This window comes from Pseudarthrobacter sp. MDT1-56 (assembly GCF_059383555.1).
Genome location: NZ_JBWZCK010000006.1, coordinates 112743 through 168901, shown reverse-complemented (window position 1 = coordinate 168901; position 56159 = coordinate 112743). Strand labels below are relative to the sequence as shown.

The window sequence follows — 56159 nt, the reverse complement described above, 5'->3', positions numbered from 1 at the left end:
TTTGATGATTCCGGTGGTTATTCTGAGCCTGGTCAGCGGCTCGCTGGCGTTGGCCACACAATGGGCACCCCCGGAGTCCGTCGAAACCGCCCGGTTCTGGTTCTACTTTTTCGACGTCGGGCGCGAGATTAATCTGCCGACCTGGTTCAGCGCCGGGCTATGGATAACCGCGGGCGTCCTTGCCGGCTACTTCGCCCGCCGCGCCTCCCGGTACCGCCGCTCCTGGGCGCTGTTCTGCGTTGTCTGCATGGTCTTCTCCATCGACGAGACCCTGGAACTGCACGAGCGCCTCGATGCGATTGGAAACGAGCTGGGCAGGTACCTTCCCCTGCATCTGGGCTTCACCTGGGTGATACCCGGCGTTCTCATTGCCGGCCTGATCGTCCTGTCCCTGCTGAGGATGGTCCTCGCACTGCCGCGGACCCCCCGGGCGGGACTTCTGGCTGCCGGAATCATTTTTGTCGGGGGCGGTGTCGGGGTCGAGACCCTGTCCGGACTTTTCGTCCAGGGCGACACCCTGCCCTGGCAGTTCTTTCTGCTCACGCTGGTTGAAGAAACCCTGGAGATGACCGGGATCGCACTGGGTGTCGCCGCCCTGGTACACCTCATCGCCTACCGTCATTCGGCTGACCAGTCCACGGCCTTCATCGTTGCTGACCGCCCCCTTCCGGAGATCGAACCGGCAGCCGGCCCCTGAACGACGGCGGCGGGCCGCCCGCCGCCGGACCGAAGTCACGGAGCCGGCAACCCGCCGTCGTCGTTCTCACCACCCTTTGGCGGCTCACAGAGCTAGCGGCGCGAGGCGTCGACGAGGTCCTTGTCGTCGTCCTTGCGGCCGTCGGCCGGCACAGCCGGGGCGGCAGCGGGCTCCCACGCGTGGCCCTGTTCGTGGTCCAAGTGCGTGGACTTCTTGTTCTTCAGCGCGAAGATGTAGACCACCAGCGAGATGGCGATCGCCACTGTGACGTAGGTGAAGAAAAGGTCCACGCGCTCGGCCTTCTGGAACGCCGCACCCAGCAGCGGAACCGTGCCGCCGAACAGCGAGTTCGCGATCGCGTAGCCGAGGCCGACGCCGAGGGCCCTGATGGAAGCCGGGAACAGCTCGGCCTTCACGAGGGCGTTGATGGAGGTATAGCCGCCGACGATCAGCAGGCCGCCCATCATGAGCAGGAACGCGGTAAACGGATCCTTGGTGCCGGCCAGGGTGGAGAGCAGCGGCCAGGTGAACAGGACACCGGTGATGCCGAACCAGAGCAGCAGCGGCCGGCGCCCGACCTTGTCCGAGATGATCCCGTAGATCGGCTGGAGCAGCATGAAGATGAACAGCGCCCAGAAATTGATCACCGAGGTGTCGGTCTTGGCGATGCCGGAGGTATCGTTCATGAACTTCAGGATGAAGTTGGTGTACGTGTAGAACGCCACGGTGCCGCCAAGGGTGACGCCGATGCAGATCAGCAGCGGCTTCCAGTGCTCGGTGAACAGCAGCTTCATGGTGCCGGGCTGCGCAACGCCGGCCACGGACGGGACCTTGGCGGCCTCGACCTGCTCGGCGGACACGGTTTCTTCCATCGAGCGCCGCAGCCACAGGACTACGAGCGCGGCCACGCCGCCGATGGCGAACGGGATGCGCCAGCCCCACTCGGTCAGGGCAACCTTGTCCATGGTGTTCTGCAGGATGACCAGTACCAGCAGGGCCAGCATTTGGCCGCCGATCAGGGTGACGTACTGGAAGCTGGAGAAGAAGCCGCGGCGTTTGGAGGTGGCGGCCTCGGACATGTAGGTGGCGCTGGTGCCGTATTCGCCGCCCACGGAGAAGCCCTGGACCAGCCTCACCACGATCAGCAGAATCAGTGCCCAGACGCCGATCTGCTGGGTCGTCGGCAGGATGGCGATGGCGAAGGAACCTGCGGACATGATCGTCACGCTGAGCGTCAGGGCCGCCTTGCGTCCCTTGCGGTCGGCGTAGCGGCCGAAGAACCAGGCGCCGACCGGGCGCATCAGGAACGACGTTGAGAAGACGGCCATGGCCTCAAGGCCCGCCTGGAGCTCGTCCTTGGAATTGAAAAAATGCGACTGGAAATACGCCGCGAAGACTGTGTAGACGTAGAGGTCGTACCACTCGACGAGGTTGCCCGCAGAGCCTTTGAGAATATTGCTGACGGCTCTTCTCGTCTGCGCCGATTCGGACAGTTGGGTGCTCATCTATGAACCTTCCTGGATCCGGCGCCGCAAGAGGCAACACCGCCCGCCACCGTATTCGCGATGATCCGGAACACGCGGGTTCTGTTCATATTGGTCATCCGCACAATGCGGCGGGTTTTCCTGGAATGGCAGGATAGATCCATGACTCCCACCGCCTTTGACGCCGCCTCACCGGCTGATTCCGATACCGCCCCCGACGCAGGCGCGGCCACGCCCGCCGTCGCCCTGACCATCGCAGGCTCCGAAGCTACCGGCGGCGCCGGCGCGCAGGCTGACCTGAAGACCTTCCAGGAACTCGGAGTCTTCGGCATCGCCAACCTGACGTGCATCGTCTCCTTCAATCCGCAGGACAACTGGAACCACCGTTTCGTCCCGATCGACCAGCAGGTCATCGCCGACCAGCTCGAGGCGACGACGGCGGCCTACGGTGCCGCGTCCGGCGCACCGTCAGTGCTGGATACTGTGAAGATCGGCATGCTGGGCAGCCCGGCCACGATTTCGACGGTCGCCACGGCGCTGGCCGGCGCTGCGTTCACGAACGTGGTGCTGGATCCGGTGCTGATCTGCAAGGGCCAGGAGCCGGGCCACGCGCTGGATACGGATCAGGCCCTCAAAGCTCAGATCCTGCCGCTGGCCACGTTTGTCACACCGAACCACTTCGAGGCCGAGTCCCTCTCCGGACTGGCAATCACCGACCTCGAATCGCTCAAGGCCGCCGCCGTCCGGATCCACGAGCTCAGCGGCGCCGCGGTACTCGCCAAGGGCGGTGTGCGCCTGGCCGGACCGGACGCCGTCGACGTCTACTACGACGGCGAGACGTTGGAAGTCCTCTCTGCCCCGAAGGTGGGCGAAGTGGCAGTCTCCGGTGCCGGATGCTCGCTGGCCGCCGCTGTGACGGCGGAACTGGCCAAGGGCGCGACGGCGCTGGAGGCAGCCCGGACAGCCAAGGCTTTTGTGACCGCGGGGATCCGGAACCGGGTGGCCTCGGGCGCGCCCTTCGATGCGCTCTGGCAGGGCGGCCCGCCCTAACCCCAACGTCGGCAGCCCGACGATCACTCTGGCTGGCAAGCACGCCGTAGACCGCGAGGTTCGCCGATAACTCTCGGGTTACCGGCGACTTGGGCCCTGGCCCGCCGGGAGCACCGGCCGCATCAGCTCCCGGAGTGCGCCTGCAGGAACGAGTAGACCTCGGTCTCGTCCACGCCGGGGAAGGCGCCCGGCGGCATCGCCGCGAGCAGGTGCGAGTGGGCCCGCGCCGAGGGCCAGGCGTTGCCGGCCCATTCCGAGGTCAGGGCCGCCGGCGGGCGCCGGCAGCAGCTTTCGTCCGGGCAGGTCGACTTGGACCGCTCGGTCGTCTCGCGGCCGCGGAACCACTTCACCTGCGCATAGGGAACCCCCACGGACAAGGAAAATTCGCCGTTGGCGGAGCGCTCGGTCCGCGCCGTGCACCAAAACGTGCCGGCCGGGGTATCGGTGTACTGGTTGTACGCGCTGAACTTGTCCGGCACGTCGAAGACCACCCGGGACGTCCAGTTCTTGCAGGACGGCTGGCCCTCGATGGCGCCGGTGTGGTCCTGCGGGAACGTCACGCCGTCGTTCTCGTAAGCCTTGTAGATGATGCCACTCTTGTGGGTCTTCTGGAAGTGCGTCCGCAGGTCCAGGTGCTGGGTGGCGAGGTTGGTGAAGCGGTGCGCGGCGGTCTCGTACGACACCGCGAAGGCATCCCGGATGTCCTCGACCGCGATCTCCTTGGCCTGCTTGGCCTTCTGCAGGAACTCGACGGTCGCCTGCTCCGGGAGCAGGAGCGCGGCGGCGAAGTAGTTCGTGGCCACCCGCTGCATCAGGAAGTCACCGTAATTGGTGGGGGTCTGGTGCCCCAGCACGTAGTGGCCCAGCGCCTGCAGCAGCACCGAACGCGGGTCGTGGTCGCTGCGCGCATTGTGCGTGAGATAAATACGGCGGTTCTTAAGGTCGGTCACCGAACGGGTGGAGTGCGGCAGATCGCCCACGTGGTGGAGGCTGAACCCGAGGTGCCCGGCGATGTCCGCGATGACGTGATGGGACAGCGGGCCACTCGTGTGCCCAACGGAGGCCAGGACCTTCTGCGCTTCGGCCTCGTACTCCGGGAAGTAGTTGTTCCGCTCGCGCATCATGGCGCGCAGTTCCCCGTTCGCGCGGCGGGCCTCTTCCGGCGTCGCGACCTGCTCGTTAAGCCGGCGTTCCAGCTCGTGCTGCAGCCCCACCATGGACTCCAGCACATCCATCGGGAGCCGCGAGCTGATGCGGATCTTGGGCAGCTTGAGGGACTCGTAGATGGGGCTGCGCTGGTAGCGTTCCAGCTCGATCTCGAGGGCGGCGCGGCGGTTGGGCGGCTCCGCGCCCAGCAGCTCGTCGATACTGACGCCGAGTGCCGCGGCGAGCTGCTGGAGCAGGCCGAGTTTGGGCTCGCGCTTGCCATTCTCGATCAGGCTCAGCTGGCTGGGGGCCGTTCCCACCGTGGCGCTGAGGTCATCGAGCGTGAGTCCGGCGGCCTTGCGGAGGTGGCGGACGCGGCGGCCCATGCTGATGACGTCCACCTCCGGGACGGCAGGCGAGGCGGCGGAGGCGGGTCGATTCCAACTGGCGGGGTGCATTTATTGAGAATACGCGAAGAAGTGCATTTCTTTCCACTGTTTTCATCTAGAAAGCCACTTGAAAGTACAGAAAAGTAGGTCTTACGGAAAAGTTACACCGCCCCGGATCATCCAGTCGCACTGCGAGGAAGCAGCCAGACCGGCCCAGGGCCCCACTAAGGAGACAAAGATGACTGCAGCATTTGAGCCCACCCAGACGCCCGAACAGCAGGCCACCGCACTGGAGCTCGAGTGGGCTGCCAACCCGCGCTGGGAAGGTGTCACTCGGGACTACAAGGCCTCCGACGTCGTCCGCCTCCGCGGCCGCGTCTCCGAAGAGCACACCCTGGCCCGCCGCGGCTCGGAGAAGCTGTGGAAGCAGCTCACCGAGGAGAAAAAGGAGGGCAAGTACACCAACGCCCTGGGCGCACTGACCGGCAACCAGGCCGTGCAGCAGGTCAAGGCCGGCCTCCGCGCCATCTACCTCTCCGGCTGGCAGGTTGCCGCTGATGCCAACAACTCCGGCCACACCTACCCGGACCAGTCCCTTTACCCGGCCAACTCGGTTCCGACCGTGGTCCGCCGCATCAACAACGCCCTGCTCCGCGCCGACCAGATTGAGTTCTCCGAGGGCATCCAGACCGTCGAGGACTGGATGGTCCCGATCGTAGCGGACGCCGAGGCCGGTTTCGGCGGCCCGCTTAACGCCTACGAGCTGATGAAGTCCATGATCCAGGCCGGCGCCTCGGGCGTGCACTGGGAAGACCAGCTCGCCTCGGAAAAGAAGTGCGGCCACCTCGGCGGCAAGGTCCTGATCCCCAGCCAGCAGCACGTCCGCACCCTGAACGCCGCCCGCCTGGCCGCCGACGTCGCCGGCACCCCGTCCGTCATCATCGCCCGCACCGACGCCGAGGCAGCCACCCTGATCACTTCCGACGTCGACGAGCGCGACAAGGAATTCGTCACGGGAGAGCGGACCGCGGAGGGCTTCTACAAGGTCCGCAACGGAATCGAACCCTGCATCGCCCGCGCCAAGGCCTACGCCCCGTACTCCGACCTCATCTGGATGGAGACGGGCACCCCGGACCTGGAGCTGGCCCGCAAGTTCGCCGAAGCCGTCAAGGCAGACTTCCCGGACCAGATGCTTTCCTACAACTGCTCCCCGTCGTTCAACTGGAAGAAGCACCTCGACGACGCCACGATCGCCAAGTTCCAGCGCGAACTCGGCGCCATGGGCTTCACCTTCCAGTTCATCACCCTGGCCGGCTTCCACGCCCTGAACTACTCGATGTTCGATCTCGCCCACGGTTACGCCCGTGAAGGCATGAGCGCCTACGTCGAGCTGCAGGAGAAGGAATTCGCCTCCGAATCCCGCGGCTACACCGCGACCAAGCACCAGCGCGAAGTCGGTACCGGCTACTTCGACGACATCGCAACCGCGCTCAACCCGAACGCATCCACCCTGGCTCTGGTGGGATCCACCGAAGAAGGCCAGTTCCACTAATCCCCAGCTTTTCCCGCCAGTTGCCCTATCACTTTTGGTCCTCATCGACCTCCTTTGGAGACCAAAAGTGATAGGGCAACGGCGGACATTCAAGGAGCAACTCCCATGAACAGCTTCACTGACAACTTCACCATCAACGGGGTTACGTTGACCGCACAGCCGATCTGCCGGCAGAGCGAGGTCCTGACTCCTGATGCCTTGGCATTTGTTGCCAAGCTGCACAAGGCAACCAAGGGACGGCGGCTGGAGCTGTTGCAGGCCCGCCGGGACCGCCGCCAGCAGATCGGCAAGGGCCAGGACCCGCGGTTCCTCCGCGAGACCGAGTCCGTCCGGAACGATCCGAACTGGCGCGTCGCTCCCCCGGCTCCGGGCCTGGAGGACCGCCGCGTCGAGATTACCGGCCCGGTGGACAAGAAGATGACCATCAACGCGCTGAACTCCGGCGCCAAGGTGTGGCTCGCGGACATGGAGGACTCCTCCACCCCGTCGTGGCGCAACGTCATCCAGGGCCAGCTCAACCTCACCGATGCCCTGGAGCGCCGGATCGACTTCACCTCCCCGGAGGGCAAGGAGTACAAGCTCCGCTCCGCCGAGGAGCTGCCCACCATCGTGGTCCGGCCCCGCGGCTGGCACCTGCCGGAAAAGCACATGCTCATTGACGGCACCCCGATCGCCGGCGGCATCGTCGACTTCGGCCTGTACTTCTTCCACAACGCCCGCCGGCTGATCGCCCAGGGCAAGGGCCCCTACTTCTACCTGCCGAAGATCGAGAACCACCTCGAGGCCCGGCTGTGGAACGACATCTTCGTCCTCGCCCAGGACCTGCTCGGCATCCCGCAGGGGACCATCCGCGCCACCGTGCTGATCGAGACCATCACGGCCGCGTTCGAAATGGAGGAAATCCTCTACGAACTGCGCGACCACGCCGCAGGCCTGAACGCCGGCCGCTGGGACTACATCTTCTCGCTGATCAAGAATTTCCGCACCCGCGGCCCGCGCTTCGTCCTGCCGGACCGCGGCCAGGTGACCATGACCCAGCCGTTCATGCGTGCCTACACCGAACAGCTGGTCCGGGCGTGCCACAAGCGCGGCGCCATGGCCATCGGCGGCATGGCCGCAGCCGTCCCCAACCGCAAGGACGCGGAAGCCAACGCGATTGCTATCGAGAAGGTCCGCGCCGACAAAACCCGCGAGGCCGCCGACGGCTTCGACGGTTCCTGGGTGGCCCACCCTGACCTCGTTCCGGTCTGCCGCGAGGTGTTCGACGGCGTCCTCGGCGACCGCCCGAACCAGCTGGACCGGCTCCGCGAGGACGTCACCCCGGACGACCGCGCCCTGCTCGACATCGCCTCCACCACCGGCAACATCACCGAACAGGGCATCCGGAACAACATCGAGGTTGGCATCCGCTACATCGAGTCCTGGCTCCGCGGCAACGGCGCCGTAGCCATCCACAACCTGATGGAGGACGCCGCCACCGCGGAGATCTCCCGCTCGCAGCTGTGGCAGTGGATCTTCTCCCGGGCCATCACGGACCAGGGCGACGTCATCACCCGCGAATGGGTCGAGGACATGCTGGACGAGGAGTTCGCCAAACTCGAACGTTTCGAAGGCGACCGCTTCGCCGACTCACGGGACATCTTCGAGGAAGTCACGCTCACCCCGGCGTTCCCGGCCTTCCTGACGCTTCCGGCCTACGACCGGTTCCTGCATGAAGCGCGCGACGGCGGCGACGTCCCCAGCGACGATCCCACCCTCGTTCCCGCCTAAGGCCGGCACAGGAGGACACCGAAAGGTACAGATTTCCGTCTGCTGGGCTGCCATGCCCTTCGCAACAGGCACCCCCGAGATCCGGGGCGGTGGCCCAGCGACGGAAGACCCCCTCGGGGACCCGACAACGGCGTCGGGATAGCAGTGAAGGCCCATGTTCCTCGTGAACATGGGCCTCAACTGTTCCCCGGCTGTTGCCGAGGAGCCGCAGTCCGGCTCAGTGCGCCTTGGGGACGTGGCGGAGGGACAGCGCGGTACCGAGGATGAACATCGCCACCGAGCCGAGCACCATCAGCAGCGGCCCTGTCCACGATCCCGAGACCCCGTTGACATAGCCCAGCAGGGTTGGCGCCAGGGCACCGAAGGAATAGCCCACACCCTGCACGACGGCGGACATCCGGCCGGCCGAGGCCTGGTCCCTGGCCAGCCGGATGATGGCGATGAAGATGAGCGTGATGCCGCCGCCCTGGGCGATGCCGCCCAGCGAGGACCACAGCCACCACAGCTCCGGCGCCAGCAGCAGGCCCGCCGGAACGGTCACCCACAACAGCCCCAGGGTGAGTCCCACGGTCGTCGTGCTGGCGAAACGGGCCACGAGCGGAACGCCCAGGCCGCCCACGATGGCGAGGATCTGGAACAGCGAGGAGCCGGCGCCTGCCTCCGCGGCCGTCATGCCCAGTTCGTCCGCGAGGATGCTGGGCAGCCAGGCGGTCACGCCGTAGTAGGAGAACGCCTGCCCGGCGAAGCCCGCGGTCAGCCCGACCGTGATCCACCGCGACGCCCGCTTGATCCCGGCGCGGGCCGGCTCCGGAGCGGGAACCGGTTCGGGCCGGAACGCCCGGCTGCCGAAGGCGAGCACCCAGACAAGGAGCGCCGCGACGGCGAAGAGCCCGCACGCGGCGAGGGCCAGCCGCCAGCCGAACAGGTCGGCCAGCGGCGCCATTACCATGGCGGTGATGAAGGAGCCGATGTTCAGGGCGGCGGTGTAGATGCCCATCGCCGTGCCCTGCCGGGCGGGAGCGAAATCGCGCCGGATGATCAGCGGTACGACGATGTTGCCGATCGTGATGGCAACGCCGAGAATCACCGTGCCGAGCATAACGACGGCGCCGTTGCCCGCCGATCGCACAATTACGCCCAGCAGGACGCCCAAGAGGGTCAGGGTGATGGCGACTTCCGCACCGAGCTTGCGTCCGGCCAGCGCGGCGAGCGGCGCGGCGAGGGCGAAGCACAGCACGGGGATGCCCGTCAGGAGGCCAAGTTCCACCGGGGAGAAACCGAGTTCCGCCTGCATCGGGCCGACCACCGGTGCCACGGCCACGAACGGGCCGCGCATGTTCAGGGCGATGAGCCCGATGGCGGCCAGCAGGATCCAGCTGCGCGGCACCTTGGCCAGGACGGTGGCGTTCATGGGTGCCGCGGCTCGGCCTGCAGGCAGAAATATGCTTTCATCAATCCCATTGCTATCACGTGCCCCCGCCGGACCCGGCGATTATGACACCCGCGCAATTTCCCGGAGGTCAGCCCGCCGCCTGCAGGGTCGCCTCGATCACGGCCGGCGAGAGTACATACTGGGTGACCATCTGGCTGGCACCCAGGATTGCGGCCTGGTCCCCCGCCATGGACAGGCCGATCCGCAGGTGGGTGGTGGCCAGCGGCAACGAGCGCCGGTAGACGACCTCGCGGACCCCCGCCATGAGGTGTTCGCCGGCCTGGCCGAGGCTGCCGCCGATCACGATGACGGACGGATTGAGCAGGTTCACCACGGTGGCCAGCACGTCCCCCAGGTCCCGGCCGGCCTGGCGCAGGGCCTGGATCGCCTGCAGGTTTCCCGCGGACACGAGCCGCAGCACGTCGCCGCCGTTGTCGGCCCGCAGCCCTTGCAGCGTCAGGGCATGCGCGACGGCGGGGCCGGAGGCGAGCGCCTCAAGGCAGCCGTAGTTGCCGCAGCGGCAGAGCACGTCGTCGCCGCGGGGTACGCGGACGTGGCCGAGGTCGCCGGCCGTGCCGTTGGCTCCGCGCTGGAGCTGGCCGCTGCTGATGATGCCGGCGCCGATTCCCGTGGCGACCTTGATGAAGAGGAAGTTGTCGTGTTCCGGCCAGTAGCCGGTCCGCTCCCCCAAAGCCATGATGTTGACGTCGTTGTCCACCAGCACCGGGACCGGCAGCGAGCGCTGGACGTGCCGGACGACGTCGAACCCGTCCCAGCCGGGCATGATCGGCGGCTTCACCGGCATCCCGGTGGCATGTTCCACCGGGCCGGGCAGGCCGATGCCGATGCCGGCGAGGTCGTCCTTGCCGCGGCCGGCCTGGCCCAGCACTTTGATGCCTTCCGCCACCACCCGGTCCAGCACGGCGTCCGGGCCGTCGGCGACGTCCTGCGCCAGCCGGCGCTCCGCCAGCACCGTTCCGCCCAGGTCCGTGACGGCGATGATGACGTGGGTTGCCCCCACGTCGACCGCCAGCACGACGCGGGCGGCGGGATTGAAGGCAAAGCGCGACGGCGGCCGGCCGCCGCTGGAGCTGGCCTCGCCTGCCGGTCCAACCAGTCCGGAGTGCATCAGCGCATCGATGCGGGACGCGACGGTGGAACGGGCCAGGCCGGTGGTGAGAGCCAGTTCGGCGCGGGTGCGGGCCTTGCCGTCGCGCAGGAGCTGGAACAGGTCCCCGGCACGGGACAGACTGCCGGCGGCCTCGAGGGCGGCGGGTTCAATGCCGGTGGGCGTGCTCATGAGTAAGTGATAGCACGAAGTTCTTATGCCTGTCACACTTCAGAAAGTTTGACACTGATTCTGCAACTTTTGCTTGACGATCGACAAAAGTCGCCCTAGCTTGGGTGTGAGACAGATCACCGAATGCTGTGTGGCCTGGCCAGTGAGTACCGTTTCAGCGAATACAAGGGGGTATTGAAGTTGTCGAGCCATCCACGAGCAGCGGCGCCGCCGCTTGGCGTCGGGATCCTGGGGGCGGGCCCGGTGACGCAGGCGATCCACTTGCCCTCCCTGGCGCGGCTCCGGAACATCCTCGAGGTACGCCACGTCATGGACGTGGACCCGGGCGTTGCCGAATCCGTGGCGGCCCGGGTGGGGGCGCGGTACAGCACCACTGTGGAGGAACTGCTGGCGGACCCCGACGTCGACGTCGTCGCCATCTGCAGCCCGCACCAGTTCCACGCCGCACAGGTGATTGCAGCCTGCCGGGCGGGCAAAAAAGCGGTCCTATGTGAGAAGCCCTTCGCGACGACCGGAGAAGAAGCCGCGGCCATTTCCGCGGTGTCCGCCGAAACCGGCGTGCCCATCATTGTGGGCGCCATGCACACCTTCGACCCGGGCTGGTTGGCCGCAGAAGCCGCCTGGGGGAACCTGCCCGGCCAGGTCCACACCGTCCGGTCCTCGATCGTCCTGCCGCCGAACCCGCGCTTCGAGGACTTCGCCACCGAAATCGTCGGCCGCGTTCCTGCCCCGTCCCGCGGTCCCCTGGACGACGCGGCAATCCGGGCCATGATCACCGGCGGCGTGATGGGACTGGCGATCCACGATCTGCCCCTGGTCCGCAGGTTTGCACCGGACTTCGCGTCAGTTGAGGTCCTGCACGCGGAGACCGTGAGGCCCTTCGGCTACCTGATTTCACTCCGCGCCGGAGCAGTGACCATGGAACTCCGGGCCGCGATGAACAGCACCTGGGAACCAGCCTGGACCTTCGAGGCGATCGGGGACGACGCCAGCCTCAGCATCGACTTCACCCCGTCCTATGTGCATGCCGGATCCGCCACCGCGCGGATCCGGCGGGCCGGCACGACGACGGTGCTTGGCCCGTTCGGCCACAACGGCTATGAGGGCGAATGGCGCAAACTCGCCGACATCGCCCGCGGCACCGGGTCGGCGCCCAGCGCGGAAACACTGCTCCACGACCTTGAGTTTGCCCTCACCATTGCCGGCGGCGCCGCCGGCAGCGCCGCCAGCGACGTTCCCGCACCCGAGGAGTCACTGGCATGAGCACCGTACTCCCCGTCCGCACCACTCCCGGCGCCGAAACCGCCGGCGCCGTCGCCGCTGTCCTCGCGTCGCTTCCCGTTTCCTTTGCCCTGGCATCAGCGGCCCCGGATGTCACCGCCGTCGCCGGCCACGCCGGCTGGACCAGTCGGGCCGCCGAGGCGATCCTCTCCGGTTCCCGCGGGGTCGTGGTCTCAGGTCCGGTCGCCGAGGACCCCGCAGCCCTGGCGGGCACAGCGGCCGCGAGCGGCGCGCTGGTGGTTCTGGACCAGCGCTGGGCGGGAAACCCGGCCCTCGCCTCCTCCCACGACGCCGCCCGGGCAGTGATCTCCGCCGCCCTGGCGGACTGCGTGCTGCTGGACTCTGTTGCTTACGGCGCGCCGGACGATGACCCCCATCTGTTGCTAACTGAGCACCTCGCCGCCGTCCTGCAGTCCGGCGTCGCCGTTGACGGACTCAAGGTGGTCCAGCGCAGCGCCAACGGCTACACCGTGGTTGGGAAGCTGGCCAATGGTGCCCCCGCGGCCCTGCAGGGGATCACCACCGCTTCTGTCCCGGCAACGGCGACCATCTCCCTTCTCACCTCCACCGGCCGGGCGGACATTACCTTGCCGGACCCCTCCGCGGCCTGGCCGGCGGAAATCCGCTCGGTCACGGCAGCCGGGGCCACCACCCTTCCCACGATCTACGAATCCGCGCACCGCCACAGCTGGCGGCGGATCCGCCGTCAGCTCGAGGCGGGCGGACCGTCCACCGACCTGCAGCAATTCGCCGCCCTCACTTCGCTCATCGACAGACTCAACGACTAGCCAGTTCCATCCGCAGCACCAGCACAAGATTCCGCATCAACTCAATGTCGAGATGGACCGGCAAGCAACGGCCGGATCCTGAAAGGAAATAATCGTGACCATTAAGTCCTCCGCAACATCCACCGCTTTCTCCCGCCGGGGGTTCCTGGGCTTCGCCGCAGCGGCGGCTTCCGCGCCGCTGCTCGCCGCCTGCGGCGGCGGCTCCGCCACCCAGGGCGGGGGAACCGGCGTCGTGAAGTTCTGGGACATGCCGTGGGCAACTCCCGCCTACAACGAGGCCGCCAAGAAGATCACGGAGGGCTACGCACCGGCCTCGGGGAACCTCAAGGCCAGCTACCAGACCATCCAGTGGAGCAACTTCTACCAGACGTTCTCTTCGGCCATCGCATCCAAGACCGGGCCCGCAGTGTCCACCGGCGGCGGGTTCCAGGCCTTCCAGTTTGAGCAGCAGGGGCAGATCGCGTACGCCGACAAGGTCATTGACCTCCTGAAGGAGAACGGCCAGTTCGACGATTTCCTGCCGGGCGTCCTGGAGCCCTTCAAGTCCGACAAGGGCTATGTGGCGGTTCCGTGGCAGCTGGACATGCGGGTGTTCTGGTACCGCAAGTCGCTCTTCGAACAGGCTGGCGTCGGCCTCCCCACCGACTGGCCATCCCTCCTGGAAGCCGGCAAAGCACTTAAGAAGATCGGCGCCTTCGGCTTCACCACCGGCGCGGGCGCAGGCAACAACTATGGCAACCACTCCATGATCATGATGATGGTCAACAACGGCGGCGGCGTCTTCACCAAGGACGGCGAGCTGGACCTGATGAACGACCGCAACGTGGAAGCCATTGAGTTTATTCTGGAATTGGTCTCCAACGGAATCGTCGACCCCGCGGCGGTCAGCTACACCACCGACAACATGTCGGCGCAATGGAAGGACAAAAAAGCCGGGTACGGCCTGTTCCAGGTCAACGTTCCGCAGCGCGTCGGTGACACGTCCGGAGACTTGCTCGTCGCTGACCCGATCACCGGCCCGCACGGCGACAAGGCCACCATCGTCTTCCCGAACAACATCATGATGTACACGAACACTCCGTCCCAGGAGGCATCCGAAGCTTTCCTGGTGTACTACCTGGGCCAGCTCAAGGAACTGTGGCGCCAGAAGCTGATGTCTGCCTTGCCTGTCTTCAAGTCGATCACGGAAATCCCCGAGTTTGCCGATGATCCCAATAACGTCAAGATCGTCAAGGACTGGCAGCCCATAGCCAAGACCTTCGCGGCCCAGGGCAACACCCTCAACGCCGACCTCGCAGCCCTTGACGGCGGCCAGGCCCTGAACCAGTTCACCCAGACCATCCTGACCGGCCAGTCTGACGCCAAGTCCGCCCTGCAGGCCTTCGAATCCGGGCTTAAGTCCACCATTAAGAAGTAAGCGGCCCTTCCATGGCACTGACTACAGTTCAATCCGGCCTCAGCCGGGCCCGCCAGGGAGTTGCCCCGGGCGGGTCCGGCGGCACCGCAAACCGCAAGAGCAAGCTCAGCGCGCAGACCAGCCGGACCTTCTTCTGGCTCCTGTTGCCCTCAGTCATCCTGCTCGTCCTTATCCACGGCTACCCCCTCATCCACGCCGGTGTGCAGGCCACGCATGACGGTTCCCTGATCGAGACCGGCAACTTCGTCGGCGGGGAGAACTTCGCCACCGTCCTGTCCTCACCGGCATTCTGGAAAGCGGCACAGTTCACCCTGCTCTTCACCATCGTCGGCGTGTTCGGTTCGTGGCTTGTCGGCCTGGGCCTGGCCCTGATGCTCCGGACGAAGATCCCTGCGGGCAGCACCTTCAAAGTCCTGCTGCTCCTGCCGTGGGTCGTACCCATCGTGGTCTCCTCCACAGCGTGGAACTGGCTGGTCGCCACCCCGGACAGCCTGATCCCGGCTCTCTTCCGGAACCTCGGATTGGGAACGCCACTGTTCCTCGCCGATCCCACCCTCGCTGCCGTCACCGTGATGGTGTTCAAAGTCTGGGTCAGCTTCCCTTTTATGATGATGATGATTTCCGCCGCCCTGGCCTCGGTGGACACCACGGTCTACGAGGCGGCGAGCATGGACGGCGCCACCCGCTGGCAGCAGTTCAGCCAGATCACCCTCCCGCTGATCGCCCGCTCCACTTACATCAGCTGGATCCTCATGACCATCTTCTGTGTCAACGACTTCCCCACCATCTACCTGCTCACCGGCGGCGGGCCGGTCAGCGCCACCACCTCCCTGGTCGTCCTGGCCTACCGCACCGTCTTCCAGGACTTCGCCACCGGCCCCGGCGTGGCCATCGCCTTCCTCATGACCATGACGCTGGTGGTCATCTCCGTCCTCCTGTACCGCCAGATCCGAAAGTCGAGCGTCGAATAATGAGCGCAGCAGTCCACGCCCATCCCGAGTCCGGCCCCGTCCTCGGCGTTGCCGGCCCAGCCAAGAACCGCCGCGTCCTGTCCGAAGCCGGCCACCGCGGCCAATGGTGGAGATTCGTTGCGATTCTGGCGATCACCGCGGTCGTCCTCGTCCCGATCCTGGTCACCGTGGTGCTGGCCTTCACCCCCGGACCCACGAGCACCGCCACGGGCCCGACCTTCGAGAACCTCGCCAACGTGTTCTCCGGAACCCTCGCTGCCACGTGGCTGCAGAACAGCCTCATCACCACCCTCGCCACTGTTGTGGTCTCCGTGGCGGTCGCCGCCCCCGCCGGGTACGTCCTCTCCCGAGGCCGCAGCAAGGCGGTCTCCGGCTACTCCCTGCTGCTGTTCGTCATGCAGTCCCTGCCCATCATCACCTCGGTGGTCCCGCTGTTCATCCTCTTCGCCGGCATGGGCCTGGTGGACAACCTGCTGGGCATCACCATCATCTATGTGGGCTCCACAATGACCGTGGCCACCTGGATGATGGCTGCCTACTTCGACTCAATCCCCATCAGCCTCGAAGAAGCCTCCTGGATCGACGGCTGCTCCGTTTTCGGATCCTTCACCAAAGTGGTCCTGCGCAACAGCCTGCCTGGCATCCTGTCCACCGCGATCTTCGCCTTCCTGCTGGCCTGGAACGACTACCTCGTGGCCATCGTGTTCCTCCGCTCCAATGAGATCTTCACTCTCCCCATGGGCGTCCAGTCCTTTTTCCAGCAGAACGCAACCGACTGGACCTCTGTCATGGCCCTCGCCGTGATCATGATGCTCCCGCCCATCATCGTCTTCGCCACCCTGAACAAGTACTTCAGCGTCGGCGGCATCGGCGGATCCCTTGCCGGCCGCTAGCCAACCCGGAACCATTTTCGAAACAAAACTCCCGCAAAGGAACGAAATGTCTTACTCTCTTCAGCTTTACACCCTGCGCAATGCCATCCAGCAGGACCTGCCCGGCACCATCAAGAAGGTCGCCGAGATCGGCTTCACCCAGGTTGAGCCCTACAACTTCGTGGCCACGGCCAAGGAACTCGGCGCCGCGCTGAGGGAGAACGGCCTCACCGCACCGTCCGGCCACGCCCCGCTGCTGGGCCAGGACCAGGACGAAATCTTCGCCGCCGCCAAAGAGCTGGGCATCAGCACCGTCATCGATCCATACCTGCCGGCCGAGCACTGGCAAAAGGCCGAGGATATCCAGGCCACCGCCGCGAAGCTCAACGAAGCCGCCCGGAAGGGCGCCGAGTACGGCATCCGCGTCGGTTACCACAACCACGCCTGGGAACTGGAGTCCACCATCGAGGGCCGCACGGCTCTGGAGTACTTCGCCGATCTCCTGGACCCCGAACTGGTCCTCGAAGTGGACACCTACTGGGTTGCCGTCGGCGGCCAGGACCCCGTCGATATCCTGACCAAACTTGGCGACCGGGTGAAGTTCATCCACATCAAGGACGGCCCGCTCAACACCGACACCAAGGCGCAGCAGCCCGCCGGCCAGGGGAAGATCGCCGTGTGGGACGTCATCGGCGCCGCGAAGTCCCTGGAAGTAGGCGTTGTGGAGTTTGACGACTACTCGGGCGACATCTTTGACGGCATCGCCCAGAGTCTCGCGTACCTGCAGAGCGGTTCCACCAGCGCCCAGGGCGTGAACGCATGAGCGCCGCCCAGCGAAGTGGCCCCGTGGGCGTCGCCGTCATCGGCGCCGGCAACATCAGCAAGCAGTACCTGGACAACCTGACGGTCTTCCCGGACCTCAAGGTCCACGTCATCGCCGACCTCTTCGAGGACGCCGCCGAAGCGCGCGCCAAGGAATACGGTATCGCCGAGTGGGGCGGGGTGGATGCGGCACTGAACCACCCCGACGTCGAAATCATCGTGAACCTGACCATCCCCGCGGCCCACGTCGAGGTGGCCACAGCCGCCGTCAACGCGGGCAAGCACGTCTGGACCGAAAAGCCGTTCTCGCTGGACCGCGACTCCGGCCTCGGGCTGCTCAAGGCAGCCGACGCCGCCGGAATCCGGCTGGGCTGCGCCCCGGACACCTTCCTCGGCGCGGGACTCCAGACCGCGCGGCGGCTGATCGAACGCGGTGACATCGGCACTCCGCTGACGGCCATGACCACGTTCCAGACCCCCGGGCCGGAATCCTGGCACCCTAACCCCGCGTTCCTTTTCCAGTACGGGGCCGGGCCCCTGTTCGACATGGGACCGTACTACCTCACCGCACTGGTGCAGACCTTCGGTTCCATCCGGAAGGTGGCCGCCGTCGGCTCCAAGTCCAAACAGATCCGCGTTATCGGGTCCGGGCCGAAGGCCGGCGAGGAATTCACGGTCGAGGTTCCCACCCATGTCTCCGCCATGGCCCAGTTCGAGAACGGCCAGTCCTCCCACAGCGTCTTCAGCTTCGAATCCCCCCGGCAGCGGATGGGGTTCGTCGAGATCACCGGCACCGAGGCGACCATCTCCCTCCCCGACCCCAACCACTTCGACGGCGAGGTGCGCCTCTGGCGTGCCGGCGACGAAGAGTGGACCGTCATCCCGGCAACCGGCCCCAGCCAGGGCCGCGGCATGGGAGTGCTGGACATGGCACGCTCCATCCGCGCCGGGGTTCCGCATCGCGCCACCGGCAACCTCGCCTACCACGTCCTGGACACCATGGTCTCGATCTCCGAATCCATGGAATCCGGAACCTTCATCGACGTCGAAAGCTCCGCCCCCGCGTCCGCAGCCCTCCCCGAGGACTGGGACCCCACCGCCTCCACCCTTTAGGAAAGCAATCATGACTTCCCACGATGCCACGGCCAGCAACGCCCCGCCCGGCCCTTCCGCCGGCACCGGTTCACCGCTGGGCGTGGCCATGATCGGTTACGCGTTTATGGGCAAGGCCCACTCGAACGCCTGGCGCAATGTGGCCAGTTACTTCGACGTCCCGGCCTTCGAGCAGCGCGTCCTGGCCGGGCGGGACGCTGCCGGGGTCGCCGAAGCCGCTTCGAAGTACGGCTGGGCGGAGTCCTCCACGGACTGGCGCTCAGTGATCGCCCGCGACGACATCCAGATCGTGGATATCTGCGCCCCCGGCTGGATGCATGCCGAGATCGCCGTTGCCGCGCTTGAGGCCGGGAAACACGTACTTGTGGAGAAGCCGCTCGCCAACACCCTGGCCGAGGCCGAGGCCATGACCGCGGCGGCCCAATCGGCCCGCAGCCAGGGTGTCCAGTCCATGATCGGCTTCAACTACCGGCGCATCCCCGCCCTGGCCCTGGCCCGGGAACTGATCGACGAGGGGCGGCTGGGCGCGATCCGGCATGTCCGGGCTGCCTACCTGCAGGACTGGCTCGTAGACCCGGAGTCACCCATGACGTGGCGGCTGAACAGGGAAACCGCAGGCTCCGGGGCGTTGGGCGACATTGCCTCCCACGCCATCGACCAGGTGCTGTTCCTGCTCGGTGACCGGGTCACCGAAGTCTCCGGGCGGCTGCACACCTTCACCTCGCACCGGCCCGGCCGTAACGGCCCGGAAGAGGTGACGGTCGACGACGCCGCCTGGGCGACGCTCTCGCTCGCGTCCGGGGCTGTCGCCTCGGTGGAGGTCTCCCGCGTGGCCACCGGCCAGAAGAACTCGCTCAAACTGGAGATCTACGGCGAGAAGGGTTCCATCCTCTTCGACCTCGAGGACCTGAACGAGCTGGGCTTCCTGGACGCCACCGTCCCCGTCCGGGAACAGGGCTTCCGGCGCATCCTGGTCAACGAACCGGAACACCCCTACGCCGCCGCGTGGTGGCCGCAGGGCCACGTGATCGGCTGGGAACACACCTTCACCCACGAAATCCGCGACTTCCTCGTCGCGATTGGCACCGGGGCCCAGCCCTCGCCGTCGTTCGAGGACGGCCTGACCGTCCAGCGTATTCTGGCCGCAGTCGAGGAAAGCGCGGCCGCCAAGAGCGCCATCATCCAACTGGCCTCCGGCCCCGCCACCGTTCCGCTAACCGAAGGAGCCTGACATGGCCCGCCCGTACACCCTGTTCACCGGCCAGTGGGCCGACCTGCCGTTCGAGGAAGTCGCGCGCCTGGCCTCGGGCTGGGGCTACGACGGCCTGGAAATCGCCGTCTCCGGAGACCACCTGGACGCGTGGCGCTGGGACGAACCCGGCTACGTCGAGTCCAAACTCGCCGTGCTGGAGAAGTACAACCTCAAGGTCTGGGCGATCTCCAACCATCTCAAGGGCCAGGCCGTCTGCGATGACCCCATCGATTTCCGCCACGAGGCCATCGTCGGGGCCAAGGTGTGGGGCGACGGCGACCCCGAAGGCGTCCGCCAGCGCGCTGCCGAGGAAATGCAGCACACCGCCCGGCTCGCCAAGGCTCTGGGCGTGGACACCGTCGTCGGGTTCACCGGCTCCTCCATCTGGCAGTACGTCGCGATGTTCCCACCCGTCCCGGAGAAAGTGATCGACGCCGGCTATCAGGACTTCGCCGACCGCTGGAACCCGATCCTGGACGTCTTCGACGAATGCGGCGTCCGCTTCGCCCACGAGGTCCATCCCTCGGAGATCGCCTATGACTACTGGACCACGGTCCGGACCCTCGAAGCGATCGGCCACCGCGAAGCCTTCGGACTCAACTGGGACCCCTCCCACTTCATGTGGCAGGGCATCGACCCGGTCTCCTTCATCTGGGACTTCAAGGACCGGATCTACCACGTGGACTGCAAGGACACGAAGCTCCGCCCCACCGGCCGGAACACCGTCATGGGCTCACACCTGCCCTGGGGCGACCCGCGCCGCGGCTGGGACTTCGTCTCCGCCGGACGCGGCGACGTGCCCTGGGAATCGTCCTTCCGCGCCCTGACCGCGATCGGCTACAACGGCCCCATCTCGATCGAATGGGAAGACGCCGGCATGGACCGCCTCCACGGCGCCCCCGAAGCCCTCGCCGCCCTCAAAAAGTACGACTTCCCGGCGTCGAACACCTCCTTCGACGCGGCGTTCAAGCAGTAACGACCCCGTGCCCCGCGCGCTAATATCCGGCCAGCGCTGTGAAGTCTGGGTCGCGTCCGTCACCACCGGTTCACGCGAGCTTATCTTCGCCAGCGACGACTTACTCCTGGAAGCCCCCAACTGGACACTCGACGATTCAGCGCTCATCCTCAACGGCGCCGGCAGCCTGTGGCGGCTGGACCTTGCCAGCTGCTCACTCGCCGAGGTCCCGCTCGCGGGGGTCCCCGATCTCAATAACGATCATGTGCTCGCACCCGATGGCAACCGGATCTATCTCTCCGCGGATGACGGCCACATTTACCGGGCAGACATCCAGGGCGGGGACGCGGCCCGGATCACGGCCGAGGACGGATTCTTCCACTTCCTGCACGGCGTGAGCCCGGACGGACGCGAACTCGCTTATGTGGGGATGGACTCCGGCGATTTCACGAAGCCGGGACGCCTCATGACGATGCCTTCGGCGGGCGGGCCTTCGGCCTCGGTCGACACGGGGGCCGGGCATTGTGACGGCCCGGAGTATTCACCGGACGGCAAATGGATCTACCTCAATACCGACACCTTCAGCAGCCGGCCCGGGCACGCACAGATCGCCCGCGTGCGCGTCGACGGATCAGGACTGGAGCGGTTGATTCACAGCGGGACAGTCGACTGGTTCCCGCACGTCTCACCCGACGGGCAACACGCCAGCTATCTCCGCTTCCCCGCAGGAACCATGGGCCATCCCGCCGACCTGCCCGTCGAAATCGTCACCGTACGGCTGGACGACTGGACCACGCCGCTGCACACCTGGGCGCTGTCCGGTGGCCAGGGATCTCTCAACGTCAACAGCTGGTCACCCGATTCCACACGCGTCGCATATGTTGCCTACCCGGTCCGCTGACGTCCCGCCGTCGAGCCCCTCCTTAGACGCCGCTTTGAAGCTGCAACTTGCCGCAACAACGCTTCACGAATCGAACGCGGCGCCAACCGCGGACTAGTGTTCTGGCATGACGCACGTAATCCGAACGGCAACCGCGGACGACGCCGGCAGGCTGGCCGCGCTGGCGGCCGTGACCTTCCCGCTGGCCTGCCCGCCGGGGTCGTCCCCGGCGGACATCGCTGGGCACCTCGCGAACACGCTCAGCGAGGCCAACTTCCGCACCTATCTCGCCGACCCTGACATCACTGTCCTGGTGATCGACGCGGGCGGCGAGCTGCGGGGCTACAGCCTCCTGGTCGCCCGGGCCACCCAGGACCCGGACGTGGCAGCGGTCCTGACGGAACTGCCGTGCACGGAACTCAGCAAGTGCTACGTCCACCCCGACCACCACGGGCTGGGGGCCGCAGCCGAACTGATGCACGCCAGCATCGACGCGGCCGCGGCGGCCGGCGCCCGCGGGCTCTGGCTGGGCGTGAACAACCAGAACGCCCGGGCCGTCCGGTTCTACGAGAAGTCCGGCTTCCGCCGAGTCGGCACCAAGTCCTTTAAGCTCGGGAACACCGTGGAGCACGACTTCGTCATGGAACGACCGCTCACCCGGACCCCGTGACCAAGCCGACAGTCCCCCCGGGGAATGGGGCCGGCGGCCGCGGGGTTGTGGCCAGCATGAAGATTGAGATCTGGTCCGACGTCGCCTGCCCCTGGTGCTACATCGGCAAACGCCGCTTTGAAACCGCACTGGCGGCTTTCCCGCACCGCGAGGCTGTGGAGGTGAAGTGGCGCAGCTACCAGCTGGACCCGTCGCTGCCCGAGCACTACGACGGCACCGCGCTGGACTACCTGAGCACCCGCAAGGGCATGGCCCCGGCCCAGGTCGCGGGGATGTTTGCGCACGTGGCGGAGCAGGCCAGGGGCGAGGGCCTCAACTACCGTTTCGACGACGTCGTGGTCGCCAACAGCTTCACCGCCCACCGGCTGATCCACCTCGCCGCCTCGCACGGGCAGCAGGACGCCGCAAAGGAACGCCTGCTCAGCGACCACTTCGAGCACGGTAAGGACATCGGCAGCCGGGACTACCTGACCTCGCTCGGGCTGGACCTGGGGATCGGCGCGGCCGAGCTGGAGGAGCTGTTCACCACCGACAAATACGCCGACGACGTCCGGCTCGACTTCGAGGAAGGCCGCGCGCTGGGCATCTCCGGCGTCCCGTTCTTCGTGATCGACCGGAAATTCGGGCTTTCCGGCGCCCAGCCCGCTGAGACGTTTACCGAAGCCCTCGAGCAGGCGTGGCAGGACAGCCGCCCGCTGGAAATGGTCAGCGCCCCTGGCGGCGGGGACGCGCACGGAACCGCCGACGCCTGCGGCCCGGAGGGCTGCAGCGCCTAGGGCGGACCGCAGCGCCCGGTGCGCCGGGAAATGAAGACCGGTTTTGCTGACAGATCAGGCTAAAGTGTCCGTATGCCCAGGATTTCGGCCGCGAGCAACGCCGCCCAACGCGCCGAGACCCAGCACCGCATCCTGACCGCTTTCGGCGAGCTCCTGTTCACCCACGGGCTCCCGGGGCTGACCATGACCGACGTCGCCCGGCACGCCAGGATCGGCCGCACCGCCGTGTACAACTATTACGCGGACATCGAAGAGCTTCTGATCGCCTATGCGCTGGACGAGACCGAGCGTTTCCTGATCGATCTGCGCGAATCCCTGGAAGCGCTGGAGAATCCGGTGGACCGCCTGGCCCTGTACGTCCGTGCCCAGGTCGAGGACCTCAGCCGGCGGCATCTGCCGCCCGGCCCCGCGATGGGTGCTGTGCTCTCGCCGGCGTCGTTCGCGAAGCTAGCGGACCACGTCGGCGAGCTCAGCGTGCTCCTGCAGGGCATCCTTCGGGACGGCATCGCACAGGGCTACCTACCCGAGGCGGACATCACCCAGCTGGCGCAGCTCATCCACGGCACCCTGTCTTCCAGCGCCGCCCGCGGTGACGGTGCCGGGCATGATGCCGAGGCCGAGGCCCGGATTGCGCGCACCGTGCGGTTCGTCCAGCTCGGCGCCGGAGCCCGGTTCGACGACGGCGGCCGTCCCCTCCGCGTGTCCTCCTGACGTGCCGTGCCGGCGGACACGGCTAGCCGCCGGGGGCGGGCGCAACCGTCGGCGTTATGGGCTGTCCGGATTCCTCCACAATCCGCCGGTCCTCGCGCGGGCAGCTGAGTTGGCCGGGCGTCTGGTCGACTAGTTCCGGTTTCGCCAGCTCCTTGAAGTCCCCGGTGAGGATGACGTCCACGCTCGGGTCCGTCCGGCCGTCCTGGAAATAGTCCGAGCCCGGCAGGTTCCGCTGAACACTAAACGCAGGGGACTGGCCCGCGGCGCCGGAGACGACCAACGCGACCCCGCGGTAGCTCGACGTCGTGTTGGCAACGGCCCCGACGATGAACTTGCGGGCAGCGAACTCGTCGGCCACGGAACGGGCCAGTCCCGGGCGGGAGGTCGAGTTGTAGACGTTGAGGTTGATCTTTTCAGGCGGCGTGTAGTCGAAGCGCGCTTCCGGGCAGACTGACGCGGCCGCCTGGCTGCGCTCCGCCGCCGGAAACTTGATCTGGCCGTTCATGATGGCCAGCGCCACCACCACCGCGGCGGCCACCAGCCCGACCAGCAGCACCAGGACGACACCGTGCAGGATGCGTCGCCGCTTCCTGACGGGGTTGTGGTGCAGCTCGTCGTCCTCCACGAACGTGGCCCGCAGGTCCGAGCCGGTGATGACCTGGTGTCCGTGCAGGACGGTGACGTCCTTCGGCTTTCTAGCCATTTATCACCAGCACACGCGCGTGGATCGCTGTGCGCTGGTGCAGCGCGGTCCGGACAGCCCGGTGCAGACCGTCCTCCAGGTACAGGACGCCGCGGTATTCCACGACGTGCGGGAACAGATCGCCGAAGAACGTCGAGTCTTCTGCCAGCAGCGCTTCAAGGTCGAGCGTGCGCTTGGTAGTCACCAGATCATCCAGCCGGACCGGTCGCGGCGGCAGCGCCGCCCAGTCCTTGGGCGTGCTGTAACCATGGTCGGGGTACGGGCGTCCCTCGCCCACGGCTTTGAATATCACCCTGCAAGCCTAGGGAACTTAGCCGGGCAAAGGAATCCACGACTCCCGGTGCCGGGAGGTTGTAGCCAAACAGTAACCATTTGTCATACCATCCGCCCCGTGGTGTCACAGTCACGACCCGGGCCGGAGGCACGGTGCACAGCACATGCAAAGATGCCTGGCTGCTGGGAGAATGGGGTCATGACATTTCCCGAGACCTCAGCTTCCCTCTCGCCGTCGGCTCCTCCGCTGGCACTGTTGCTCGACGTCGACGGTCCCGTGGCGAGCCCCGTCACCCGTGCGGTACAGCCGGTGATCATCGAGGACCTGCTGGCGCTGGCCGCGGCGGGGATCCCGGTCATCTTCAACACCGGCCGGTCGGCTGACTTCATCCGCGAACAGGTGATGGGACCGATGATCGCCGCGGGCATGCCGGCCGGCACCCTCATCCACGCCGTCTGCGAGAAGGGGGCCGTCTGGTTCAGCTACACCTCCGCGGGCCCCGGGCCGGTCCACGTCGATCACGATCTGGCCATCCCGCGGTCCTTCGGCGACGACGTCCGCCGGCTGGTCGCCGAGGATTACGCCGAGCACATGTTCTTCGACGAAACCAAGCTGGCCATGGTCTCCGTGGAGCAGCACATCGCCGTCGAGAATGCCGACTACCGGGCCGAGCAGCAACTGTTCGACGCCGATGCCATGGATCTGATGGGCCGGCACGGCCTCGGAGTGGTGCGGCTGGACCACCATGCCCCGGATTCCGATGACCGGGTCGACTACCGGGTGGATCCGACCATCATCTCCACCGACATCGAGTCGGTCAGGCTGGGCAAGGACCTTGGCGCGAGCCGGGCCGTGGAGCTGCTGGCGGCGCAGGGCGTCACCCCGCAGGCCTGGCGGACGGTGGGTGACTCCCGCACCGACTACGCCATGGCCGACTGGCTGCACCACAACGACCACCCGGTGAAACACGTCGACGTCCGGCCCGCCGACGGCGTCCCGGTGAAACCATACGACGTACTCACCGCGGCGGATCTGGGGCTTGGCGAGGACGTCATCCACGACGACGCCGGGGCGGCTTTCCTGCGCAGCTGGCGCCGGGCCCTGCTGGGCTGAACCGGCGGCCTGAACACCCCCGGGCCTAAGGTTCCGAGGGGGACGAGGGGGGGCTCTCGCAGCCCACACTGGCGGCGTTTCAGCCGCGGATTTTCGGCGATTTTGGGGCGGACGATATCATGCAACTAGGGACACATTCACGCAAAGAATCACGGAGAATCGAAATTACAGAAGCATTGGTCCAGGACGAGATCTACTACGGCAGCCAGGCATCGGTAGACGCCCATGATGAGGTCACCTCCGCGGCTGCCGTCGCGAGATTCCGGGCGCGCCAGGACGTTGTACGCCGCCGGGGCCGCTACGGCCTGATCAACGAGAACCGTACGCCGTACCAGGCCATGGTCGAGGATTTGATGTTCATCCGTTCGGTACTGGACGGCGCCGGCTTGGACTACCTTCTGGTCCGCGGCAACAACGACAGGCCCGTCATCGCCGTGGACTGGAAGGACCGCAAGGAACTCCGCGGCGCGCTCGTGGAGGCCTGCCACGATGAGCCCTTCTACTCGATGAGTGTCGATGCCAAGAAGAAGTCCTCGGTGCTGGTCGCCGACGGCGAGCTCTCCCCCAACCGGCAGTCCCGGATCTTCCGGCTGTACCGCCCCCGGGTCGAACCGGAAGGCGGCTTCGAGTTCGGCGCCTCGGCCGGGGTGCAGCTGGAACTGTGGAGTTTCGAAGGCGACGAGCTGATCCTCCCGATCGAGAACTCGCTGACCCGCCGGACGCTGCTGGCCCAGGATGCCGTCCGCGGCACGGTCGAGCGGTACGGCCACACCTGGCCCACCATCGAGAACATGTTCGCGGACCATGCCAGTGACATCAGCTTCGACATCGATCTCGTTTTTTCCTGGGTGGATGGCAGCTCCCCGGAGTACATCGCAGCGCGGCGTGCGCGGATGGCCGGCGTCGTGGTGGGCGAAGGCGACGACCACGAAGCCCGCTTCCGCCAGATCGACGAACTCAAGTACGCGCTGCGCTCGGTCTATATGTTCGCGCCCTGGATCCGGCGCATCTTCATTGCCACGGACTCCCCAACACCGTCCTGGCTGGCGGATCATCCGGGGGTGACGATCGTCCGCAGCGAGGAGTTCTTCGCTGACCCCTCCGTGCTGCCTACCCACAACTCGCAAGCGGTGGAGTGCCAGCTCCACCACATCGACGGGCTGTCCGAGCACTTCCTGTACTCCAATGACGACATGTTCTTCGGACGCGCCATCGGACCGGACTTGTTCTTCACACCCGGCGGCATCACGAAGTTCATCGAAGCGGAAACCCGGATCGGGCTCGGCGACAACGACGCGGAGCGCAGCGGGTTTGAGAACGCGGCCCGGGTGAACCGGAAGCTGCTCTGGGACCGCTTCGGCCGGATCACTACCCGGCACCTGGAGCACACGGCTGCGCCGCTGCGGCGCAGCGTCGTGGCCCAGATGGAGCAGGAGTTTCCGGCGGAATTCGCCAAGACGGCGGCCAGCACGTTCCGCGCGGCCGACAACATCTCGGTGACCAACTCGTTCTACCACTACTACGCGCTGCTCACCGGCCGGGCCGTCACCCAGACGGCGGCGAAGGTGCGCTACGTGGACACCACCGCACGGGCAGGACTCAATTACCTGCCCAAGCTGCTCTCCAAGCGGAACATGGATTTCTTCTGCCTCAACGACGGAAGCTTTCCGGAGGTCCCGGCCGAGGAACGGGCAGAACTCGTGACGGACTTCCTGGAGAAGTACTACCCCATCAAGGCTCCCTGGGAGAAGTAGGGGTTAGTTGCTGGCGGTCAGCCGGCGGTGGCCGGGAGTCCTGGCCGGGTCCTCGATTTTCGCTTTGCTGGGGACGCGGATCCCTGCCGCGGTGATCCGCCGCTGGGCTTCCTCGGCGGAGACGAGCTCGCCGACTGCCGGCGTGTCGCCGAGCAGGACCACGGAGTGCACGATGGTGTGCTCGTAAACGTGGACCAGGTTGAACGCCTGTCCGCCGTCACGTCCGCGGGTTCCGCCGACCGGAACATTGAGGTCCTGCGTGTAGCAGGTGGCCGACGCCACCGAGACCGGGATCCCCGCGAAGGTCGCCGTCGTCGAATAGTGCAGGTGGCCGCCCAAAATCGAACGGACATCGGAGTTCCGCAGGACTCCGGCCAGCGCCGTCTGGTCCCGAAGCTCCACCAGGACGGCGAGGTCCAGGACCGAGGGCACCGGCGGGTGGTGCAGGGCAAGGATGGTTCCGTCCGGGGCGGGAGTGGCGAGTTCGGCCGCGAGCCACTCCAGCTGATCAGGGCTCAGTTCTCCGTGGTGGTAGCCCGGGACTGAGGTGTCGATGGTGATGATCCGCAGACCGTTGATGTAGTACGTGTGATCCACGGGGGCGTCGTCAGCCGGCTGGTCCAGCAGGCCCGTGCGGAAGTGCGCGCGGTTGTCGTGGTTGCCCATCGCCCAGATGACTTTCGCGCCCATGGCCTTGCAGGCGGGCTCCACGATGGCCCGCAACTTGGCATAGGCCTCTGGTTCGCCCCGGTCAGCGAGGTCGCCGGTGAAAATCACGGCTTCGGGTCGCGCGCCGGAGGCCCGCACTTCGTCAAAGAGTTGCTGGAGCAAGGCGTCGCTGTCGACCACACCATGCAATGGTGCCGAACCTCCCAGCAGGTGGGGGTCACTCAGATGGAGTAGAAAATGACGTGGCCGGGGGTGCTCGGCCTCGATGAGCTCCATTGCTACCTTCCTGGTTGGGTGGAAGCGGTTGCCTCCAGCGTCCCTCTCAGTAATGTCTATCCAATCAGACATTCGGCCAACAATGTGCAAACTCCAGTAGGCATGTTCGAAAAGAGGCAATAACCGAGTATTCCGGCGGACACATACCTGCCCTGATCAGGACCGGCTGTGCCCGCCGGAATATCGCTACTCGAGTGCTTGGCAGTTAGCTCAGGTATCCGTTCGGGTTCAGCACGTACTTCGTGGCGGCGCCGGCGTCGAACTCGGCGTAGCCCTTCGGTGCGTCCTCGAGCGGGATCGCCTTGGCGTTGACGTTCTTGGCGATGTGGACCTTGTCATGCAGGATCGCCATCATGAGCTGGCGGTTGTACTTCATCACCGGACACTGGCCCGTGGTGAAGCTCAGCGACTTGGCCCAGCCGGTGCCGAGGCTGAGCGAGAGCGCACCCTTCTTGGCGGCCTCGTCGATGCCGCCCGGGTCGCCGGTGACGTAGAGTCCCGGAATACCCAGCGCACCGCCGGCTGCCGTGATCTCCATCAGCGAGTTGAGCACCGTTGCCGGAGCTTCCTTGGCATCGTGGCCGTGCCCCCGGGCTTCGAAACCGACGGCGTCGACACCGCAGTCGACTTCGGGCACACCGAGGATCTGTTCGATCTGCTCGGCTGGCCCGCCCTGGGACAAGTCAATGGTCTCGCAGCCGAAGCTGCGCGCCTGCGCCAGACGCCCGGCGTTCAGGTCGCCCACAATCACGACGGCGGCGCCCAGCAGTTGCGCGCTGGTGGCCGCAGCCAGCCCGACAGGACCGGCCCCCGCGATGTAGACCGTGGAGCCAACTCCCACACCCGCGGTGACGGCGCCGTGGAAGCCGGTCGGGAAGATATCTGACAGCATCGTCAGGTCCATCATCTTCTCGAGGGCCTGATCCTTGTCCGGGAACTTCAGCAGGTTCCAGTCTGCGTACGGCACCAGCACGTAGTTGGCCTGGCCGCCAACCCAGCCTCCCATGTCCACGTACCCGTAAGCGGCGCCCGGGCGGGCGGGGTTAACGTTGAGGCAGATGCCGGTCTTGCGCTCCTTGCAGTTGCGGCAGCGGCCGCAGGCGATGTTGAAGGGGACCGAGCAGATGTCCCCCACTTTGATGAACTCGACGTCCGGTCCAACTTCCACGACTTCGCCGGTGATTTCATGGCCCAGCACCAGGTCCGAGGGGGCTGTGGTGCGGCCCCGAACCATGTGCTGGTCGGAGCCGCAAATGTTCGTGGCAACGGTTTTGAGGATCACGCCATGGCGCACCGAACGGCCCACGTTGGCGGGGTTGACCCCCGGGCCGTCTTTAAGTTCGAAGCTGGGGTAGTCAATGTCGATCAGTTCGACCTTGCCTGGCCCCTTGTAGGCAACGGCTTTGTTCCCTGTCATCACTTTCCTCCTGGTTTCACGGACCTCAATATGAGTGTCCAGTTGTGATTCACGAAGCGTGCTGATGCACCGTCCCCGGGCCGGTGGCGGCTGTACCGACACCTCACACACGCGCGTCTGCGCCGCGGGTGTGCCCGGCTAATTTGGAAGGTCCGGCCAGTCTAAGCCGCAAGCATGCTTAGGGATAGGGGCCGTTGTCCCCTTGTGTGCTGGGAGCCGACTCTCAGCTGAGGGCGGACTGTACCGCTTCAATAACCTCCGGCGAATCCGGCTCGACGGTGGGGGCGAAACGTGCCACCACGTCGCCGTCGCGGTTCACCAGGAACTTCTCAAAGTTCCATTTCACCAGTCCTGGCAGGAAGCCGTTCTTGAATTTCGTGAGTTCGGCGTAGAGCGGGTGCTGGTTCTTGCCGCGGACGTCGGCTTTCGTGGTGAGCGGGAAGGTCACGCCAAAGTTCCGTTCGCAGAATTCAGCGATTACGGCGTCGGCGGCGGGTTCCTGGCCGGCGAACTGGTTGCAGGGAACACCGAGCACCTCGAAGCCCTGCCCGTGGAACTTGTTGTGCAGAGCTTCGAGGCCGGCGTACTGCGGCGTGAACCCGCACTGCGAAGCCACGTTCACTACCAGCACCACCTCCCCCTTGAAGCGGCCAAAGTCGGTGTCCGTGCCGTCGATGAGGGTGAGCGGAATGCTGTGCAGAGAGGTCATGGGAGGGTTCCTCGCGAGGTCGGTCGTGAAGTTCGTGTCCGGAGCGGTGCTCCGGATGTGGTCACGATTGTCATTCGATACCAACGCGTGGAGGTATGGGTTTGTGCCGCCTACGGGCCAGGGGTCAACGAGGGGTCCGTGGTCGCCGAAGGTTCCGCGATGGGCGCGGGCGGTGGGGGTGCCACCGTGGTCGCCGGCGGAGGAGGCGGCGGAGGCGGCGCGGGCGCAACGACCGGCGGCGGAGCAGGTGCCGCGGTGGGCGCCGGAGCGGGCTCCACGACCGGCGGGGGCGCGGGCTCCACGACCGGCGGAGGCGGCGGAGGCGTCGTCGGTGCCGGTTCCACGACGGGCGGCGGGGCCGGCGCGGGCTCCACGACGGGCGGAGGCGGGGGCGGCGTCGTCGGTGCCGGTTCCACGACGGGCGGCGGGGCCGGCAGGGGCGGAGCCGTGGGTTCAGGCGACGGCGTCGGCGTCGGCGATTCTGGCGAGGGCGGCGGCGTGCTTGGCTCCGACGGCGGCGGGGGCGCCGTGCTCGGCTCCGAGGCAGACGGGGTGTCGCTCGGCGTCGTCGAGCCGCCCGTCGTGGTGGTGGTCCCGTTCGGAGACCCGCCCGGCGTCTGGCTGGACTCAAGCGTTGGTGTATCCGAGCGCGTCTTCGTCGGCGACAGCGCGTCCCAGATGGACGGGGTGGGCGTGGCCGCGGCGGAAGTGGAGTACGACGTTTGCGGCAGCGCCGCGCGGGGCAATTCCTGGGCGCCACCGGCAACAACGTGCGTCCCGTCATCGGACACTGGGATAGCCCAGCCGAGGGAGGTGTTGGAGGGCCTACCGGCCTCGGGCGTGTAGCTGGCCATCTCGATGGCGCCCAGCTGGTCCGTCTGCACGATCGGGAGAAGGATCCAGTCTTGCGGGTTTTTGTGGGAGCCGTTCAGGATGGTCTCGAAATGCAGGTGGCAGCCGGTGGAAGATCCGGTCGTTCCCACCCGGGCAATGACCTCGCCAACGCGCACCGAGTCGCCCTTCTTTACGGCGATCGCCTCAAGATGGTTGTAGGTGGTGATGAGCCCGTTGCCGTGGTCGATTTCCACACGGTTTCCGCCACCCCACGGGTGCCAGCCAACGGCCCGCACGACTCCGGCGTCGGCTGAGTAGACACGGGTACCGCATGGCGCGGCAAAGTCCTGGCCCCAGTGAAATTCCCCGGCGGACCCCGTGATGGGGCTGGTTCGCAACCCGAAGGACGAGGACCCCTGAAGGGATTCGAGTGGGGCCATGAGGAAGCCTTCGGCGGGCCGTTTTAGTCCGGCGGACGCCACATTGAGTTCCCCGGGGACGCCGTCCTTGGAGGTTGTCTCGACCGTTGACCGGGGGTAGCCCACGAGTGCCAGGGCATCCGCGGTGAAAGCCGATGTGGCCAGGGCGTCAGCCGCCGGAACGGTGCTGGCACCGGCCGTGCCGGGAGTGTCCGGATCCAGTGTGCCCGGCCCCACGACGCCGTAGGCCAGTGAGGGGGGCGGGACAACGGCGGCGCCGGTGCCCGACAGTCCCTGCACCCCGAAAGTCAGGACCGCCAGGGAGAGACAGAAACCGCCGGACAGACAGCGCACAGCAATTATGCGCGCCCTGACTGCCTGCTCACTCGATGAGTTTCCCCAGTGTTTTCCCACGATGTGACTCCCGCATCCTGTTCGCCAGTCCCCAATTTCGCGGACTCACGTTCTTATGGGACCACAACCAGGGGGGCCTGTGAACCGTAAAAGCTACCCCTTTCCAACTTCAGGTGGTCGCCCAGTAGTACTGGTGATCGGGGCAAGTATTGGGCCCCGCAGCGGTGGGAGAGAATGGAGTATGCGCAACCTCCTCAGGGAATGGCAGGCCGAACTCAAGCAGACGTTCACCGGGACCCGGGACGCGGTGCCGGACTGGGTCCCGCGTCTGGCGGAAGGCGATGACCCTGGCTACCACTTGCCGGGATCGGCGGTCTGGGCCGTCCACGGGGACATGCCGACGATCGTGGCGGGAATTCGCGCCCTGCTCATGCAGGCGCTCCATCCCGGCGCACTGGCTGGCGTCCACGACCACTCCCGCTTCCGCGAGGACCCCCTGGGCCGGCTCGCCGGAACGATCCGCTGGATCTTCACGGTTTCCTACGGTTCAACCGCCGCGGCCCGCGCAGCCTCCGACTGGGTGTTGCGGCTCCATGGGTCAGTGCGCGGGGACTATGTGGACGGACACGGCGTTGTCCGGAGCTACGCGGCGAATGATCCGGAGCTGCTGCGCTGGGTGCACATAGCCTTCACCGACGCCTTCCTTTCGGCACATAAGATCTGGGGCAGGCCGATTCCGGGCGGCCCCGACGCTTACGTGCGTGAGTGGGCGCAGGCCGGGGAGCTCATGGGGGTGGAGTTCCCGCCACTCAGCGAACAGGAAATGCGCCGGCAACTGGACCACTGGCACGACGCCGGCGAGCTCCGTTCCGACGACAGGGTCGCCGAGACCGTGGCGTTCATCCGCAATCCGCCGCTCCATCCGGCGCTCAGGCCAGGCTACCGGGTGCTGTTCGCCGCGGCCGTGGCGAGTCTGGAACCCAAGTACCGCGATCTACTGGGCCTGCGGCCCGCACGGCTGGGCCCCATCCCGCTGCCGGTGCGGCTGGCTACCAAGGTGACGCTCGGCGTCGTCCATCTTGCCCTGGGTCGGGTGGGGCCCAGCGAGCAGGCTGCCCGGACCCGCCTCCGCCGGCTGGGCCATCGGGCCTAGGGAGTGTCCCCTTATGTGGCCAGATCCGGACTGCGTGGAGGGCGCGACCGAGTCACCGCGCGCTAGGAGAAGAGTATGTCGAAGGTATCGAAGGCCACGGCTTCGTCGCACCACTCGTTGCCGGGCTACGTGGACGCTTACGAGCAGGAGATCGGTGACTGGACCGTCAGCTTGGAAAGCGACTTCATCGACATGGATCAGGCGCCGTTCTTCAAGGGTGCGCCGAATGATCAGTGCCAGGCGAACCATCTGGGCTACGAACTTAAAGGAAAGTTCGGTGTCCGGAGGGCCGACGGGGTCGAGGAGATCTTCGAGGCCGGTGACGCGTTCGTCATCGAGCCCGGGCACACGCCGATCATTTTCGCCGGAAGCGAGCTTGTGGCCTTCACCCCCACCGAGGAGGCAAAGCAGCAAAGCACGGTGATGATGTCGAACATCATGAAGTTCGCCGAAGAACACGGAATCGAAATCCCGGGGCAATAGCGACGTCTTCCGAGTCCGAAGTAACGCGCCGTGGGCCGGACGAAGCGGTGCGCGGCACGTCGGTCCCGGCCAGGAATGCTTCCCACAGTGCCAAAGAAGGCTTCTGGGCCGGAGGAGGCTGGGCAGGACGCACGTGAGACGCCGGGATGTCGCCACGCTCTGTCCTACAGCCCGCCCTCCGACCGCGGGGATGCCTTGGGACACAAAAAGGCCCCGGTCCTAGGACCGGGGCCAAACGCGGAGAATGGGGGATTTGAACCCCCGAGGGCGTTAACCCAACACGCGTTCCAGGCGTGCGCCATAGGCCGCTAGGCGAATTCTCCAGTAGCTTCTGAATCAAAAGCAGATACTAGACTACCTGAATTTCCCGGCATCGCCCAATTGGCCTCTCGGACCCCCGCGGGCCCCTCGCCACGGGACATGGCTTCCCGCACCCCCGGGACATGCCCCACGCTGACCGCGGCGACTGGACATANCGCACCCCCGGGACATGCCCCACGCTGACCGCGGCGACTGGACATAGTGCCAATGTGCCCACTCCCGGCCGCGAAAAATGGGCATGTCCCGCGACAGGCTTGAGCGCCCCCACAGGACATGCCCCACGCTGACCGCGGCGACTGGACATAGTGCCAATGTGCCCACTCCCGGCCGCGAAAAATGGGCATGTCCCGCGGGATTTCCCGGGACCGAAGTGCGCGATTCGGGGCACACTCAAACGTCGGGTAAACTTGCTGACGGCCCCTCATGTGGCGTCATCCTGTTGAACTCCCCCAGGACCGGAAGGTAGCAAGGGTAAATGGGCTCTGGCGGGTGCATGAGGGGTCTTTTATGTCTGTGCCGATTGGTAGGGTTTAGCTGTGACTGTTACAACCGCTCTTTACCGTAGATACCGCCCAGATTCGTTCGCGGACGTTATCGGGCAGGAACATGTCACCGAGCCGCTGATGACGGCCCTGCGCAAGAACCGCGTCAACCACGCCTACCTCTTCTCGGGCCCTCGCGGTTGCGGAAAAACTACCTCTGCGCGCATCCTGGCCCGCTGCCTGAACTGCGCCGAGGGCCCCACGGACACCCCCTGCGGCAAGTGCCCCAGCTGCGTTGAACTCGCCCGCGGCGGCTCCGGCTCCCTCGACGTCATCGAAATCGACGCGGCCAGCCACGGCGGCGTCGACGACGCCCGTGACCTGCGCGAACGGGCCACCTACGCCCCCGTCCGCGACCGCTACAAAATCTTCATCATCGACGAAGCCCACATGGTCACGTCCGCCGGCTTCAACGCCCTGCTCAAGATCGTCGAAGAGCCGCCGGAACACATCAAGTTCATCTTCGCCACCACGGAGCCGGACAAGGTCATCGGCACCATCCGCTCCCGCACGCACCATTACCCGTTCCGGCTCGTGCCGCCCGAGCCGCTCATGGCCTACCTCGAGCTGCTCTGCACGCAGGAAAACGTCCCCGTGGCGCCCGGAGTTCTCTCCCTCGTGATCCGCGCCGGCGGCGGTTCGGTGCGTGACTCGCTCTCCGTCCTGGACCAGCTCATGGCGGGCGCCGGACCAAACGGTCTGGACTACGAACTCGCCGTCGCACTGCTGGGCTACACCCACGCGTCCCTGCTCGACGACGTCGTCGAGGCCGTCGCGGCATCCGACGCCGCCACGGTGTTCCGGGCGGTGGACCGTGTCATCCAGACCGGACATGACCCCCGCCGATTTGTGGAGGACCTGCTCGAGCGCTTCCGCGACCTCATCATCGTCCAGGCCATGCCGGAGAGCGCCCAGTCGATCCTGCGTGGCATGCCCGCGGACCAGATCGCGCGTTTGCAGAACCAGGCCCACAATCTGGGCGCGGCCGAGCTGTCCCGCGCTGCGGACGTCACCAACACGGCCCTCACCGAAATGACCGGCGCGACGTCGCCGCGGCTCCACCTGGAGCTGCTGTGCGCCCGCATCCTGCTGCCTTCCTCCGAGCAGACCGAGCGCGGCATTGCCGCCCGGATCGACAGGGTGGAACGCCGCCTGAACTACGCCGGGAACGACGTCGGGGCTCCCGCCGCCACGGCCTCCGTTCCTGCACCCGCTGTCCCGGCAGCAGCCACTCCGGCTCCCGCGTCCGCGGCACCGCTGTCCCCTGTTCCCGCAGCCGCAGCCGCAGCTGCACCGCCTGTCGCCGCGGCCTCCGCGGCTGCCGTGGCCCCTGGGCGCGATGCCGGACCGGCCAAAGAAGCACTCACCCCGCCGCGAGTCAGCACCGGTGACTGGCCTGTCGACGAGCCCGCCGCCGTTAGTCGTGCTTCTGCCGGAAAGGCCCCGGCACCCCAGACGTCCGCGCCGACGCAGCCAGCGGCCGCGGCACCCCCCGCCCCAATCCCGTCCAGCCCGGCCCCCTCTGCACCTGCCCCTGCTGCGCCTGCCCCATCGACAGCTGTTTCCGCACCGGCCCAGAACCAGCCGGCCCCTGCGGGTCCTCCGGCCGTGCGCGCTGCGGGCCCGGCCACCGGGTCCGGACCCGACGTCGAAGTCCTCCGCCGCGCCTGGCCGGAGATCCTGCAGACACTGACCAAAATCAAGCGGAGCACCTGGGCCCTCGTCGAGCCGAATGCACAGGTGGGCCACTTCGAAGATCATGTCCTGACGCTCGCATTCACCACCTCCGGGCTGGCCGGCGCGTTCGGCCGGGCGGATCACTCCGAGAACCTGCGGCAGGCGATCCACAAGACCATCGGCATCGAATGCCAGATCAACGCAGTGGCCAGCGGAAGCAACAGCGCAGCGAGCTCTGAGCCAAACCCAAAAGCACCCGTTAGCCGGGACGTCCCGGCCTCGTCCACCGACGCGGACTGGGGCCTGCCGCCGGTCGCGCCCACGGCTCCCGCGGGGTCCGCCCAGGCAGCCCCGGCTGTGACAGACCCTGTGCGTCCCGCAGAGGCCCCTGCACCTGACCCCGTTGCTGCGGACGCCCCGGTCCCGACAGCCGTCGCCCCGGCCGCTCCGGTACCGTCACCCGCCTCCGGCGTCCCTTCCCCGGCGCCAGCGCACGTTCCGACAAGTGTTGCTCCCGAGGTTCCGCCGGCCGCTGTGCCGGCCGGCCCGGCCCCTGACGAACCGACGAGCGCCGCCCCGGAGGCCGCCGGATCCTACGCCTACCCCGACGATGACTGGGGCCCACCGCGCGACGAGGACGCTCCGCCGCTGGACGAGGAACCGCCCATTGACTGGGACCCCTCGGCCCCGGTTGCGGCCCCACCGGTGAGGCGGGAGGCCCAGCCGTCCGCCCCGGCCGCGCGCAAGAGGACCGCCCCGCCGGCACGTACCGGCGCTGCCGGCACAACGCCCCAAGCCGGTGCCCCGGCCCCTCAGGCGCCGGACACCGCCGACGACCCGTGGGCCCGCGCCGTCGAGCGGACCCCCGGCATCTGGACAATCGGCACGGACTCCAACGTCGGAAGTTACGCACCGGAGAAGTCCGTGGCCGCCGAGCCCGCGCCGGAGCCTGCGCCGCCGCACTACGAACCAGCGGCGGCCCAGGTCCCGCACTACGCCGCAGCCGTGTCGGCCTCCGCGGCGTATGAGCCTGTCGCCTCCTCGTCGAACGGGTGGGGAGACTCCGCGGAGTTGGTGCCGGCCGGCGCCGCATCTGCCCCAGCCACGGCAAGCACCATGACAATGGCCCCGCCCGCAGCACCCGCAGCCGTCCCGGCCGCGGCCCCCGCCTCCCCGGACGCGCCGCCCTCAACAGGCCGGCAAAGCCTCTATCAGCGGCTGTCCAACAGCCCGGAAGCCGAAGCCGGACGCGCTAAAGCCCCTGCCCGGGCCGCGGCCGCCACGACCACCTATGTCCAGGACATCCCCAGCGCGGATGATGAAACGATTGAGGAATCGGGCGTCTTCGGACGGGCCGCCGTCGAACGCATCCTGGGCGGCAAACTTGTGGAAGAGCGGTCTCTGGACGGAAGCCCGCTGCCGCCGCGCTTCTAGCCGCTCCGCCGGGCCCTGGGCCCGGCGCCACCCCAAACGAACGAGGACATTGTGTACGAAGGTGCAGTTCAAGAGCTGATCGACGAGCTCGGACGCCTTCCCGGCGTCGGGCCCAAGTCCGCCCAGCGGCTGGCCTTCCACATCCTCGAAGCCGACCCGCAGGACATGAAACGGCTCGCGGATGCCATCACCACCGTCAAGGAACGGGTGAAATTCTGCACGGTCTGCGGCAACGTCACGGAGCAGGAGCTGTGCAACATCTGCCGCGACCCGCGACGGGACCCTTCGATCATCTGCGTCGTCGAGGAATCCAAAGACGTGCTCGCGGTGGAGCGCACCCGCTCCTTCCGGGGCCGCTATCACGTGCTGGGCGGGGCAATTAATCCCATTGCGGGCATCGGACCCGAGCAGCTCAGGATCCGGGAACTCCTCACCCGGCTCAACGACGGCGCCATCCAGGAAATCATCATCGCCACCGACCCCAATCTGGAAGGCGAGGCCACGGCCACCTACCTGGCCCGCATGCTCAAGTCGATTGGCATCGCCGTCACCCGGCTGGCATCAGGCCTGCCCGTCGGCGGCGACCTCGAATACGCCGACGAAGTCACGCTCGGCCGGGCCTTCGAAGGCCGGCGCAACGCCCTGAGCTAACAGCTGTGCCGGAGCGCCTCCGGGGACTGCCGCCGTCGCGCTTCATTCCCACGTGGACATGCCCAGCTTCCGCGCCCACGGATGGACATATGGCCAATATGCCCATCCCCCGGCCCCGCCGGCGGGCATGTCCCCAAGAGGGCGGGGCACATGCCCACTCCTGGCCCGCAGCGGGGGGCATGTCCAGCGGAACGGGAGCCGGGCTGCCTGGCATCCGGTCACAATTCAGCAACCAAGGCGTCCCGGCGATAAACTGGGTAAAGAAGTTACGCCGTCGCGCCGTTTGGTTGCTTGGCCCAGACCCCGATAATCCAGTGAGGGTGCGCGCATGAGTTTGCCCACTACCGAAGTCCACCCCGGACCGCAGCCACAGGAGCTGCCCGCCTCTGCCGCCACGACGAAGCACCTTGTGGTGAAGAAGTTCGGCGGTTCCTCCGTGGCGGATGCCGAGGGCATTAAGCGCGTGGCCCGGCGGATCGTGGATGCCCAGAACGCCGGCGACGAAGTGGTCGTGGTTGTCTCCGCCATGGGCGACACGACCGATGAGCTCCTCGACCTCGCCGCGCAGGTTACCGATTCCGCGCCGGCCCGGGAAATGGACATGCTCCTCTCCGCCGGCGAACGCATCTCGATGGCCCTGCTGGCCATGGCCATCAACAAGTTCGGCGCCTCGGCCCAGTCCTTTACCGGCTCCCAGGCCGGCATGATCACCGACGGGATTCACGGCAAGGCCCGGATCATCGACGTCGACCCGCACCGCATCCGGACCGCCCTGGACAAGGGCCACATCGCGATCGTTGCGGGCTTCCAGGGCATGAGCCGCACCACCAACGAAATCACCACGCTCGGCCGCGGCGGCTCCGACACGACGGCAGTGGCGCTGGCCGCCGCCCTCGACGCGGACGTGTGCGAGATCTTCACGGACGTCGACGGGATCTACACCGCCGATCCGCGCGTCGTACCGTCCGCCCGCAAGATCGACCGAATCTCCAGCGAGGAAATGCTTGAACTGGCGGCGTCCGGCGCCAAGATCCTGCACCTGCGCTGCGTCGAGTACGCCCGCCGTTTCGGCGTGCCGCTGCATGTCCGTTCTTCATTCAGCCAGAACGAAGGCACCTGGGTCATGCCCGGGGCCGACGACAAAATCACAACCCAAGAGGGAGTTGCCTTGGAGCAGCCAATCATCTCCGGTGTTGCACACGACCGTTCCGAGGCCAAGGTCACGGTTGTCGGGGTTCCCGATATCCCCGGCAAAGCTGCGGCGATCTTCCAGGTCATCGCCGATTCGCACTCGAACATCGACATGATCGTCCAGAACGTTTCCACCCACGGCACAGGCCGGACCGACATCTCCTTCACGCTGCCGATCGTCGAGGGCGCCGACGCCCTGGCCGCCCTGCACGCCGCGCAGGACCGGATCGGCTTCGAAACCATCGAGTACAACGAAAAGATCGGCAAGCTGTCACTGATCGGTGCCGGCATGCGTTCCCACCCGGGCGTCTCGGCACGGTTCTTCGCCGCGCTGTCCGAAGCCGGGATCAACATCAACATGATCTCCACCTCAGAAATCCGGATTTCGGTCGTCACGCACGCGGACCTGCTCGACGATGCCGTGCGCGCCATCCACAAGGCCTTCGACCTGGACAGCGATGATGAGGCCACGGTGTACGGCGGGACCGGCCGCTGAGGCACGCCGCCGGGCTTTGGCCCCCGGGCATAAACTGACGAAGGGAGCGGCATCCGCCGCTCCCTTCGTTACGCCCTCGCAGGGCGCCGCTCAGACTTGCTCTTTCGGGAGGTCTTCCTTTCGGACAGCGTAGTGATGTCCCTGCGCGTCCGTCTCCACTTCGAAACCGGCGAGCTCCATCTCAGAGGCTGACTCGTAGTCGTCATGCCTGTGAATGACCGGCGCGGAAGTATCCCCCCGCGAGGCAGGGCCGAAAAGGAAGCGTGCCCATGACGACGGGTGCAGGTGCTGCCTGAGGGCAACCTTCTTCAGTGGAAGTGCCACAATTCCCACCCCCTCTCCAGCGTCGGGGCCGCGGGGAACGGCCGTGGCTAGGTGCTGGTCCCAGTGACCTCATTTTACGCCCGACGCCGGGGAAAGGGCATGCGTTCCGGCGCCCGGAAAATCCTCGGAGAAATGCGGCCCGAGGCGACGGCCGGAAGCGGGGCCAGGCGGCGGCTTTTACCGCAGCGACTTGTCATCGGGGTTGCGGGGCACAACATAGGTGCTGCCGTCGGGGCGGTGGAGGGTCTCCCACTGCTGGGTTTCGGCTTCGCGCTGAGCCAGCAGCTCCCGGCTCCGCTCCGTCATCTCGTGTCCAATGTCGCTGCGGTTGGCCGGACCGAAGATCATCCGGAGCTTGCCCGTTGCGCGCATGAACCTCTGCGAGGCGTTTTCGGCGTTTTCCTTTGCCATCACTATCCACTCCTAAGAACGAGACGTTCCACCAGTGTACGCTAATGATTAACGCACTAACTATCTACGGAGGGCACCCTTGACAGATGTGACCGAAGGACCCCAGGACGACCTTCTGCTGGAGCACCAGCTCTGCTTCGCACTCACGGTGGCCTCCCGCAGTGTCGTCGGCGCGTACAAGCCGGTGCTGGACAAGCTCGGCCTCACCCACCCCCAGTACCTTGTGATGCTGTGCCTTTGGGAATCCAGTCCCCGCTCCGTTCGCGACATCAGCGAGGCCCTCGCCCAGGAACCGGCAACGATTTCTCCGCTGCTGCGCCGCCTGGAAGCGGCCGGGTTCATCACGCGCCAGCGTGTGCCAGGCGACGAACGCACCCTTGCCGTGGGCCTGACCCCGCAAGGCGCCGCACTGCGGCAGCAGGCCACCGCCGTGCCCGGCACCATGATGGACCGGCTGGGCCTGACCCGTGAGCAGGTCAGCCAACTGCACAGCACAATGATGGACCTGATTGCGGCCACAAAGACCGACTCCTTCGGCCCGCCCCGGCGGTAGACTGGGCAAAACACAGGAGGTCTGCTGATGCGCAAGCAACTGAGCCACGCGGCGCTCGTTCTGATGGCGGTGGCCGGATTGGCCGCCTGCACGCCGGGCGGCGGAACCCCCTCACCGTCGACCACGGCCCCCGGGACGACGGACGGGACCAGCCCCTCCGCGACGGTCACCCCCTCGCCGGACGCCGAAACAAAGACCCCTGCCCCCTCGCCGTCAGCCGCGCCCGTGACCTCTGGTCCCGGGCAGGGCAACGCCGAACTCGCGATCATGGTCAAGCCATCCGAGACCGGCACACCCGCGAACTTCACCCTCGTCTGCTTGGACGGGGTCCCCGCCGCCGAGAGCCAGCATCCCGATGCTGCCGCGGCGTGCCTCGCCGTGAAGAACAATGCCGCGCTGCTCAACCCCGCGCCCCGGCCAACGGACCAGGCCTGCACCATGCAGTACGGCGGCCCGCAGGAGGCCACGGTCACCGGGGTCGTGGACGGGCAGCCGGTCGAATCGACTTTCACCCTGCGCGACGGCTGCGAGATCGCCGCCTGGAACGCCGCCGAGGACGTCCTTGGCTCCACCGGCGGGGCTGTCTAAGCTGCACGCTCTACCCCAGGAAAGCTGGCTGCCGCGCCAGGCCGCGTACCAGGCGCGCGTGCGGCGCTACGCGGATCCCTACCTCGCCCGCCGGTCCGCCGGCAGGAAGCACCCGGTTGAGGACTTCCTCTTCACCTACTACACCCAGAAGCCGGGCCAGCTGCTGCGGTGGCACCCGGGCGCCGGCGTCGTGCTCTCCGGTCCGGCCGCGGCAGAGCGCGCCGGCTGGAAGTACTACCGCACGCCCGACGACGGCGAACTCGCCGCCGCCGGCCTGCCGGCGGGCAGCACAGCCATCACGGTCGACGTCGAGGCGTTTGTCCGGGAGCGGCGGGACGCGCTGCACTTCGCCGGGATCATCCTGGCCGGGACCGCGGCCCGGTCGGCGCAGTTCGGCTGCTTCGGGCTGCACGAATGGGCCATGGTCTACCGGCAGGACAAATTCGAGCTCCGGCACGAGTACCTCCAGCTGCGGCTCGGCTCCGAACGGACCGACGAGGTGGTGGAGGAGAACCGGATCCGCTGCTCGCACTTCGATGCCTTCCGCTTCTATACTCCGGACGCCGTGCCGCTGAACAGCCTCGCGCCGAGCCGGGAGAACCAGCGGATCATGGAACAGCCCGGGTGCCTGCACGCCAACATGGACCTGTACAAGTGGGCCTACAAACTCGCCCCGCTGCTGCCCAGCGAACTGGTGATGGACTGCTTCGAACTCTCCTGGCGGATCCGGGCCATGGACATGCAGGCGTCACCCTATGACTTGTTGGAGTGGGGCTATCCAGCCATCCTGATCGAAACCGCCGAAGGCAAAGCTGAGTACGTCGAATACCAGCGGGCCTTTTCCGCCGAATCGCAGGAACTGCGGCACCGGCTGCTGCAGGAGCTCACGCCCCTGCTCCAGTCGGCGGCCGGCCCCGCCCCCGAAAGCTTGGAAGGACAGCAATGACCGCCACCCGCCACGAGATCGATCTCACCATCCGCCTGACCGAGGCACCCGGCGCACCCGAACACGTGTTCCGGCTCGAGGCAAGCGGCGGCACCCTCGCGGAGGGGTGCACACTGCCGGATTCCGCCGCGGCCCTCGCGGCGGTCACGCAGCACGGGGAGGACATTTTCTTCCCCAAGCCCGGCCCGCCGAAGATGTGCACCCAGCAGTACGGCGGACCCCAGATTGCCGTGGTGACGGGCTGGTTCCTGGGCCACGAGGTCACCAGCGAATTCAGCCGCACCGACGGCTGCGAGATCGCCCGCTGGCGCGCGATGGCGCCGCTGCTGGGCGGGGTTGCGGGCTCGACCGGCGCGATCTGAGTTTGCCGCCGCTGACCGTCGGTCCGGCGGCAACCTCACGGGCGGCCTGAACGGCAACGGCAGCTTAAAGGCCAATGGCCGGCGGTGGAAACCGCCGGCCATTGGCCTTTGCTGTCGGGGTGGGACGCCGCCTAGATGGCGTTATCCGGGCGGTCCAGTTCCTGGTTCAGGAACTTGGACTGCTCGGCAGAGCCTTCCGACGTCGGCGCCACCGCAGTCTCGCCGGCACCGTTCACTATGACGCTGACAAACGTCGGCTCGCTGGTTCCGGCAAAGGTGACCCGCCCGATGTAGGAACCGGGTTCAAGGCCGGTCCAGTTCAGAGTGACCTTGCCGGCCTCGCCGTTGGGCAGCACCAGCGGGTTGGGCGCCAGCGTTGCATTGTTCTCATTGGCGCCGAGGACAGCCGCGTCCACCGATGCCTTGCGGGCCAGGCCATCCGGGCTGGAGTACAGGTTCGCGTAGATCGTGTACGTGCCGGCAGCCGGGTTAGGGATCGACAGCGTCTCACTGGCCGACGCCGTGGCAACCTGTTCGACACCCCTGGGGGTGACGACCCACATGTCAAAGTCCGAGGCCGGGTCGGAGGAGATGACCGAGAACTTGGCCAGCGGGACACCGGCAGGGACCTTCACGGTCTTGACGAAGGTCGAGGCATCGGCGCGGCCGGCGAACGGCCCCGGGATCAACTCCACTGCGGAGGAATCCGCCTTGGACAGCCCGTCCAGCGTCATGGAGGTCGGCTTGTCCGTTCCGGAGACAACGTTGATGTCACCGGATCCGGTGCCGGACTCCGAGGTGAAGGAGACTTCCTTGGCAGCCACGACGGACTGCGGACGGACCGAGATCGGCGAGGTGACGGACTTGCCTGCACCCTCCCAGCTCAGGGAGCCCATGGCGAACTGGCCCAGGGCGGCGCCCTTGTTCTCGAAGCTCACCTTGAAGGTCTTCTTTTCGCCGGCGGCCTTGAAGTTCAGGGAAGCCGGAGCCACGCTGACCTTGATTCCGGGCACATTGGCTTTGACCTTGTAGACGCCCGGGGTCAGGGCGGTCAGCGTGCGGGTCACGGTGATTTTCCCGGTCAGGTTGCCCAGAGAGAAGGACGGCACATTCATGTCCCGCGGCAGCGTGCTGGACGGCAGGCCCAGGTTCACGCCCGTGCCCTGGATGAACTTCAGGTAGTCCTCGAGGTTCGCGTCGTAGACCAGACCCGGATCGACCATGCGTGCCGGATCCACCTGGCCTGCGCCGGTGGCGTGGACATCGGTGTTCTTGGAGCCGTCGGCCTTGACTACATCGCCCGCCGTGGTCATCATGGCGGACTTGACCGTGGCCGGGGACCAGTTCGGGTTCTTGCCCAGGAGCAGGGCGCCGAAACCGGCAACGTGCGGTGCGGCCATGGAGGTGCCGGACATGAATCCGAATTCGTCGCCACCCGTGCCGATGGGTGAGACGCCGGCCAGGACTGCGACGCCGGGAGCGGCGACGTCAGGCTTCAGCAGGTCGGAGTCGGTGGCCAGCAGCGGCCCGCGGGAGGAGAATCCGGCAATCTGCGGCTGCGCTTCCAGCGGCAGCCCGGTGGTGTCCTTGCTGACCAGCGAAACGGTACTGGTCGGGTCGGCGGTTACCTTGGCCTTGATGGCCTCGGTGGCCGGCGGGTTCACGTGGACGGTCGGGACGGCATGCTTGTCCGTGTCCAGCGAGGAACTGCTGAGGTTCACGAGGATCATGCCGACGCCGCCGCCGCGGGCGACTTCAGCGCTCTTGGCGACGCGGTCGAAGACGCCGCGGTCACAAACGACGACCTTGCCGGCCACCTTGGCGGGCTCCAGCGTGTCCGGGCCACAGAGTGCCGCGTTCGGGGTGCCGGCTGTGATGGCCGCGTTGGCCGCCAGCACGACGCCGGCGTCCTTGACTTCCTTGTTCATGATGCTGGCGCCGCGGAACTTGGTGCCGTCGGCGAATTCAATCGTGCCCTGGAGCTCCTGGGAGAAGCTGCTGGCCGCAACCGTGGTGACCCAGGGGCCGCCGTGGTTGACGGTGCTGGCCGTCGGACCGGAGTTTCCGGCCGACGCGGCCACGAAGATTCCTGCGGTGGAAGCGTTCAGGAAGGCCACCGAAACGGGGTCGATCACGGAGGTCGCGGAGCCGGAGATGGAGTAGTTCAGCACATCCACCCCGTCCTCCATGGCCTGCTCGACGGCGGCAACGGACGAGGAGCTGTAGCAGCCGCCGGTGTTCGGGTCCTTGTCTTCCCAGCAGACCTTGTACACGGAGAGCTTGGCAGCCGGCGCGATGCCGCTGGTCAGGCCGAAGCTGCGTCCGTCGACGAACGTCTCGACGTTGGCGTTGCCCACCGCGGTGCTGCCGGTGTGGGTGCCGTGGCTGTCGACGTCAACCGGGGACAGCAGCTCCTGCGGAGCACGGTCGTCCGGGGAAACGTACTTGAGGAAATCCTCGGCGAAGTAGTGCGCGCTCAGGACCTTGGAGTTGCAGGCCGAACCGTCGAAGTCCTCGCCCGTCTGGCATTCGCCGATGAAGGTGTCGCCGTCGGACTTGAGCATCGCAATCTTGCCGTCCGCCGTCCTGTACGGCACGCCGACGACGGGATCGCCGACGAGGGGCTTGACCTCTTCGCCCTTGAAGAAGGCGCTGTCCGGGGTGTAGCCGGTGTCGATGACACCGACGACGACGCCCTTGCCGGCGCCGTCCTGGCCGCCGAATTTGGTGTTCCACGTGCCGTTTTCGCCGCTGAGCTTCAGGAAATCGGTGCTGGAGTAATCCGGGGCGTTTTCCGTGTCAGGGGAAACCACCAGGACGCTGGGATCCTTGGCGAGCTTGACGGCCTGGTCTGTGGTGAGGCTGGCGCTGAAGCCGTTGACCGCGGCGGAGAACTGACGCTGGATCTGGACGCCCTGCTGCCCGGCGACCTCGGCCTGCTTCTTCTCCAGGTGGGCCCGGTACTTCTTGACCTCAGCTTTCCCGGCGTCGAGTTTCTTGCCTGTGGCCGGCTTGGTGGCCGGAAAACCTGCGGTGCTGCCTTCGTAGCTCGCTGCCGGCTTTTCAGCGAGCAGGACGATGTAGCGGCCGTCCGGGTAGCTGCTGGGATCCAGATTCTTCTGTGCGACTCCCGCAACGGTGGATCCCTGCGCCGGCGCCGCGGTGGCGGGCGCGATCGCGACTGTTGACAAGAGCACCGGCAGGCCCAGGGTCAGTGCCACGGCCCTCCGGAGTCCCCCGCTTCGAAGGAAGCTCTTTCCTGGTGATTTCACGTGTGGTTGAACCTTTCATAAGGAACGGTCCCGACGTTGCTGCCGGGTCAAAGGACTGGCGGGACAGAAAGAGCTGAGACTCTCACGGCCCCGACGGATACCAGCCGATTCATACAGTACAGACTGAGAGCCAGATATGACATAGGCCACAAAGAGGAAAAACAAAATTTGTCAACCAAATCGACAATACCCAGCGGACGGCGGCGCCGGAAAGGCGCGGACGGCCCGCTCGGGTGGGCCGATCTGGCGCGAATCAGGGCGCCCCCGCCTGCTACTGGCGGGGAGTTCTCACCACTTCACTGATCCAAGCGCGGGTTTTTTCATCCAGGGGCCCGGCCACATTGCTTTCCCGGGCTTTGCGGTCCGCCTTGATCTTCTGCAGGACCATCCGGCCCAGGCCGGCGAAAACAGCGGCAGCAACGACGGGTAGGACCAGGGACTTCGATTTCTCAGACATGCGCACATCCTACTGACGCCTCACCGGGGTGACCATAGATCGGTGCAGGCCACGCCGGGCCACCGGGCCCCTCGCCAGGCGGGTCCTCGGCCGGCTTTCCCGGCCGCCGGGCGGGCCTCGTTCACACTCCCCGCCCCGAATGCGGCCGCACGCGTCGCGGCCGGTAGAATGGGGATGCAAGCTCGCGGAGCGCCCTTTCACGTTGTCCTCACCACACAGCGGATCGGCGTGAGACGGCACCACTCCGCTGCGCCCTTACCCAATGCTCACGCACAGGAGTTGCCGGATGCCCCGGATCGTTGTCGACGTCATGCCCAAGCCCGAGATTCTCGACCCGCAGGGGAAGGCCATCGTGGGTGCACTCCCCCGCCTGGGCTTCACCGCGTTTAGCTCTGTCCGTCAGGGCAAGCGCTTTGAACTCACGGTCGATGGCGAGGTGACGGAGGAGATCCTGGCCCAGGCCAGGAACGCCGCCGAGACCCTGCTGTCCAACCCGGTCATCGAGGACGTCGTCAACGTCGAGGTCGTCGAGGCCTGAGATGACTGAACTTCCCCTGATCGGCGAGGCCGTCGCCGTCGCTGCTGACGCTCCTGGTGCTAGCAGGCTCGCCGGTGCAAAAATCGGCGTCGTCACCTTCCCCGGCACCCTGGACGACCGCGACGCCGTCCGCGCGGTCCGCCTGGCCGGCGCCACCGCGGTGCCCCTCTGGCACGCAGACACCACCCTCGGTGACGTTGACGCCGTCGTGATTCCCGGCGGGTTCTCCTACGGCGATTACCTGCGGGCCGGCGCCATCTCACGGTTCGCGCCGCTGATGGCCAAGATCATCGACGCCGCCAACTCGGACGCCCGGCTGCCCGTTCTGGGCATCTGCAACGGCTTCCAGATCCTCACCGAATCGCACCTTTTGCCCGGCTCGATGATCAAGAACGATGGCCTGCTGTTCATGTGCCGCGACCAGATCCTGCGTGTGGAGAACAACACCACCGCCTGGACCCGGGACTACGCCGCCGGCCAGGAAATCACGGTGCCGCTGAAGAACCAGGACGGCCAGTACATCGCGGACGAGAAGACCCTGGATGCCCTGGAGGCTGAGGGCCGGGTCGTGTTCCGCTATGTCGGCTTCAACCCGAACGGCTCCCGCCGCGACATCGCCGGCATCTCCAACGCCGCAGGCAACGTGGTGGGCCTCATGCCGCACCCGGAGCACGCTGTGGAGGCCGGTTTCGGCCCCGAAAACGGCTCCGGCACCGAGGGCCTCGGCTTCTTCACCTCTGTACTGAACAAGATCGTGGGAGACAACAAATGACGGAGACGTCGACTGGCCGGACGGCGGGCACCGCCACCGAGACCAAGAAGTTCAACATCGACACCGTCGAGAACGCGGCCAAGACCCCGGACGTCGAACTCCCCTGGGCCGAGCTGGGCCTGAAGCAGAACGAGTTCGACGAGGTCGTCAAGGTCCTGGGCCGCCGCCCGACCGGCGCCGAACTGGCCATGTACTCCGTGATGTGGAGCGAGCACTGCTCCTACAAATCCTCGAAGAACCACCTGCGCCAGTTCGGCGACAAGGTCACCGACGAGATGAAGAAGGACATGCTGGTGGGCATCGGCGAAAACGCCGGTGTCACGAACCTGGGCGACGGCTGGGCCGTGACGTTCAAGATCGAGTCCCACAACTCGCCGTCGTTCGTGGAGCCGTACCAGGGTGCCGCGACCGGCATCGGCGGCATTGTCCGCGACATCATTTCCATGGGCGCCCGCCCGGTGGCTGTGATGGATCCGCTGCGTTTTGGCGCCATTGACCACCCGGACACGGCCCGCGTGATGCACGGTGCCGTGGCCGGCATCGGCGGCTACGGGAACTCCCTGGGCCTGCCGAACATCGGCGGCGAAATGGTCTTCGACTCGGTGTACCAGGGCAACCCGCTGGTCAACGCCCTCGCCGTCGGCGTCATGCGGCACGAGGACATCCGGCTCGCCAACGCGTCCGGCAAGGGCAACAAGGTGGTGCTCTTCGGCGCCCGCACCGGCGGCGACGGCATCGGCGGCGCCTCCGTGCTGGCCTCGGAGTCCTTCGACGACACCAAGCCGTCCAAGCGCCCCGCGGTCCAGGTCGGCGACCCCTTCGCCGAGAAGGTTCTGATCGAATGTTGCCTCGAGCTGTTCAAGGGTTCCCTGGTTGAGGGCATCCAGGACCTCGGCGCCGCCGGCATTTCCTGCGCGACGTCCGAGCTCGCCTCCAACGGCGACGGCGGCATGGAAGTGGAGCTGACCTCGGTCCTGCTCCGCGACCCGACCCTGACCCCGGGCGAAATCCTGATGTCCGAGTCGCAGGAACGCATGATGGCCGTGGTCACCCCGGAGAACGTTGCCGCGTTCGAAGCGGTCATGGACAAGTGGGCCGTGGAGTACTCCTGGCTGGGCGAGGTGACGGATACCGGCCGCCTGATCATCACGTGGGAAGGCGTGGTCATCGTCGACGTCGACCCGCGCACCGTGGCCCACGACGGTCCAGTCTACGACCGCCCCTACGCCCGCCCCGAGTGGCAGGACGCCGTGCAGGCCGATGCCTTCACCGGGTCGGTGCAGGATGCCGGCCGGCCAGCCGCCCCCGCGGGACTGGCCGCCGCCATCACCGAACTCGTCGCCTCACCGAACATGTGCGACAAGTCCTGGATCACCAACCAGTACGACCGCTACGTCGGCGGCAACACCGCCATGGCGTTCCCGGACGACGCCGGTGTGGTCCGGGTGGACGAGGAAACCGGCCTGGGCGTGGCCCTGGCCACCGACGCCAACGGCCGCTACACCTACCTCGATCCGTACCACGGCGCGCAGCTGGCGCTGGCCGAGGCGTACCGCAACGTGGCCACCTCCGGTGCCGTGCCGATGGCGGTCAGCGACTGCCTGAACTTCGGCTCCCCCGAAGACCCCGATGTGATGTGGCAGCTGGCCGAAGCCATCCGCGGCCTGTCGGACGCCTGCATGGTGCTGGGCATCCCGGTCACGGGCGGCAACGTCTCGCTGTACAACCAGACCGGCTCTGTCCCGATCCACCCCTCTCCCGTGGTGGCGGTGCTCGGCAAGTTCGACGACGTCGCCCGCCGCACACCGTCGGGCTGGAAGGAAGACGGCCAGGCCATCTACCTGCTCGGCACGACGGCAGCGGAACTGGACGGCTCGGAATGGTCCAACATGCGCGGACACCTCGGCGGACTTCCGCCCAAGGTTGACCTAGCCGCCGAACGCGCCCTGGGCGAAATCCTGATCAACGCCTCCCGCGACGGCATGGTGGACTCGGCGCACGACCTCTCCGAGGGCGGCCTCGCTGCGGCCCTGGTGGAGTCCTCGCTGCGCTACGGCGTGGGTGCCCGGATCGCGCTCCAGGACGTCCTGGACCGCGACGGCGTGGACCTGTTCACGGCGCTGTTCTCCGAGACGCAGGGCCGCGCGATCGTGTCCGTGCCCCGCTCCGAGGAGATCCGGTTCAAGGACATGTGCACCGCCCGGAGCTTCCCGCACCTCCGGATCGGCGTCGTGGACGCTGAGGGTGGCACGCTGGAGATCACCGGCGTCGAGACCATGAACCTCGAGTCGCTCCGCGAAGCCCACGAGGCGACCCTGCCGAAGTACTTCGGCTAAACCCCACCCACGCGCCCGCGGTCGCCACCTCCATCGACTGCTCCGCACCTGCCCTTTTGAACCCTCAGAACGGCAGTTACGGAGCAGTCGATGGGGTTTAACGGGCCGGACGCCAGCCGGCCTGGACCAGCGCGGCCCGGACCTTGGCTACGGCTGCTTTGGCGTCATTGGGCATATGCCGGTTGGAGATCCTGACCTCGGTCCAGCCCAGGGCCGTGTACCGCTCGGATCGGGCGATGTCCCGGACAATCTGTCGCTCTTCACCGTGTTGCTCGCCCTCGTATTCGATGCCGATCCTGTATTTCCGATAGGACAAATCGGGTTCGTGGTGCCGCGTCCCTCCCTCGTCGATGATCGGGACGTTCACTTCTGGTTCCGGAAGACCGCCCCGGACAATGGCAAGCCTCAGCAGGGACTCCTGCGGCGAATCCGAGCCCATCCGTATGAGTTTGATGGCCTCCCGTGCCTTGCGAATTCCACGCTTTCCTTTGTGGCGGTCGATCATCCGCTGCAGATCCCCGATGCTGCATAGCGGCATGTCCCTGCCCTCGAACTCAAGCCGGGGGACGCGGACGCAGCTGTCTCCGGCCACCACAAGTTCGTCCACGGTCAGCATTTCGGCGAGATCCAGCCAGGTTCGTTCCGGTGTGGTGAGGGGAATCCCGTCCAGCAGCATGATCTCGTCGTCGTAAAGCTTCATCCGGTGAACAATGACATGCGGCCGGTTGAGATGGGCAGCACCCTCGGGCCTGATCACGTGGTACATCGGCGGTCCCTCCTTTTGACGCCGCGCCGGAAGCGAACCAAGCTCCGCCGCGGTGAGGTGCGACGCGGCGCATCGCTCATTGACCTCAATGAAAGGCCGCACTTTCACGCTCAACGGAAGCCCCGGCGTCGGGTTCTGGGCACGAATTCCCCTCCCCAGCGCTGCGAGGGAGCGGTGGCGGAGCCGCTTGGGTGACACTCCGGCCTCTGCGGCTTCCACAACGGTGAAGGGGCGCCCCTGGAAATCGTCCGGCAGCGGGCGTGCGGTTTTCATGGCTTCATGAGACCAGAACCGCGGGGACGCCGCAGAAGTTATCCACACCACCCAATCCGCTGCTCCATAAGTGCCGTTATGAAGCCTCATAAGGGCGCCTACGGAGCAATCGATGGGTTCTGGAGGCGCAGGGTGGGTCGCTGCGCGGGCTCAGTCGTCGCTGCGGAGTTCGCGCTGGCGGGCGCTGAGTAGTTCCAGTTCCGGGCGGGCCGCTACGAAGCGTTCGACGGCGGCCAGCACCTCTACGAGGTGCGCCCGGTCCGCCGCGACCAGTCCGACGCCGATCACGGTGCGGCGGTACTGCTCGTGCAGCCCGGCCTCGGTCACGGAGACGTCGAAGCGGCGCTTGAGCTCGGCGAGCACCGGGCGCACGACAGAGCGCTTCTCCTTCAGGCTGTGGACGTCGCCGAGGAGGACATCGAATTCAATCCAGCCAATCCACATGGACTAATCGTAGCGAGTGCTCCGTAACTGCCGTTTGGGACGCCAAAAGGGCGGTTACGGAGCAACCGACGCGGGTCAGATGGTGAGTTCGCCCATCCGGTCCCAGCCCTCGCCGTCGAACTGGCGGCTGATGATCTGCGGCGTTTCCCGCAGGGCCTGGGGCATGTCCGCCATGGCCTGCTTGAAGTGTGCGCTGTTGACGTGGTCCCCGGCGGCGTCGTCCTTGAAGGCCTCGACCAGGACGAATTCGTTGGGGTCCTCCACGCTGCGGGACCAGTCGAACCAGAGATTGCCCGGTTCCCGGCGGGTGGCCTGGGTGAAATCCTTAACGAGGCCGAGCCAGCGGTCGGACCAGTCAGGCTCGACCTTGAATTTAACGACGATGAAAATCACGGGAACTTCCTTTCGTGGGGCGGGACGGTGTTCCATTCTTGCAACAGGACACCGCGGGGTCACATCCGGCCCCTTCCGGGGGCTTTAAGGGGCAGGAGTTGAGCCCGCGCAGCAGGTGACAGAGTGCGGCTCAGCAGGCCTGGATCGCCTCGCGGGCCAGTTCCTGCTGCCGCGGGGTGCCGACGCGTTGCGCCCACTGCCCGGCGAGCTGGAACTCCGCCATCGCCTCGGTGCAACGCCCGGCGTAGTGCAGCGTCCAGCCCAGGTTGTTGTGCAGGGCCACGAGCCACTGCTTGGTCCGCTCGTCGTGCACGGTGGACGCGTATTCCAGGGCGCTGCGGGTCCAGGTTTCGGCGTGGGCTGAATCCGCGATGGCGAGCATGTGCAGCGCGTCCACAGCCAGGAATTCCTCGCCCAGATGGTCCGCGAGTTCCGCGGCTTGTTCCAAGAGCGGCACGGCCATCTCCGCGTGGCCGCTGGAGCTCAGCACCCGGCCGCGTTCCAGGAGCACGCGGACGGCCACGGTGGGCTCGTCGCCGTCGACCGCGTCCAGCAGCGCGTCGGCTTCCTCGAACCGGCCCTGCAGACCGATGGCGCGGCCCAGCTGGGTGGTCAGCTCCGCGCGCTCGTCGGCGTCAAAGGACGGGTCGGCCGCCGCTGCCCGGAAGCGGGCTTCGGAGGCCTGCGGATCCTCAAAATTCCATAGTTCATCAAGGGTGGTTTGGTTCAGCATTGCCTGCTCCTGATCAGCTCTCACCTGCGGCCAGTTGACGTGCACTGTCAATGTATCGGGAAGTGATGAGTCTTTGGGCGGCGCTGGCCGCGAACCCGCCGGCAGCGTAGAACCAGTTGGAGTGCCTGCTGAAGGCGGTGATGGTGAAGGTCACGGCGCCGGCGGCGTCGATGGCGACTTCAAACGCCTCCTCGCCGCGTTCCGGATGACCAGGGAGTGTGCCGTAGCCGAACCCTGCCGACTGCGCCGTATTTCCGGGGGCTGGTCGGCGGACCCACACGACCTCGCACGGCGCCTTGATCCTGAAGGGTCCGATGCCGAATCCGCTGACAATCCGGGAGCCTGACTCCACCGACCCGGTTTCGGTCCGGACCCGCAGCCGGGACAGGCGCTGGATCTGCCAGTCGAGGATCCCGTCAGCAACACGGCGGTAGGTGTCGTACCCCTCGCCCAGGTGGACGCGGGCCTGGGACCGCTCGAAGCCCTCCGGCGACCGGCCCTCGCTGGTAAGGCCGATGCCGGGATAGTTCAGTTCGCCCCGGGCGATCCGGGCGTTCATGCCCGGCCGCCGCCGGCCAGCCGGGCCCAGCCCAGCTGCTCCTGCTGGCGGCGGCTCAGTGAGGCCACCACGAGGTCGTAGGAATCCTCCACCATGTCCCGCACCATCGCATCGGGCAGGGACCCGTCCAGGCGCACACCGTTCCAGTGCCTCTTGTTCATGTGCCACGCCCCGGTGATTTCCGGGTGCGCGGCGCGCAGCTGTTCGGCCAGGGCGGGCTCGCACTTCAGGCTGACGGAGAAATCCGCCGCCGCCAGGGCGGAGAGGGCGAACATCTTGGCGCCGTCGCGGGCACCGCCTGACACCGCGGCCCGGACCTTGAAGACCGACGTCTCCGGGCCAAACGGGAAGTCCTCGAAGGCGCCGGGAAAGCCCAGGCAGATTCCCCGGAGTGCAGCAGCATCCATGCCCTGAGCCTACTGGCCGGCCCGGACATTGTGCACGGACTGCTGAAGCGACCCGGCACAGGGACCCTCCTGCTCCGGCAGGCGACCGGTCAGAGGCCGAAGCGCCTGGCGTCCTGCGCCGGGCAGGCGTTCATGATGACGTCGAGCCCGGCGGCTTTCGCCCGCGCCGCGGCTGCTTCGTCAATGACACCCAGCTGCATCCAGACGGCCCTGGCGCCGACGGCGATCGCCTGATCCACCACGGCCCCCACCTTGTGGGAATTCACAAAGCAGTCGACGACGTCGATCGGCTGCTTCTCGGCGGGGATGTCGGCGAGGGCGGCGTAGCCGGTTTCCCCGTGCACGGGATCGGCGGGCAGGTTCACCGGGATGATCTCCATCCCGAGCCGGTCCCGGATGAACAGGGACGTGTCATAGGCGGCACGCCACTGATTCTTGGACAACCCGACAATGGCCCACCGCCCCTTGGTGCGCATGAGCGTTTCGAGGACTGCCGGATCGTTGACGTGGGCCATGAGCACAGCCTAACCGCCACAGTGCCGGCGGGGCGGCAAGGACCCCGCACGTCCTGGCGGGCAACCGCCGGCACGTACAGGGCACGGGGCCGGCCGTTGACCGTTGCGAACAATCGACCGGCGCACCGGCCGCGGGCAGGGCCGCACCGAATATTACGCAGGAAAACCAGCCCCATTTGGGAAAAAGCGCCGATTCCGTTTTAGTTAGAAACGACCATCCCGAGCGGCCGAGAGACCTGGATCGATGAAGCCGCAGCAACCCTGGTCGCCGTTATCCTTCCCTGGATGCCGGCGATAGCAAGGTATGGAGCCAAGGGAACCACCGGACTAACCACCCGGTACGAAGGCTCATTCCGTAGGGTGCTACTGCCAGGACCGATGGAGTATCCCTATGACTGCTGTCCTGTCCTCCCCCGCGCTTGAGACGTCCCTGGACGCCCCCGCCGGAGCCGCCACCCGCACCCCGGCCCTGCCGGTTGCCTTCCGTTCGCTGCGGCGGACCTTCGGCACCGGCCACGAGGCCCACACCGTCCTGCGCGACGTTGATTTCGAGATCCGCGCCGGGGAGGTCCTGGCCATCCTCGGCACCTCCGGCTGCGGCAAGTCCACGCTGCTCCGCGCCACCGCCGGACTCGACTCCCCCACCGCCGGCAGCGTCGACATCGACGGCACACCCGTCCAGGGCATCGACTCCCGCTGCGCCTTCGCCTTCCAGGAACCGCGCCTTCTGCCGTGGCACACCCTGCAGGCCAATATCGCGATCGGCCTGCCCACCGGCATCAGCGCCCGGGACGGCAAGGCGAAGGTGGCACGGCTGCTCGAACTCGTGGGCCTCACGGACTTCGCCAAGCACCGCCCCCGGGAAATTTCCGGCGGCATGGCCCAGCGCGCCTCACTGGCCCGTGCCCTCGCCCGCAACCCCGGCGTCCTGCTCCTCGATGAACCGTTCGGCGCGCTCGACGCGCTCACCCGGATCAAGATGCAGGACCTGCTGCTGGACATCCACCGTGCCGAGCCCACCACGGTGCTGCTGGTGACCCACGACGTCGACGAAGCCCTCCAGCTTGCCGACCGCATCATCGTGCTGGGCAGGGAAACCGACCCCGCTGAAACTTCCGCGGCGCCTGGCGCGACGATCGTCCGCACAGTGACTGTCCCCGGCGAGCGCCCCCGGAACCGCGGTTCGGTGGAACTCGCCCGGCTGCGGGCCTCGCTCCTGGAGACTCTCGGCGTCGACGCCCACTAGCCGCGGCACCGCCCGGGTCACCCTCGAAGCCCCCCGCCGGGCATGCCGCAGCCGCCGCTGCGTGCGCCCGCCTGCACCACCCTCATCACGCCTGTTCGCCTTTCGCTTCACTTCCCGTTATCCCTCAGAGGAGCCCCATGTCATTCGCCCGCAAAGCTACCCGCCGGACCGTCATCGGTGCCGCCGCCGTCTCCGCCGCCCTCGTCCTCACGGGCTGCGTCGCAGGAGAAGGTTCCGGCGGGGCCCCCGCGGCGAACGCCGCCGTCGAGAGCGGCACGCTCAACATCGACTTCGCCACTTACAACCCGCTGAGCCTGGTCATCAAGGAGAAGGGCTGGCTTGAGGCCTCCCTCAAGGACCAGGGCGTCACCGTCAACTGGGTCCAGTCCGCCGGGTCCAACAAGGCCAACGAGGCGCTGCGCTCGGGCGCGATCGACGTCGGTTCCACCGCCGGATCCGCCGCGCT

At 66.9% G+C, this 56159-nt stretch carries 54 protein-coding genes, 1 tRNA gene and 1 other RNA gene (2 of these 56 cut by a window edge); 34 read left to right on the top strand and 22 right to left on the bottom strand.

What is annotated here, in order from left to right:
• Nucleotides 1-697, top strand: partial view of a DUF8692 domain-containing protein gene (locus AC50YC_RS10500; RefSeq protein ID WP_494953472.1) — the 3' portion only. The gene continues 152 nt to the left of window position 1, outside the view; 697 of the gene's 849 nt are visible here — the last part of the coding sequence; the start codon falls outside the window, past its left edge; the stop codon is at nucleotides 695-697.
• A 92-nt stretch (nucleotides 698-789) separates the two neighbouring features.
• Here the strand turns inward: AC50YC_RS10500 and AC50YC_RS10495 are convergent, their stop codons facing one another.
• Complete coding sequence (locus tag AC50YC_RS10495) at nucleotides 790-2202, bottom strand: MFS transporter (RefSeq protein ID WP_494953471.1); 1413 nt, start codon at nucleotides 2200-2202, stop codon at nucleotides 790-792.
• Between the two features lie 141 nt (nucleotides 2203-2343).
• Here AC50YC_RS10495 and AC50YC_RS10490 point away from each other — a divergent pair, with 141 nt between their 5' ends.
• On the top strand, nucleotides 2344-3231 hold the full coding sequence (locus AC50YC_RS10490) for a hydroxymethylpyrimidine/phosphomethylpyrimidine kinase (protein ID WP_494953470.1): 888 nt from the start codon (nucleotides 2344-2346) through the stop codon (nucleotides 3229-3231).
• Between the two features lie 122 nt (nucleotides 3232-3353).
• Here the strand turns inward: AC50YC_RS10490 and AC50YC_RS10485 are convergent, their stop codons facing one another.
• Complete coding sequence (locus AC50YC_RS10485) at nucleotides 3354-4835, bottom strand: helix-turn-helix domain-containing protein (protein WP_354172590.1); 1482 nt, start codon at nucleotides 4833-4835, stop codon at nucleotides 3354-3356.
• 169 nt (nucleotides 4836-5004) lie between these two features.
• On the opposite strand from AC50YC_RS10485, the gene aceA reads away from it, so the two are divergent.
• A complete protein-coding gene (gene aceA, locus AC50YC_RS10480) occupies nucleotides 5005-6318 on the top strand; it encodes an isocitrate lyase (RefSeq protein ID WP_494953469.1) in 1314 nt (437 codons plus the stop codon).
• A gap of 105 nt (nucleotides 6319-6423) precedes the next feature.
• Entirely contained in the window at nucleotides 6424-8088 is a 1665-nt protein-coding gene (aceB, locus tag AC50YC_RS10475; protein ID WP_494953468.1) for a malate synthase A, read from the top strand.
• Between the two features lie 217 nt (nucleotides 8089-8305).
• Here the strand turns inward: aceB and AC50YC_RS10470 are convergent, their stop codons facing one another.
• Together AC50YC_RS10470 and AC50YC_RS10465 are read right to left on the bottom strand one after the other, a co-directional pair.
• Nucleotides 8306-9499 carry an MFS transporter gene (locus tag AC50YC_RS10470; protein WP_494953467.1) on the bottom strand — a complete coding sequence of 398 codons (1194 nt, stop codon included), beginning with the start codon at nucleotides 9497-9499 and terminating at the stop codon, nucleotides 8306-8308.
• Between the two features lie 109 nt (nucleotides 9500-9608).
• Nucleotides 9609-10820 carry an ROK family protein gene (locus AC50YC_RS10465; protein ID WP_494953466.1) on the bottom strand — a complete coding sequence of 404 codons (1212 nt, stop codon included), beginning with the start codon at nucleotides 10818-10820 and terminating at the stop codon, nucleotides 9609-9611.
• Between the two features lie 180 nt (nucleotides 10821-11000).
• Here AC50YC_RS10465 and AC50YC_RS10460 point away from each other — a divergent pair, with 180 nt between their 5' ends.
• The 13 genes from AC50YC_RS10460 to AC50YC_RS10400 all read left to right on the top strand — a co-directional run bounded on the left by AC50YC_RS10460 (nucleotide 11001) and on the right by AC50YC_RS10400 (nucleotide 23328).
• A complete protein-coding gene (locus AC50YC_RS10460; protein WP_494953570.1) occupies nucleotides 11001-12083 on the top strand; it encodes a Gfo/Idh/MocA family protein in 1083 nt (360 codons plus the stop codon).
• Nucleotides 12080-12889 carry a hypothetical protein gene (locus AC50YC_RS10455; protein WP_494953465.1) on the top strand — a complete coding sequence of 270 codons (810 nt, stop codon included), beginning with the start codon at nucleotides 12080-12082 and terminating at the stop codon, nucleotides 12887-12889. Before AC50YC_RS10460 ends, AC50YC_RS10455 begins: the two co-directional genes overlap by 4 nt.
• 94 nt (nucleotides 12890-12983) lie before the next feature.
• A complete protein-coding gene (locus tag AC50YC_RS10450; RefSeq protein ID WP_494953464.1) occupies nucleotides 12984-14306 on the top strand; it encodes an ABC transporter substrate-binding protein in 1323 nt (440 codons plus the stop codon).
• An 11-nt stretch (nucleotides 14307-14317) separates the two neighbouring features.
• Entirely contained in the window at nucleotides 14318-15277 is a 960-nt protein-coding gene (locus AC50YC_RS10445; protein WP_494953463.1) for a carbohydrate ABC transporter permease, read from the top strand.
• On the top strand, nucleotides 15277-16170 hold the full coding sequence (locus AC50YC_RS10440; protein ID WP_354172604.1) for a carbohydrate ABC transporter permease: 894 nt from the start codon (nucleotides 15277-15279) through the stop codon (nucleotides 16168-16170). Before AC50YC_RS10445 ends, AC50YC_RS10440 begins: the two co-directional genes overlap by 1 nt.
• A 46-nt stretch (nucleotides 16171-16216) precedes the next feature.
• Complete coding sequence (locus tag AC50YC_RS10435; RefSeq protein ID WP_494953462.1) at nucleotides 16217-16972, top strand: sugar phosphate isomerase/epimerase family protein; 756 nt, start codon at nucleotides 16217-16219, stop codon at nucleotides 16970-16972.
• On the top strand, nucleotides 16969-18084 hold the full coding sequence (locus AC50YC_RS10430; RefSeq protein WP_494953461.1) for a Gfo/Idh/MocA family protein: 1116 nt from the start codon (nucleotides 16969-16971) through the stop codon (nucleotides 18082-18084). Before AC50YC_RS10435 ends, AC50YC_RS10430 begins: the two co-directional genes overlap by 4 nt.
• Nucleotides 18085-18172: 88 nt before the next feature.
• Nucleotides 18173-19315 (top strand): Gfo/Idh/MocA family protein, encoded by a 1143-nt coding sequence (locus AC50YC_RS10425; protein ID WP_494953569.1) that lies wholly within the window; start codon nucleotides 18173-18175, stop codon nucleotides 19313-19315.
• Nucleotide 19316: 1 nt separating this feature from the next.
• Nucleotides 19317-20312, top strand: a complete 996-nt coding sequence (locus AC50YC_RS10420; RefSeq protein WP_494953460.1) for a sugar phosphate isomerase/epimerase family protein — start codon at nucleotides 19317-19319, stop codon at nucleotides 20310-20312.
• 7 nt (nucleotides 20313-20319) lie between these two features.
• A complete protein-coding gene (locus AC50YC_RS10415) occupies nucleotides 20320-21192 on the top strand; it encodes a TolB family protein (protein WP_494953459.1) in 873 nt (290 codons plus the stop codon).
• 106 nt (nucleotides 21193-21298) lie between these two features.
• Entirely contained in the window at nucleotides 21299-21841 is a 543-nt protein-coding gene (locus tag AC50YC_RS10410; protein ID WP_494953458.1) for a GNAT family N-acetyltransferase, read from the top strand.
• A 56-nt stretch (nucleotides 21842-21897) separates the two neighbouring features.
• Nucleotides 21898-22617, top strand: a complete 720-nt coding sequence (locus tag AC50YC_RS10405; protein ID WP_494953457.1) for a DsbA family oxidoreductase — start codon at nucleotides 21898-21900, stop codon at nucleotides 22615-22617.
• Nucleotides 22618-22689: 72 nt separating this feature from the next.
• The gene (locus tag AC50YC_RS10400; protein ID WP_494953456.1) at nucleotides 22690-23328 is read left to right on the top strand and encodes a TetR/AcrR family transcriptional regulator; all 639 of its coding nucleotides are present in this window, start codon (nucleotides 22690-22692) and stop codon (nucleotides 23326-23328) included.
• A gap of 22 nt (nucleotides 23329-23350) precedes the next feature.
• Here the strand turns inward: AC50YC_RS10400 and AC50YC_RS10395 are convergent, their stop codons facing one another.
• Nucleotides 23351-24031, bottom strand: a complete 681-nt coding sequence (locus AC50YC_RS10395; RefSeq protein WP_494953455.1) for a LytR C-terminal domain-containing protein — start codon at nucleotides 24029-24031, stop codon at nucleotides 23351-23353.
• Nucleotides 24024-24323 (bottom strand): type II toxin-antitoxin system VapB family antitoxin, encoded by a 300-nt coding sequence (locus AC50YC_RS10390; RefSeq protein WP_024367337.1) that lies wholly within the window; start codon nucleotides 24321-24323, stop codon nucleotides 24024-24026. Before AC50YC_RS10390 ends, AC50YC_RS10395 begins: the two co-directional genes overlap by 8 nt.
• 180 nt (nucleotides 24324-24503) lie before the next feature.
• On the opposite strand from AC50YC_RS10390, the gene AC50YC_RS10385 reads away from it, so the two are divergent.
• Both AC50YC_RS10385 and AC50YC_RS10380 read left to right on the top strand, forming a co-directional pair.
• The gene (locus tag AC50YC_RS10385; RefSeq protein ID WP_494953454.1) at nucleotides 24504-25418 is read left to right on the top strand and encodes a hypothetical protein; all 915 of its coding nucleotides are present in this window, start codon (nucleotides 24504-24506) and stop codon (nucleotides 25416-25418) included.
• Nucleotides 25419-25537: 119 nt separating this feature from the next.
• On the top strand, nucleotides 25538-27172 hold the full coding sequence (locus tag AC50YC_RS10380; protein ID WP_494953453.1) for a stealth family protein: 1635 nt from the start codon (nucleotides 25538-25540) through the stop codon (nucleotides 27170-27172).
• Nucleotides 27173-27175: 3 nt separating this feature from the next.
• Here the strand turns inward: AC50YC_RS10380 and AC50YC_RS10375 are convergent, their stop codons facing one another.
• The 4 genes from AC50YC_RS10375 to AC50YC_RS10360 form a co-directional block, all read right to left on the bottom strand.
• A complete protein-coding gene (locus AC50YC_RS10375) occupies nucleotides 27176-28117 on the bottom strand; it encodes a phosphodiesterase (protein ID WP_494953452.1) in 942 nt (313 codons plus the stop codon).
• A 205-nt stretch (nucleotides 28118-28322) separates the two neighbouring features.
• Complete coding sequence (fdhA, locus tag AC50YC_RS10370) at nucleotides 28323-29534, bottom strand: formaldehyde dehydrogenase, glutathione-independent (RefSeq protein WP_494953451.1); 1212 nt, start codon at nucleotides 29532-29534, stop codon at nucleotides 28323-28325.
• A 223-nt stretch (nucleotides 29535-29757) separates the two neighbouring features.
• On the bottom strand, nucleotides 29758-30243 hold the full coding sequence (locus AC50YC_RS10365) for a glutathione peroxidase (protein WP_494953450.1): 486 nt from the start codon (nucleotides 30241-30243) through the stop codon (nucleotides 29758-29760).
• A 110-nt stretch (nucleotides 30244-30353) separates the two neighbouring features.
• Nucleotides 30354-31796 (bottom strand): M23 family metallopeptidase, encoded by a 1443-nt coding sequence (locus tag AC50YC_RS10360; protein WP_494953449.1) that lies wholly within the window; start codon nucleotides 31794-31796, stop codon nucleotides 30354-30356.
• A 295-nt stretch (nucleotides 31797-32091) separates the two neighbouring features.
• On the opposite strand from AC50YC_RS10360, the gene AC50YC_RS10355 reads away from it, so the two are divergent.
• Both AC50YC_RS10355 and AC50YC_RS10350 read left to right on the top strand, forming a co-directional pair.
• Nucleotides 32092-33003 (top strand): oxygenase MpaB family protein, encoded by a 912-nt coding sequence (locus AC50YC_RS10355; RefSeq protein ID WP_494953448.1) that lies wholly within the window; start codon nucleotides 32092-32094, stop codon nucleotides 33001-33003.
• Between the two features lie 75 nt (nucleotides 33004-33078).
• Nucleotides 33079-33486, top strand: coding sequence for a cupin domain-containing protein (locus tag AC50YC_RS10350; RefSeq protein WP_494953447.1), 408 nt, complete (start codon nucleotides 33079-33081; stop codon nucleotides 33484-33486).
• 238 nt (nucleotides 33487-33724) lie between these two features.
• On the opposite strand, the gene AC50YC_RS10345 is transcribed toward AC50YC_RS10350, so the two are convergent.
• Nucleotides 33725-33809 (bottom strand) — tRNA-Ser (locus AC50YC_RS10345).
• A gap of 410 nt (nucleotides 33810-34219) precedes the next feature.
• On the opposite strand from AC50YC_RS10345, the gene ffs reads away from it, so the two are divergent.
• The 4 genes from ffs (at nucleotide 34220) to AC50YC_RS10325 (ending at nucleotide 39798) form a co-directional block, all read left to right on the top strand.
• Nucleotides 34220-34316, top strand: an RNA gene (ffs, locus tag AC50YC_RS10340) — signal recognition particle sRNA small type.
• A 27-nt stretch (nucleotides 34317-34343) separates the two neighbouring features.
• Nucleotides 34344-37460 carry a DNA polymerase III subunit gamma and tau gene (locus AC50YC_RS10335; RefSeq protein ID WP_494953446.1) on the top strand — a complete coding sequence of 1039 codons (3117 nt, stop codon included), beginning with the start codon at nucleotides 34344-34346 and terminating at the stop codon, nucleotides 37458-37460.
• Between the two features lie 51 nt (nucleotides 37461-37511).
• Nucleotides 37512-38111 (top strand): recombination mediator RecR, encoded by a 600-nt coding sequence (gene recR, locus AC50YC_RS10330; RefSeq protein ID WP_354350727.1) that lies wholly within the window; start codon nucleotides 37512-37514, stop codon nucleotides 38109-38111.
• A gap of 328 nt (nucleotides 38112-38439) precedes the next feature.
• Nucleotides 38440-39798, top strand: coding sequence for an aspartate kinase (locus AC50YC_RS10325; protein WP_494953445.1), 1359 nt, complete (start codon nucleotides 38440-38442; stop codon nucleotides 39796-39798).
• Nucleotides 39799-39888: 90 nt separating this feature from the next.
• On the opposite strand, the gene AC50YC_RS10320 is transcribed toward AC50YC_RS10325, so the two are convergent.
• Together AC50YC_RS10320 and AC50YC_RS10315 are read right to left on the bottom strand one after the other, a co-directional pair.
• Complete coding sequence (locus AC50YC_RS10320) at nucleotides 39889-40083, bottom strand: hypothetical protein (protein WP_494953568.1); 195 nt, start codon at nucleotides 40081-40083, stop codon at nucleotides 39889-39891.
• Nucleotides 40084-40299: 216 nt separating this feature from the next.
• Nucleotides 40300-40533, bottom strand: a complete 234-nt coding sequence (locus tag AC50YC_RS10315) for a hypothetical protein (RefSeq protein WP_494953444.1) — start codon at nucleotides 40531-40533, stop codon at nucleotides 40300-40302.
• A 79-nt stretch (nucleotides 40534-40612) separates the two neighbouring features.
• Here AC50YC_RS10315 and AC50YC_RS10310 point away from each other — a divergent pair, with 79 nt between their 5' ends.
• From AC50YC_RS10310 to AC50YC_RS10295, 4 genes are read left to right on the top strand one after another with little or no spacing between them, the layout of a single operon-like run.
• Nucleotides 40613-41086 (top strand): MarR family winged helix-turn-helix transcriptional regulator, encoded by a 474-nt coding sequence (locus AC50YC_RS10310; protein ID WP_494953443.1) that lies wholly within the window; start codon nucleotides 40613-40615, stop codon nucleotides 41084-41086.
• Nucleotides 41087-41113: 27 nt separating this feature from the next.
• A complete protein-coding gene (locus AC50YC_RS10305; RefSeq protein ID WP_494953442.1) occupies nucleotides 41114-41674 on the top strand; it encodes an SSI family serine proteinase inhibitor in 561 nt (186 codons plus the stop codon).
• The gene (locus AC50YC_RS10300) at nucleotides 41667-42620 is read left to right on the top strand and encodes a 3-methyladenine DNA glycosylase (protein WP_494953567.1); all 954 of its coding nucleotides are present in this window, start codon (nucleotides 41667-41669) and stop codon (nucleotides 42618-42620) included. Before AC50YC_RS10305 ends, AC50YC_RS10300 begins: the two co-directional genes overlap by 8 nt.
• On the top strand, nucleotides 42617-42982 hold the full coding sequence (locus AC50YC_RS10295; RefSeq protein WP_494953441.1) for a serine protease inhibitor: 366 nt from the start codon (nucleotides 42617-42619) through the stop codon (nucleotides 42980-42982). The genes AC50YC_RS10300 and AC50YC_RS10295 overlap by 4 nt, the downstream gene beginning before the upstream one ends.
• Before the next feature lie 131 nt (nucleotides 42983-43113).
• On the opposite strand, the gene AC50YC_RS10290 is transcribed toward AC50YC_RS10295, so the two are convergent.
• On the bottom strand, nucleotides 43114-46203 hold the full coding sequence (locus tag AC50YC_RS10290; RefSeq protein WP_494953440.1) for a S8 family serine peptidase: 3090 nt from the start codon (nucleotides 46201-46203) through the stop codon (nucleotides 43114-43116).
• Between the two features lie 322 nt (nucleotides 46204-46525).
• Entirely contained in the window at nucleotides 46526-46711 is a 186-nt protein-coding gene (locus tag AC50YC_RS10285; protein ID WP_494953439.1) for a hypothetical protein, read from the bottom strand.
• 286 nt (nucleotides 46712-46997) lie between these two features.
• On the opposite strand from AC50YC_RS10285, the gene purS reads away from it, so the two are divergent.
• Genes purS through purL form a run of 3 tightly spaced genes read left to right on the top strand, consistent with a single transcriptional unit; the run spans nucleotide 46998 to nucleotide 50357 of the window.
• Nucleotides 46998-47249, top strand: coding sequence for a phosphoribosylformylglycinamidine synthase subunit PurS (purS, locus tag AC50YC_RS10280; RefSeq protein ID WP_011690410.1), 252 nt, complete (start codon nucleotides 46998-47000; stop codon nucleotides 47247-47249).
• Nucleotide 47250: 1 nt separating this feature from the next.
• Complete coding sequence (gene purQ, locus AC50YC_RS10275) at nucleotides 47251-48021, top strand: phosphoribosylformylglycinamidine synthase subunit PurQ (protein WP_494953438.1); 771 nt, start codon at nucleotides 47251-47253, stop codon at nucleotides 48019-48021.
• The gene (gene purL / locus AC50YC_RS10270; RefSeq protein WP_494953437.1) at nucleotides 48018-50357 is read left to right on the top strand and encodes a phosphoribosylformylglycinamidine synthase subunit PurL; all 2340 of its coding nucleotides are present in this window, start codon (nucleotides 48018-48020) and stop codon (nucleotides 50355-50357) included. The genes purQ and purL overlap by 4 nt, the downstream gene beginning before the upstream one ends.
• A 97-nt stretch (nucleotides 50358-50454) precedes the next feature.
• Here purL and AC50YC_RS10265 read toward each other — a convergent pair whose 3' ends face one another.
• The 7 genes from AC50YC_RS10265 to AC50YC_RS10235 all read right to left on the bottom strand — a co-directional run bounded on the left by AC50YC_RS10265 (nucleotide 50455) and on the right by AC50YC_RS10235 (nucleotide 54447).
• Nucleotides 50455-51396: a hypothetical protein gene (locus AC50YC_RS10265; protein WP_494953436.1), complete on the bottom strand. Its 942-nt coding sequence runs from the start codon at nucleotides 51394-51396 to the stop codon at nucleotides 50455-50457.
• Nucleotides 51397-51546: 150 nt separating this feature from the next.
• Nucleotides 51547-51840, bottom strand: coding sequence for a DUF503 domain-containing protein (locus AC50YC_RS10260; RefSeq protein ID WP_494953435.1), 294 nt, complete (start codon nucleotides 51838-51840; stop codon nucleotides 51547-51549).
• Between the two features lie 75 nt (nucleotides 51841-51915).
• A complete protein-coding gene (locus AC50YC_RS10255; RefSeq protein ID WP_494953434.1) occupies nucleotides 51916-52233 on the bottom strand; it encodes a putative quinol monooxygenase in 318 nt (105 codons plus the stop codon).
• Nucleotides 52234-52363: 130 nt separating this feature from the next.
• On the bottom strand, nucleotides 52364-52966 hold the full coding sequence (locus AC50YC_RS10250) for a hypothetical protein (protein ID WP_494953433.1): 603 nt from the start codon (nucleotides 52964-52966) through the stop codon (nucleotides 52364-52366).
• Nucleotides 52967-52979: 13 nt separating this feature from the next.
• Nucleotides 52980-53525: a DUF1990 domain-containing protein gene (locus AC50YC_RS10245; protein ID WP_494953432.1), complete on the bottom strand. Its 546-nt coding sequence runs from the start codon at nucleotides 53523-53525 to the stop codon at nucleotides 52980-52982.
• Complete coding sequence (locus AC50YC_RS10240; protein WP_494953431.1) at nucleotides 53522-53932, bottom strand: MmcQ/YjbR family DNA-binding protein; 411 nt, start codon at nucleotides 53930-53932, stop codon at nucleotides 53522-53524. The genes AC50YC_RS10245 and AC50YC_RS10240 overlap by 4 nt, the downstream gene beginning before the upstream one ends.
• A gap of 89 nt (nucleotides 53933-54021) precedes the next feature.
• Complete coding sequence (locus AC50YC_RS10235) at nucleotides 54022-54447, bottom strand: CoA-binding protein (RefSeq protein WP_494953430.1); 426 nt, start codon at nucleotides 54445-54447, stop codon at nucleotides 54022-54024.
• A 391-nt stretch (nucleotides 54448-54838) separates the two neighbouring features.
• Here AC50YC_RS10235 and AC50YC_RS10230 point away from each other — a divergent pair, with 391 nt between their 5' ends.
• Nucleotides 54839-55693, top strand: coding sequence for an ABC transporter ATP-binding protein (locus tag AC50YC_RS10230; protein ID WP_494953429.1), 855 nt, complete (start codon nucleotides 54839-54841; stop codon nucleotides 55691-55693).
• Nucleotides 55694-55830: 137 nt separating this feature from the next.
• On the top strand, nucleotides 55831-56159 hold the beginning of the coding sequence (locus AC50YC_RS10225) for an aliphatic sulfonate ABC transporter substrate-binding protein (RefSeq protein WP_494953428.1). The gene runs 715 nt beyond the window's last position; the window shows 329 of its 1044 coding nt (coding positions 1-329); the start codon lies at nucleotides 55831-55833; the stop codon falls past the right edge of the window.

Excerpts from the sequence above, each read along its gene's own strand:
- AC50YC_RS10495 (WP_494953471.1), bottom strand. The coding sequence starts at position 2,202 with ATGAGCACCCAACTGTCCGAATCGGCGCAGACGAGAAGAGCCGTCAGC.
- AC50YC_RS10490 (WP_494953470.1), top strand. The coding sequence starts at position 2,344 with ATGACTCCCACCGCCTTTGACGCCGCCTCACCGGCTGATTCCGATACC.
- AC50YC_RS10485 (WP_354172590.1), bottom strand. The coding sequence starts at position 4,835 with ATGCACCCCGCCAGTTGGAATCGACCCGCCTCCGCCGCCTCGCCTGCC.
- aceA (WP_494953469.1), top strand. The coding sequence starts at position 5,005 with ATGACTGCAGCATTTGAGCCCACCCAGACGCCCGAACAGCAGGCCACC.
- aceB (WP_494953468.1), top strand. The coding sequence starts at position 6,424 with ATGAACAGCTTCACTGACAACTTCACCATCAACGGGGTTACGTTGACC.
- AC50YC_RS10470 (WP_494953467.1), bottom strand. The coding sequence starts at position 9,499 with ATGAACGCCACCGTCCTGGCCAAGGTGCCGCGCAGCTGGATCCTGCTG.
- AC50YC_RS10465 (WP_494953466.1), bottom strand. The coding sequence starts at position 10,820 with ATGAGCACGCCCACCGGCATTGAACCCGCCGCCCTCGAGGCCGCCGGC.
- AC50YC_RS10455 (WP_494953465.1), top strand. The coding sequence starts at position 12,080 with ATGAGCACCGTACTCCCCGTCCGCACCACTCCCGGCGCCGAAACCGCC.
- AC50YC_RS10445 (WP_494953463.1), top strand. The coding sequence starts at position 14,318 with ATGGCACTGACTACAGTTCAATCCGGCCTCAGCCGGGCCCGCCAGGGA.
- AC50YC_RS10440 (WP_354172604.1), top strand. The coding sequence starts at position 15,277 with ATGAGCGCAGCAGTCCACGCCCATCCCGAGTCCGGCCCCGTCCTCGGC.
- AC50YC_RS10435 (WP_494953462.1), top strand. The coding sequence starts at position 16,217 with ATGTCTTACTCTCTTCAGCTTTACACCCTGCGCAATGCCATCCAGCAG.
- AC50YC_RS10430 (WP_494953461.1), top strand. The coding sequence starts at position 16,969 with ATGAGCGCCGCCCAGCGAAGTGGCCCCGTGGGCGTCGCCGTCATCGGC.
- AC50YC_RS10425 (WP_494953569.1), top strand. The coding sequence starts at position 18,173 with ATGATCGGTTACGCGTTTATGGGCAAGGCCCACTCGAACGCCTGGCGC.
- AC50YC_RS10420 (WP_494953460.1), top strand. The coding sequence starts at position 19,317 with ATGGCCCGCCCGTACACCCTGTTCACCGGCCAGTGGGCCGACCTGCCG.
- AC50YC_RS10410 (WP_494953458.1), top strand. The coding sequence starts at position 21,299 with ATGACGCACGTAATCCGAACGGCAACCGCGGACGACGCCGGCAGGCTG.
- AC50YC_RS10405 (WP_494953457.1), top strand. The coding sequence starts at position 21,898 with ATGAAGATTGAGATCTGGTCCGACGTCGCCTGCCCCTGGTGCTACATC.
- AC50YC_RS10400 (WP_494953456.1), top strand. The coding sequence starts at position 22,690 with ATGCCCAGGATTTCGGCCGCGAGCAACGCCGCCCAACGCGCCGAGACC.
- AC50YC_RS10395 (WP_494953455.1), bottom strand. The coding sequence starts at position 24,031 with ATGGCTAGAAAGCCGAAGGACGTCACCGTCCTGCACGGACACCAGGTC.
- AC50YC_RS10385 (WP_494953454.1), top strand. The coding sequence starts at position 24,504 with ATGACATTTCCCGAGACCTCAGCTTCCCTCTCGCCGTCGGCTCCTCCG.
- AC50YC_RS10380 (WP_494953453.1), top strand. The coding sequence starts at position 25,538 with ATGCAACTAGGGACACATTCACGCAAAGAATCACGGAGAATCGAAATT.
- AC50YC_RS10375 (WP_494953452.1), bottom strand. The coding sequence starts at position 28,117 with ATGGAGCTCATCGAGGCCGAGCACCCCCGGCCACGTCATTTTCTACTC.
- fdhA (WP_494953451.1), bottom strand. The coding sequence starts at position 29,534 with ATGACAGGGAACAAAGCCGTTGCCTACAAGGGGCCAGGCAAGGTCGAA.
- AC50YC_RS10365 (WP_494953450.1), bottom strand. The coding sequence starts at position 30,243 with ATGACCTCTCTGCACAGCATTCCGCTCACCCTCATCGACGGCACGGAC.
- AC50YC_RS10355 (WP_494953448.1), top strand. The coding sequence starts at position 32,092 with ATGCGCAACCTCCTCAGGGAATGGCAGGCCGAACTCAAGCAGACGTTC.
- AC50YC_RS10350 (WP_494953447.1), top strand. The coding sequence starts at position 33,079 with ATGTCGAAGGTATCGAAGGCCACGGCTTCGTCGCACCACTCGTTGCCG.
- AC50YC_RS10325 (WP_494953445.1), top strand. The coding sequence starts at position 38,440 with ATGAGTTTGCCCACTACCGAAGTCCACCCCGGACCGCAGCCACAGGAG.
- AC50YC_RS10315 (WP_494953444.1), bottom strand. The coding sequence starts at position 40,533 with ATGGCAAAGGAAAACGCCGAAAACGCCTCGCAGAGGTTCATGCGCGCA.
- AC50YC_RS10305 (WP_494953442.1), top strand. The coding sequence starts at position 41,114 with ATGCGCAAGCAACTGAGCCACGCGGCGCTCGTTCTGATGGCGGTGGCC.
- AC50YC_RS10295 (WP_494953441.1), top strand. The coding sequence starts at position 42,617 with ATGACCGCCACCCGCCACGAGATCGATCTCACCATCCGCCTGACCGAG.
- AC50YC_RS10285 (WP_494953439.1), bottom strand. The coding sequence starts at position 46,711 with ATGTCTGAGAAATCGAAGTCCCTGGTCCTACCCGTCGTTGCTGCCGCT.
- purS (WP_011690410.1), top strand. The coding sequence starts at position 46,998 with ATGCCCCGGATCGTTGTCGACGTCATGCCCAAGCCCGAGATTCTCGAC.
- purQ (WP_494953438.1), top strand. The coding sequence starts at position 47,251 with ATGACTGAACTTCCCCTGATCGGCGAGGCCGTCGCCGTCGCTGCTGAC.
- purL (WP_494953437.1), top strand. The coding sequence starts at position 48,018 with ATGACGGAGACGTCGACTGGCCGGACGGCGGGCACCGCCACCGAGACC.
- AC50YC_RS10265 (WP_494953436.1), bottom strand. The coding sequence starts at position 51,396 with ATGAAAACCGCACGCCCGCTGCCGGACGATTTCCAGGGGCGCCCCTTC.
- AC50YC_RS10260 (WP_494953435.1), bottom strand. The coding sequence starts at position 51,840 with ATGTGGATTGGCTGGATTGAATTCGATGTCCTCCTCGGCGACGTCCAC.
- AC50YC_RS10250 (WP_494953433.1), bottom strand. The coding sequence starts at position 52,966 with ATGCTGAACCAAACCACCCTTGATGAACTATGGAATTTTGAGGATCCG.
- AC50YC_RS10245 (WP_494953432.1), bottom strand. The coding sequence starts at position 53,525 with ATGAACGCCCGGATCGCCCGGGGCGAACTGAACTATCCCGGCATCGGC.
- AC50YC_RS10240 (WP_494953431.1), bottom strand. The coding sequence starts at position 53,932 with ATGGATGCTGCTGCACTCCGGGGAATCTGCCTGGGCTTTCCCGGCGCC.
- AC50YC_RS10235 (WP_494953430.1), bottom strand. The coding sequence starts at position 54,447 with ATGGCCCACGTCAACGATCCGGCAGTCCTCGAAACGCTCATGCGCACC.
- AC50YC_RS10230 (WP_494953429.1), top strand. The coding sequence starts at position 54,839 with ATGACTGCTGTCCTGTCCTCCCCCGCGCTTGAGACGTCCCTGGACGCC.